We start from the raw sequence: 53907 nt of genomic DNA on the forward strand, positions 1-53907 counted from the left end.
GCAGCCCCGTGCGGCCTAACGCTAACGCTGTCACCTATTCCCTGTCTCACAACAGGGGTGCAGTCCAGGAGTAGGGCAGTAGGGCAGTAGGGCAGTAGGGAAGAGAGCACCTACTGCCCTACTGCCCTGAATTCTATTCGCCAAGCGCCAGTGCGTCCGTGATCTCGAAACGCTCGGAAACGCCTACGCGGATCATGTTGAGCGTGCCTTCGCGGGTGAAGCGGAACTTGTCGGGGGAGTCCGAGCCGACCGGCACGCCGCCATGGAAGTTGATGACGCGCGTGCCGTCGTCCGGCCAGGTCACAGTAACGACGCTGTCGCCGCCCTCACGCGCGACGCTGATCTCGCAACGGGTCATCGGCTGGCCGATGTGGCGCGCGCAGGGTATGCCGCCGACGGCATCGGGGGCAGGGGTGTCGGATTCTGTGGTTGCCGCCGAGGCCGCGAAGGCGAGGGCGTATGCGTCCTGCATGGCGGTCACGCTGATATCGGCCGCGGATGGCGGGTCGGCCGGCTCGCTGCCACCCAGGCGCGCGGCGATGTCGGGCGACGGCGCTTCGGGTGCCTGCGGCGCGTTGCCATCCTGAGGTGCTGCGGCCTCGGCCGCCGGCACGGCGGCATCTTCGGGCGCGGGCGCCGGGTTGTTGGGGCTGAGATAGCGGGCGGGCGCCCATCCGACGATATGCGCGTCCTGCGTGTCCTCGACCTTGCACCAGGGATAGCCGTTGACGGGGTTGCAGCCGAAATTCTTCACGGCCGCGCCGTTGGGCAGGCGCGCCGCGATCTTTCCATCCGGTGAAGCGGTGGCGCGGATGTTGAGGAGATCGTCCGGCGCGAGGCCGCCGATGATCGAAATGATCGGTCCCGGCGCGTCCTCGGCCAAGGCCGGCAGGGCGGCCAGCAGCAAAGGAGCGGCGATCAGCAATGTCGATCGGAGCGTGACTTTGCGCTTCATGTGGTCTCCAAAATGGACGCTTCGGCTTTCCATTCAGCCCGAGATATCGCTCAATCGGATATAAGCTTCGCTTAATCGGATATAAGCTTCGCTTAATCCTTCATGAATCCGGTCCGCAGGGCGTGCGCCCATTCCGGCCGTGCGGCCTGTTCGGCCTGCTTTGCGGCGGCTTCATGGTCGTAGTCCACGGCGATCGCCTCGAAGCGGTCGGGGCGACCGGGCGCACCCAGTTCGACGATGCCGTAGCGCGCATGTGGGGCACCTTGTTCGGAGACATGCGCCGGCGGCGTATCGTCGGCATAGGCGGGGCAGCCGACGCTGCCGGGGTTGAAGACGACCGGGCCGCCCGGAATGCGGATGAGTTCGTTGCGATGGCTGTGGCCGCAGAGCGCGATCCGGCAGGCGGGGTCGAGCGACTTCAGCCGGCGCTTGATCATGCTGAGCGGTGCGCGCACCAGCTGGCCGTCTACGATTGCGTCGGCGAGGTATTTTTCGTCGTGGTCGGGCCGGGCATGGAAGGCGACGATACCGGGCGCGATCTCGAGCGTGAGCGGCAAGGCAAACAGCGCTCCGCGCTGCGCGGGCGTCAGCCGCTCCTGCGCATAGCGGTCGGATGGCCACATCTTCTCGTCGGCCGGGTCCTCGGCGACACGGCGGTCATGGTTGCCGCGCACCGTCGGCAGATTGAGCGCTTCCAGCCGCTGCACGGTTTCGCGTGGCCAGAGCGGGCCGGAGACGCAATCGCCGAGATTGACGATAAGGTCGGCGCCGCGCCGCGCGAGATCGTCGAGCACGGCGTCCAAGGCCAGCACGTTGCCGTGGATGTCGGCGAGGACTGCGATGCGCATCAGGCGTCGATTTCCGTGTCGGCGGTGCCGACCATGGGTAGCGCCTTGTCCTCGCCGGCGGCCGCAATAACGCTGTCGAGCAGGCCGGGGAAGCGCCTGTCGAGGTCGTCGCGGCGCAGCGTGATCAGCCGGCTGGTGCCGACTGCTTCGGTGCGCGTCACGCCGGCCTCACGCAGCTTGGCGAGGTGGTAGGAGAGGTTGGTCTTGGAGGCGAGGTCGAGGAACTTGCTGCAGTTCAACGGCACGCCTTCCTTGCTGGCGAGATAGCGCACGATGGCGAGCCTGGTCGGATCGCCGAGCACGGCAAGCACGATCGGCAGGCTGATCTGGTCGTCGGTCGGATGGGGCAGGGTCATGGCCGAGAATTAAGCGCAAACGCAACCAACTTCAACGCGTCTCCTCGTCCCGCCGGTTTACACAGCTTCTTCGTTTGGCTCCTGTTTTTACCCCGTCCTGACACAGGGCTGTCAGCAGGGTTCAGCTATTTTTCCCAGGCTCCGTTGACATCATGCCCTGTTGTGTCCAATTGTTCAATAACTTTTGAACTAAGGACATCCCCATGGACAAGCGGATCTTTTGGCTTGCGCTCGGATCGTTTGCGATCTCAACCGAAGGCTTCGTCATCTCAAGCCTTCTGCCCGATATCGCCACGGATGCGGGCATCTCCGTTCCGCTTGCCGGATCGCTGATCACCGCCTTTGCGCTCGCCTATGCGATCGGCGCGCCGATCCTGGCGACGCTGACCGGCGAGTGGGACCGGCGGCGCGTCATCCTGTGGACGATTGCGTTCTTCGTGATCGGCAATCTGGTGGCGGCGCTGAGCTCGTCCTTCGAGCTGCTGCTCATTGCCCGCATCGTCATGGCGCTGTCGTCCGGCCTGTTCGCGGCGACCGCTCAAGGGACGGCGGTAGCGCTGGTCGATGACCATTACCGGGCCCGTGCCATCGCCGTCGTCGTCGGCGGCACGACGGTGGCGGTGGCGGTCGGCGCGCCGCTCGGTGCGCTGGTGGCGACAATTGCCGGCTGGCGCGGCACCTTCTTTGCCATTGCCGGCCTTGGCGCGCTTGCCGGAGCGATTCTGTGGTGGCGCTTGCCGCGCGGCATTGTCGGCACCAGGCTGCCGCTTCGGGCTCGGCTGGCGGCTGCCGTCCGTCCCGGCGTGTTGCCGATCCTTTTGACGACGGTGCTGGCGCTGGTCGGCGCCTTCACCGTCTTTGCCTTCATCGCGCCTTTGGCCATCGAGGGCGGCGGTCTCAGTCCGCTTGCGTTGCCCGGGATGCTGCTTGCCTTCGGCGTCGGCGCCGTCATCGGCAACATCGCCGGCGGCCAGGCCGCCGACCGTTTCGGCGCGGCGCGCACCGTCTGCTGGTCGCTGGCGCTCTCCGCGGCCATGCTCGTCACCTTCTCGCTGATCCCGACCTTCCTGCCGCATTCGATCGCCGGGCCGGCGCTGATGGGCATGATGGTGCCGTGGGGCATCGTCGGCTGGGCCTTCCCGCCGGCGCAGGCGAGCCGCATCATCAAGATCGCGCCTGATGCAGCGCCCATCGTACTGTCGCTCAACGCTTCGGCGCTTTATTTCGGCGTCGCGCTCGGCGCGGTCGTCGGCGGCGCGGTGCTGCGCTTCGGCGCGCCGGCCGATCTCGGGGTGATCGCTGCGATGTTCCCGATCGTGGGGCTGGGTGTCGTGCTGGCGGGCCGCGTATTTGCTCGCCCGGTCGCGATGCCTGCGGAATAAGGCGCGCCGATATTCAGGTGATGCCGGCCTGCAAATGTAGATTTCCTGCGCTTCCGGTGCTCACGTACTTTAAGTACGCTCCGCTCCGGTTCTCGGAACCCGCCATTTTCGGCGCGGCCTGACCTGAATCTCAGCACGCCTTGACAGCGGAATGGATCGACGGCCGCTTCTTCAGCTCGAAGGAGCGGCCGTCGCCATTTCCAGATCCAGGTCAGCCACGGCGTCCAGCGCTGCACGAAGCTTCGCGGCCTGCTCAGCGCCGACCTTGTCTTCGAATTGCCGCTGGGCAGCGCTCCACAGCTTGATCGCCTCGTCGAGCTTGGCCTGGCCCTGCGGGGTCAGCCGCACGCGCTTGATGCGGCGGTCGTCCTTGTCGGCGAAAGTCTCGACATAACCGTCGCGGATCAGCGGCTTCAACGTGTGGCCAAGCGCCGACAGATCCATGATCAGCGCCTCGGCGATAGCGCCCATCGCCGGCTCGCTGCCGACATGGATTTGAAAGATCAGGCCAAACTGCGTTCCCTTCAGGCCCGAAGGCGCCAGCGCGTCGTCGTAGAAGCGGCCGAGCCTGCGCGCGGCGCGCCGCAAGGTGGCGTTGTTGCAACGGCTGAATCCGGGCTGTTGAGCTTCGGTCATATCCACTCCTTGCCGGCGCGAAGGTGTGCCAGCCTGCCGCAGAAATAGTTTTCCCAACCGCCGTTGACAAGATAGTGGCATATACCTACTTGGAGAAAGTGGCATATGCAACTAATTGGAAATTGGACATAGGCTGGGCGGCTGACGCGTCCGTCTACGCCGAGCGAACAGGACAAAAAGGAACAGGACAATGAGCAAGACAGACAACAAGGGCACGGCCGTGATCACCGGCGCTTCCTCGGGCATCGGCGCGGTCTATGCGGACCGGCTGGCAGGACAGGGCTACGATCTGGTGCTGGTGGCGCGGCGCGCCGACCGGCTGCAGGAAGTGGCGGACAAACTCGCTTACGCCTATGGCCGCAAGGTCAAGACGATTGTCGCCGATCTTGCCGACGACAATGATGTACGCCGCGTCGAGCAGGCAATCGCCGCCGACGACAGCGTGACCCTGCTGGTCAACAATGCCGGCCTCGGCGGCCAGCAGGTGGTGGCAACGGCCGACGCCGACGCCGCCGAACGCATGATCAAGGTCAATGTCATCGCCTTGACCCGCCTGACACGCGCTGCGCTGCCGGGTCTCTTGGCGCGCAACCGCGGCGCCATTGTCAACATCGCATCGGTGCTCGCTTACGAGACGTCGTTCGGCGGCATCTATAGCGGCACCAAGGCCTACGTCGTCAACTTCACCGAGGCCCTGCACCGCGAGGTCGCGGGCACCAATGTGACGGTGCAGGTGGTGCTGCCGGGCGCGACCCGAACCGACTTCTGGGAGCTCGCCGGCAGCGACATCGACCAACTGCCGAAGGAGATCATCATGACCCCCGACGATCTGGTCGATGCGGCGCTTGTCGGCCTGGCCAGGGGCGAAGCCGTCACCGCGCCGGCGCTTGCTGATGAGACCAAGGTGGCAACATTCCTCGGCGCCCGGCAAGCCTTCTATGGCAGCTTGCATGCCGACAAGCCGGCGGCCCGCTACGCGGCCTGAAGTGTGCCATTTCTTGAGGCGTAGAAGAGTACGCTCCCTACCTCCCCCTTGTGGGGAGGTCGGACCGAAGGTCCGGGTGGGGTACTGGCGCTGATTTAGCGGGATTTGGGGACTCTAAGCTGGCCGCCACATCTGCAGGATCGAGGCGGCCAGCAGCAGCCCAAGCACGATGTTGAGGGCGCGCCATTGGCGCTCGGTCCGGAGCAGCCGCGCCAGCAGCGTGCCGGCCACGCACCAGAGCGACAGCGATAAGGCGGCGGCGAGGCCGAACACAGCGCCGAGCAACAGCGCGAGCTGCAAAGGGCTATCCGCAAGTGCTGCGAAGGATGCGGCGGCGCCCAGCCCCATCGCCCAACCTTTCGGGTTCATCCACTGGATGCCGGCGCCGCCGAAGAAGCTGTTCGGCTTGGCCATGCTGACATCGAGATTGGGCGGCCCGCTGCGGCCGATCTTGATCGCCAGCCAGATCAGATAGAGCGAGCCCGCGATCTTCATGGCGAGTTGGAGCGATGGGACGGCGGCAAGCAGCCCGGCGAGGCCAGCCGCGCCTGCTGCTGCTACCGAAGCCAATCCGGCGGCGCTGCCGGCCATCAGCGGCACCGAGCGGCGAAAGCCGAACTGCGCGCCGGAAGCCGTCGACAGCGTCGTGGCGATGCCCGGCGTCGAGGTCGAGATCAGCGCGAACAGGGCAAGAGGGATGATCGTTTCGGACATGCGGCTTTCCCGGTCGAAGGAAGCCGGCATGCTAGGCGCTTTGCTGCATCAGTAAATGCAATGTTTGATATGGTTTGCATTAGCATTTATAATGGAAAAATGATCCGCGATCTCGACACCACGCTTGTCCGCACCTTCGTCACCACGGCCGACAAGGCGAGCATGACAGCGGCAGCCAATGCGCTTCACCTGACGCAAGGGGCGGTCAGCCAGCAGATCAAGCGGCTGGAGGAAGTTCTTGGCCAGACACTGTTCGAGCGCGACCGGCGTGGCTTGAGGCTGACGCGTTTCGGCGAACGGCTGCTCGACAAGGCTAGGCGCCTGCTGCAGCTCAACGACGAGATCATCGCCGAGATGGTTGGCAAGGCGGTCGCGGGCCAGGTGCGGATCGGCGTGCCCTACGACCTTGTCGGCACATTGCTCCAACCCGTGCTCAAGACCTATGCCGAAGCCTACCCGCAGGTGGAGATTTCGCTGGTCTGTGCCTCCTCGCCCGAGCTCGCGGCGGCGCTGGCGGCAGGGACGATCGATCTCGCCGTCATCGAGGAGCGGGCCGGCCCGACGGCAGGCGAATGCCTGCTGGTCGATCGGCTGGTCTGGGTTGGCGCCAGAGGCGGCTCGGCGCGCCTCAAACGACCGCTGCCTGTCTCGATGGTTGCGGACACCTGCGCCTTCCGTCCCGCGGTGCTGGCAGCGCTCGGCGAGCATGGGCTCGACTGGCGCACCGTGTTCGAGAACGGCAACATCGATGCAACGACCGCAACTGTGCGCTCGGACCTTGCGGTGACCACCTGGCTTGCCTCGACGGTTCCGGCCGATCTCGACATCCTATCCGATGCCGACCTGCCGGCCCTGCCGAATTTTTCGGTCAACCTGCACCTGCCGAAGCATGCCGTCGCGCCGGCGGCAAAGGCATTCGCGGCTCATATCCGCGAGGGTCTGGCGCGCTACCGCCGGGCGGCTTGAGCAACACTTTCTTTCCTCGCCCCCACGAATGTGGGGGAGAGGTGGCTCGGCGAAGCCGAGACGGAGAGGGGGCTGGGCGCGGCGGTGCCAAGTTTCAAAGGCATCAGCCTACGAAGCCCCCGCTCCGGCCGCTTCGCGGCCACCTCTCCCCCGCTTTGGCGGGGGCGAGGAAACTAGCCTTGGCGCTACTTCCAGTTCTTGCGCCGTTCGAGTTCGGCCTCGGAAGGCTCCTGTTGAGCAAACGACCCCGTGCGAATCTCGCCTCCACGTTCATAGGTCGCCATGATGACGCCGGTGCTGGAGGTCTGCGACTTGATAAGCTTGAAGGCGGCCGGTATCGCGCTGTCACCGAACAGCCGCTTGCCCTTACCGAGCAACAGCGGGAAGATCATCAGCCGGATCTCGTCGATCAGCCCGTTGGCGAGCAGGGTCTGGATCAGATTGCCCGATCCCTGGATGAGCAGGTCAGGTCCGTCCTCCTGTTTGAGCTGCCTGAGCCTTGCGACGATATCGGGCCCAAGCGATTGCGTGTTCTGCCAGGTGAGCGAATCCGGCCGATGCGTCGCCACATACTTGGTCGCAGGGTTGAAGGCATCTGCGATCTGATCTTTCTGATACGGCCAGTACGCGGCGAAGATGTCGTAGGTTCTGCGGCCGAGCAGCAGAGCGAAGGGTTTGGAGAACAGTTCATCTATTGCCGCGCCCGCTACCTCGTCAAAGTAATGGAACGTCCAGCCGCCGAACTTGAAGCCGCCGACGGGATCCTCTTCCGGTCCGCCGGGCGCCTGCATGACGCCGTCGAGACTGACGAATGTGGCGGCGATGATTTTGCGCATCTGTCTTCTCCTTTTCGCGATCCGCGCCGTCACGGCCGGATTTCAGTCTAAGGACGAAGGGCGAGCCCGTGTTCCGACACAGGCCCATAATTTCTATCGCTTGCGTTCGCCGCGAATGGCGCGTGACGAGAACCAGACTTCGCCGAAGACGGCGGTGGCGGTGCGGTCGGGCGCCTTGTCTTCGCTCAGCCAGATCGAGCGCGTGCGCAGCGCGCGTTCGCGGGTTGGCACTTTTGCCTCCGGGCCGGCGAGCGAGGCGCCGACGCAAGGGATGAACCAGGAACCCATAAAGGGCTGACAGACGAAACCCGCTTGCATGCGGGTGACCAGCACCGCGAGACCGATGCGCTCCGCCGGCCGCCAGGGAAAGATCAGGCGACCACCGGGTTTGAGCGCCCGCAGCCACGTCGCTGGAGGGGCAATGACGCCGGCATTGACATAGATGATGTCTGAGGGCGGCAATGGGCCAGCGACGGCGTCGCCGGGGATAACCTCGACATTGCCATAGGCCGCGAGGTTCACCTTGGCTTGCGCCGCAAGGTCCGCTTCGATCTCGAAGGCGGTGACGCTGCCGCCCGGTTCGACCAGCCTGGCCAGCAGCGCGGTGTAATAGCCGGTGCCGGCGCCGATATGGGTGACGGTTTCGCCGGGCTTCGGCTCGACCTTGCCGATCCACATGGCGTGCAGGACCGGCTCGCCGTTGTTGATGCCCTTGTCGGCATCGAGCACCACAAGCACGTTCTGGTAGATGTAGCTTGGATCGGCAGTCGGAGTTTTGAACCCGCCATCGCCGGCAAAAACGGTCCAGGGGCCGGGCCCGAGAAAGGCCTCGCGCGGCACCGAGGCGAATACCTCCTCGATGCGGGGATCGGCGGACCGCGCATGGGCGGCCATCAGTTTGGCGTAGAATTTTCGCGCATCGTCCGATCCGGTCATGCTTCCAGAAGATAGCATGGCCGGCCGGAATGTCGCTGCTCGATCTCAGCCGGCGAAGGTGTCGAAGAGCAGCTTGAAATTGAGCACCAGGATGATGGCCGCGACCACCCAGGCGAGCGCGGCGACACCGCGCGGGATGGCGAAATTGCCCATCTTCTTCTTGTCCGACACGAATTGCACCAGAGGCACCACGGCGAAGGGCAACTGCATCGACAGGATGACCTGGCTGAAGACCAGGAGTTGGGCCGTGCCCTTTTCGCCATAGAGCGCGGTGACGATCACAACCGGGACAATGGCGATGCCGCGCGTCAGGAGGCGGCGCGCCCATTGCGGAATGCGCAGGCGCAGGAAGCCTTCCATCACGATCTGGCCGGCGAGCGTCGCGGTGACCGTCGAGTTGAGGCCGGAGGCGAGCAGCGCAATCGCGAACAGGATCGAGGCGATGCTCAAGCCCAAGAGCGGCGACAGCAATGCAAAAGCCTGGCCGATCTCGGCGACATCCTGGTGCCCGGTGCCGTGGAAGGCTACGGCCGCGACGATCAGTATGGAGGCGTTGACGAACAGCGCCAGGATCAGCGCGATGGTCGAATCCGTCGTCGCCCACCTGATGGCGTCGCGCTTGCCCTTATCGGTGCGCTCGTAGGCACGGGTCTGCACGATCGAGGAGTGCAGGTAGAGATTGTGCGGCATCACGGTGGCGCCGATGATGCCGATGGCGATGTAGAGCATCGTCGGGTTGGTGACGATCTCGGCAGACGGCACGAACATCGAATGCAGAATCGTGCCGGCCGGCGGCGCGGCAACGAAGATCTGGACGGCAAAGCAGCCGAAGATGATGATCAAGAGCGCGATGACGAAGGCCTCGAGATAGCGGAAGCCCCTGTTCATCAGCAGCAGCACGAGGAAGGCGTCGAGCGCGGTGAGAATAGCGCCGCCGATCAGCGGGATTCCGAACAGAAGCTGCAGCGCGATCGCCGTGCCGATCACCTCGGCAAGGTCGCAGGCGATGATCGCGAGCTCGCAGGCGACCCAGAGCAGGAAATTGACCGGACGCGGATAATAGGCGCGGCAGGCCTGTGCGAGGTCGCGGCCGGTGGCGATGCCGAGGCGGGCGGCCAGCGCCTGCAAAAGGATCGCCATCAGGTTCGACAGCATGATGATGAAAAGCAGCGTGTAACCGAACTGGGCGCCGCCCGCGAGGTCAGTCGCCCAGTTGCCGGGGTCCATATAGCCGACCGACACCATGTAGCCCGGCCCCATGAAGGCGAACAGGCGGCGGAACCAGACGCCGGTCCGCGGCACTGCGATCGTGCCATTGACTTCGCGCAGGCTGGGCTGCTCGCCCTCATCGGCGCGGGCAAATTGCCACGGGGAACGGGACACGGCTTCTGCGTCGGACATTACGGACTTCCGCTGGAATCTATCGATGATGCTGCCTATCTATGCCATGGCTCAACATTATGCAATAGGCTATATTTTATTGTTTGTGCTTTTTATCCGATGGTGCAGAGGGCCGGTTGCACATGAGCGGGAATGCAAATAAACGGCCGGACCACCAAGGGTTCGTGTTATGAATGCGATCCCGATTCAGCCTTCGGGCAGGCCAGGAAGGAACGCGTATTGGCGCTGAGGAACAGACCGGTTCGACGCGAAAAGCCGCTTCCCGATGCCGAAATCCATTCGGAAGGGTTCCGGCAGACGCGCGAAGCGCGCCGCAGCGCGCTCGTCGAGGATTATGTCGAGCTGATCGCCGATCTGATCGAGGACGGCAACGAGGCGCGTCAGGTCGACATCGCGGCCAGGCTTGGCGTCGCGCAGCCCACCGTGGCGAAAATGCTGACCAGGCTGTGCTCCGACGGGCTGGTCTCCAGGAAGCCTTATCGCGGGGTGTTCCTGACCGAAGCCGGCCGGAAGGTCGCCGAAGAGAGCCGCATCCGTCACCAGACGGTCGAGGCCTTCCTGCGGTCGCTAGGCGTCAGCGCCGAGACGGCGCGCATCGATGCCGAGGGCATCGAGCACCATGTCAGCGCCGAGACGCTGGACGCTTTTCGCAGGGCAATGACCACCGCCCGTTGAGTCCTTCCGAGGTGGACCGGGATCAGATCACCGAACCGGTAAGCATCCGGATCAACACCCGAAAAATGCTGTGACTTGGCACAACCGTTGCGGTAACTATTTGCGGGGGCGGTCGGCGGGCCGATCCTTCCAGGACATTCGCATTGCGAGGAGTTGCCATGCTTTGGAGAGGCCGTCGTCAGAGCGACAACATCGAGGACGAGCGTAGCGATAGCGGCGGCGGGCTCGGCGGCGGCAGCCCCGGTCAGTTCCGCATTCCGATCGGTGGTCGCGCCGGCGGCGGCTCGAGCATCATCCTGGTCATCCTCGTCGTCCTTGCCGGATGGTATTTCGGCTTCGATCCATCGCAGATTCTGGGCGACGGCGGTGGTGGCCAGATCACCGAAGAAGGCAGTTCGCCGGATGGCGGCGCCCCTGCTTCCGACGAGATGAAGCAGTTCGTGGCGACGGTGCTCGCCGAAACCGAGGAAACATGGACCGGCATCTTCAAATCCGAAGGCCTAACCTATGAGGACCCCAAGCTGGTGCTGTTCAGCAGCCAGATCCGCTCGGCTTGCGGATTTGCTTCCTCGGCGGCCGGGCCGTTCTATTGCCCGGGCGACCACAAGGTCTATCTCGACATGACCTTCTTCCAGCAGCTCGACCAGCAGTTCGGCGCATCGGGCGAATTCGCGCGGGCCTATGTGATCGCGCATGAGGTCGGTCACCACGTGCAGAACCTCACCGGCATCATGCAGAAGTTCAACCAGATGCGGCAGAGCATGGGCGAGGCGGAGGCCAACCAGATGTCGGTGCGGGTCGAGCTCCAGGCCGACTGCTTCGCCGGCGTCTGGGCGCACTACACAGCGCAGAAGGGCATATTGGAGCAGGGCGACATCGAAAGCGCGCTGAATGCGGCCAAGCAGATCGGGGATGACACGCTGCAGAAGAAGATGCAGGGCTATGTCGTTCCGGAAAGCTTCAACCACGGCACATCAGCGCAGCGGCAGACCTGGCTGGCGCGTGGCTACAAGAGCGGCAAGCTTTCGGACTGCGATACTTTCAACAATCCGGTCTGAGGTGATGCGCCGGGTTCCAGTCTTCTGACAGCGGCTGCCGGCGCCTGATGTCAGGATGAGGCAGTTGCCGTCGTTCGCTTATTGTTCCGGGCGGCAAGCTCGCCTATAAGTTGCCTCCCGCCCAGGCGGCCGAGGAGCTTATCACCATGATCGACCCAAAAACCGCAAGACGGGGCCTTGCGCTCGTTTTCACGACGCTGCTGCTCGACGTCATCGGCTTTGGCATCATCATGCCGGTGCTGCCGGCCTATCTGCAGGAACTGACCGGGGTCGGCGTCAGCGAGGCGGCGATCGAGGGCGGCTGGCTGTTCTTCGTCTATGCGGCCATGCAATTCTTCTTCGCGCCGGTCATCGGCGGCTTGAGCGACCGCTTCGGCCGGCGGCCGATCCTGTTTGCCTCGGTGCTCACCTTTTCCATCGACAATCTGATCTGCGCCATCGCGTGGTCCTATCCGATGCTATTCATCGGGCGCGTGCTTGCCGGCATTTCCGGCGCCAGCTATTCGACGACGTCCGCCTTCATCGCTGACATCTCGAACGACGAGAACCGGGCCAAGAATTTCGGCCTGCTCGGGATCGCCTTCGGCGTCGGCTTCGTCATCGGCCCGGTGCTCGGCGGCCTGCTCGGCACGTTCGGGCCGCGCGTGCCGTTCTACTTCGCGGCGGGGCTTGCCTTGGTGAATTTCCTGATCGCGATGTTCTTCCTGCCGGAGACGCTGGACGAAAAGCACCGTCGCCGCTTCGAGTGGAAACGGGCCAATCCGGTCGGCACGCTCATCCAGATGCGCAACTATCCGGGCATTGGCTGGATCGGACTCGTCTTCTTCCTGATGACGCTCGGCCACATGATGTATCCGGCGGTCTGGTCCTTCGTTTCCAGCTATCGCTATGGCTGGAACGAGCAGCAGATCGGCTTCTCGCTCGGCGCTTTCGGCCTGTGCGGCGCGATCATCATGGCGACGGTGCTGCCGCGGGCCATCCCCACGCTCGGCGAGTGGAAGACGGCGGCGATCGGCCTGACCTTCACCGCACTCAGCGCCTTCGGCTACGCGTTTGCGACGCAAGGCTGGATGATCTACGCGGTGATCGTCGCCGGCTGCCTGGAGGCGCTTGCCGACCCGCCGCTGAGAAGCCTTGCGGCCGCCAAGGTGCCGCCGTCGGCGCAGGGCGAGCTGCAGGGCGCGATGACATCGATCTTCTCGATCACCTCGATCATCACGCCGCTGCTTTATACGGCGATCTTTTCCTGGTTCACCGGGCCGAGCGCGCCGGTTGAGTTCGGCGGGGCGCCTTATGTGCTCGGCGCCATTTTTCTCACGCTGGCGGTGGTCGTCTTCGTGACGAAAGTGGCCAAGCCGACGCCAAAGGAGGTCGAGCGCATGCATGCGCAGGAAGCTGTGACCGACCCGGCTTGAGGGCTTGTCTCGATAGGCGCTAAGCGCGCTCGGCCATCGCTTCTTCGCCGCGCCGCTCGCGGATGAGGTTGGCGAAGCGGCGGAAGAGATAGTGCGAATCCTGCGGGCCGGGCGAGGCCTCGGGATGGTGCTGGACCGAGAACACTGGCCGGCCGGTCAGCGCGATGCCGCAATTCGAGCCGTCGAAGAGCGAGACATGCGTCTCCTCGACGCCTTCGGGCAGCGAATCGGCATCGACCGCGAAGCCATGGTTCATCGAGACGATCTCGACCTTGCCGGTCGTGTGGTCCTTGACCGGATGGTTGGCGCCGTGGTGCCCCTGATGCATCTTCTCGGTCCTGCCGCCGAGCGCCAGCGCCAGCATCTGGTGGCCGAGGCAGATGCCGAACAGCGGGATGTCGGTCTTCAAGAGATCCTGGATGACGGGCACGGCATATTCGCCGGTCGCTTCCGGATCGCCCGGGCCGTTCGACAGGAAGATGCCATCCGGCTGCATGGCCAAGATCTCTTCCGCGCCGGTCTGGGCCGGCACGACGGTGACTTTGGCACCGAGGCCGGCGAGCAGGCGCAGGATGTTGCGCTTGACGCCATAGTCGATCGCCACGACATGCACCGACGGCTCGTCCTGCTCGCCGAAGCCTTTGTTCCAGACCCACGGCGTCTCGCGCCAGACCGAGGACTGGCCCGAGGTGACCTCCTTGGCGAGGTCCAGCCCGATCAGGCCCGACCAGCCGGCGGCGCGCCGCCTCAGGTCGTCGAGGTCGAAGACGCCGTCGGGCGCGTGGGCGATGACGGCATTGGGCATGCCCTTTTCCCGGATCAGCACGGTGAGCGCGCGGGTGTCGATGCCCGAAAGCGCGACGATGCCGCGCTTCTTCAGCCACTGGTCGAGATGCCCTGCCGCCCGGTAGTTGGACGGGTCGGTGACGTTGGCCTTGAAGATGGCGCCGACGGCGCCCGCGCGGGCAGCTGGATGCAAATCCTCGATATCCTCGGCGTTGGTGCCGACATTGCCGATATGCGGGAAGGTGAAGGTGACGATCTGGCCGGCATAGGAGGGATCGGTGAGGATCTCCTCATAACCGGTGAGCGCGGTGTTGAAGCACACTTCGGCGACGGCCGATCCGGTGGCGCCCAGGCCGCGGCCCTCGATCACCGTGCCGTCGGCAAGCACCAGAAGGGCGGTCGGCTTCTCGGTGGCCCAGGGGGCGGTCATCGCTGCCATGGCGGCACTCCTAAGGCTGTTTGCGGATCGTCCCGTTGCGGGACGATTTGCGCAGCAAACGGCGCGCGGCAGCGATTTCTCGAGCCCTCAGCGCGCCTACTGATTGTCACATGCAGGGCCGAGTACATAGGGGAAGGCGCCAAAACGGTCAATGATGCGGCCGCAAACCGGCATCGATTTATTTCGTCCAACAATATCAGTGATTTGCAGCGCAGTACGAAATTTGCCTTGCGCAATCGGCAGCGTTATGGTCCGCCGCGGTCGAAGGAGAAAGCACCATGCGCGCAAAAATCGCCGAATCCATGAAGAGTGCGATGAAGGCGCAGGACAAGCATCGCCTGCCGACGCTCAGGCTGATCCAGGCCGCCATCCATGACCGCGACATCGCCAATCGCGGCGCCGGCAAGCCGGCGGCGAGCGAGGAAGAGATCCTGCAGATTCTCTCCAAGATGGTGAAGCAGCGCGAGGAATCGGCCAAGGCGTTCGAGGACGGCAAGCGGCCGGAGCTGGCCGCTCAGGAACGCGGCGAGATGGAGATCATCCGCGAGTTCCTGCCGACGCAGCTCGACGACGCGGCGATCAAGGCGGCGGCGCGCGAGGCGGTCGCTGCCACCGGCGCGGCCAGCCAGAAGGACATGGGCAAGGTGATCGGCGCGCTCAAACAGAAATATGCCGGCCAGATGGACTTCGCCAAGGCCAGCGCCATCGTCAAGAGTTTGCTTCAGTAGGCGTTCTTGCCGCCTCCGGAGCGAGGCCCATGTAAGGCTGGGCACGTAGGTCCGCTTCAAGCCGTGCCGGCGCCATCCCTAAACGGTGCGGTATTTCCTGCCATGAAGGAGGACACGATGATGAATCTCGCCCGCTATCCTCGTGTTGCGCTCGGCCATCTGCCCACTCCTCTCGAACGGCTCGAGAACCTGACCAGGGAATTGAACGGTCCGGAGATCTGGATCAAGCGCGACGACTGCACCGGCCTGTCGACCGGCGGCAACAAGACGCGCAAGCTTGAATTCCTGATGGCGGAAGCGCTGGCCGAAAGCGCCGACACCGTCATGACGCAGGGCGCCACCCAGTCCAATCATGCGCGGCAGACGGCAGCTGCCGCCGCCAAGCTCGGCATGGCCTGCCATCTGCTTTTGGAGGACCGCACCGGCAAGACCGATTTCGACTACAAGGAAAACGGCAATGTGCTGCTCGACCGTCTGCATGGCGCGACGATCGAGCGGTGCCCGGCCAGTCCCGACATGAACGGCGAGATGGAAAAGACCGCCGAACGGCTGCGCGCCGAGGGCCGCAAAGTCTACACGATACCGGGCGGCGGATCGAACCCGACCGGCGCGCTTGGCTATGTCAATGCCGCCATCGAACTGGTCTACCAGGCGAACGCCATCGGCCTCAGGATCGATCATGTCGTGCATGCGACCGGCAGTGCCGGAACCCAGGCTGGCCTTGTCACCGGACTTGTCGGCATCAACAGCGGCGTGCCGGTGCTCGGCATTGGCGTGCGCGCGCCGAAGGAAAAGCAGGAGGAAAACGTCTTTTCACTCGCATGCCGGACGACCGAGAAGCTTGGCATTGCCGGTGCCGTGAGCCGCGAGGATGTCGTCGCCAATTGCGATTACGTCGGCGAGGGCTACGGCTTGCCGGCTGCCGATACCATCGAGGCGATCCGCATGCTGGCGCGCACCGATGCCATCCTGCTCGACCCGGTCTATTCCGGAAAGGGCATGGCCGGGCTGATCGATCTGGCGAAGAAGGGTTTCTTCAAGAAAGGCGAGACCGTCGTCTTTCTCCACACCGGCGGCTCGGCCGGGTTGTTCGGTTACCCTACCGATCTCCAGAGCAATTTCTGACCGGCATCCCGCCCACTCCGAAGGGTATTCAGAAGGTCCTATCAAGATGAGCCGCTACTATCCGCCCGCTCACCCCGTCGTCGGCGTGCTCGGCGGCATGGGGCCGGCGGCCACGATCGATCTGATGCGCCGGGTCATGGAGGCAACGCCCGCCGCGGACGACGCCGACCACATCCACCTTCTGGTCGACCAGAACCCGAAAGTCCCATCCCGCATCGATGCGCTCATCAACGGCACCGGGCCGAGCCCGCTCGACGAACTGGTGCGTATGGCGAAGGGGCTGGAGAGCGCCGGCGCCACGATGCTCGCCATCGCCTGCAACACCGCCCATGTCTACGCCGGCGATATCGCGGCGGCCGTGCGCATACCGCTTCTCGACATGGTCACGCTGACCGCCGAGGCGATCGCGCGTCGGCCGCTGCGCCATCGACGCATCGGCATGCTCGCCTCCAGCGCGGTGCTGCAACTGGGACTCTACGAAAGAGCGTTCGAAGCATTCGGAATCGAAACCCGATATCCCGACGATCAGACGGAAATCATGGCCATCATCAGGGCGGTCAAGAAAGAAGGTGCGACCGCTGATTTGCGCAGCCGATTCAATGTCGTAGCGCGCCAGTTGCTTGCCGGCGATGTCGATTTTCTGGCGATCGCTTGCACCGAACTTTCGCTCCTTGTCGACGGTCTCGATGCCGACGCGGAGAAAATCGACGCCCTCGATGTGTTGGCCTCGACGATCGTCCAGCGTGCACGGCCTGCTGGCCAACCGGGGAGGGCCTAAAGACGTTGCGGGTCCATTCGTTTCATTGACCTTCCGTAAGCGCGCTCTAGCTTCGACGCTACCAGCTTGTTGTCATTCCGACTGGTCTGCTTCCGCTATGACCACTGTTGAGACGGGCACGACGCGCATTATCCGGGAGGAGTGGAGCGAATGAAGAGACTTTCCTTTATCGTTGCGGGTATCACGCTTGCCATGCTGACGGCGCAGGCGTCGGCGGGCAAGCTAGACGACATCAAGGCCCGCGGCACGCTGATCGTCGGAACCAAGGCCGACTACAAGCCATTCGGATTCCGCGATCCGTCCGGGGCGATCGTCGGCATCGAGCCGGATCTCGCGGCCGATCTCGCCAAGCAACTCGGCGTCAAGCTGGAATTCGTGCCTGTCGTCGCCGCCAACCGGATGGAGTTCCTCAAGCAGGGAAAGATCGACCTTCTCATCGCCACCATGTCCGACAAGCCGGAGCGCCGGAAGGTTGTGGAAGCAGTCGATCCGCCTTATTATTCGGATTCCGTCAATGTGCTGGCATCGAACCGCGCGAAGATCACGTCTTGGGAGGACCTGAAAGACAAGCCGGTCTGCGCGACGATCGGGTCGTTTTACAACAAGTCGGTCGCCGAAAAATACGGCGCCAAGATCGTCGGGCTCGATGGCTCCGACAAGCCGCTGGTCGCGCTGAAGCAGGGCAATTGCGTCGGCTATCTTTACGACCAGACATTCATCCAGGGCAAACTCCTCGATAAGCAATGGTCCGCCGACTATTCCATGCCGCTGAAGGGCATCATGGAGACGCCGTGGATCATGGCCGTAGCGCCGGGCAATGACGACCTGAGGGATTTCGTTTCCAAGGCCACGACCGAGTGGATGAAGAAGGGCACGATCGTCGACCTCGAACAGAAGTGGGGCATCAAGCCTACGGATTATTCAAAGCGCATGCACGACAAGTACAAGAACCAGAGCTGACATGTCTCAAGCGACCGGCGCGGTCGCCCAAAGACCGCGCGCCTTGGTTGCGTCTGCCAGTGGGTGATATGCATGCAGGAAATCGCCGCTTGGTTTCGTAGCCTCTACGAAACTACAGGGCTGAATTTTACGATCTTCTACGATCCCTACGATGCGACCCAGTTCGCCAGGGGCGTTGGCATGACGATCTACCTGAGCGTCGTGTCGATCCTCATCAGCCTCGTCGTGGGCGTGATCGGCGCCTGGCTGCAAAGCTCGCGGATCAGGCTGGTGCGGGGCTTCATCGAGATCTTCGTCGTCATTTTCCGCAACACGCCCCCGCTGGTTCAGATCTTCTTCTTTTATTTCGGCATGGGCGAGTTGCTGCCTGCCAGCTACAATGACATCGGTCTGCGCGAACCGCTGCTCAACAATGTGCAGTGGGCGATCATTTCCCTTTCCCTGTTTGCCGGCGCCTTCAACATCGAAATCTTCCGATCCGGGATCGAAGCAGTGCCGCAAACCACGGTGGAGGCGGCCGAGGCTCTCGGCTATACGCGCCTCGGCGCCTACCGCTATGTTGTCCTGCCGCTGGCATTGCGTGTCTGCCTGCCGGCGTTGAACAACAACCTGGTCAATTTGCTGAAGACCACGACGCTTGCCTACGCCATTGCGGTTCCCGAGGCGCTTTATGCCGTCACGCAAATCTGGGCGGAATCGCAGAACGTGACGGAAATGATGTGCGTGCTCTTGGCCACATTCGTTCTGCTGGTCGGCGTGCTCGTATGGGTCATGCACCGCTGGGAGCGGTCGCTGCGCATTCCAGGATTCGGGCAATGACGGAAGGGCGCACCACGCCAACGACCGACCTGCCCGTGCTGCTGCCGGTTCGGCCGCCTTCCGTGCGGGTTTTGCGGTTTCGCGCCTGGCACGGCCTGGCTTTGGCCGCGGCAGTCCTTTTGTTCGCGCCCGCCGCGGGCGCCCAGACAGGTTCGGAAGAGCTGTCGATAATCGGCGTCATCATCAAATGGATGCCGCTGCTTTTGACCGGCTTCGGCTTCAATCTTCTTATTTCCATATTGTCGATGGCGCTGGGCACGATCGTGGGCCTCGGCCTTGGCCTGCTGCAATTGAGCGAGTTCCGCTGGCTCAGCCGGTGCGCGTGGGTCCTGACCCAGTTCTTCCGCAACGCGCCGTGGCTGGTGCTGCTGTTCTTCGCCATGTACCTGATCCCCTACGAGTTCCGCATCGGCGACGTCACCATTCCGTTTCCGGACTGGGTCAAGGCCGTCATCGGCTTTGCGCTGCCGGTCATGGCCAATGTCGCCGAGATCGTGCGCGGGGCGGTGCAATCCATTCCCGGCGGCCAATGGGAAGCAGCCGACTCGCTGGCTTTCAGCCGCCGCCAGACGATGTGGATGATTATTCTGCCCCAGTGCGTGAAGCGGATGCTGCCGCCCTGGATGAACCTCTATTCGCTGGTCACGATGGCGACGGTGCTGGCCTCGGTCGTGGGCATCAACGAGATGCTGACCCTGACCGCGCAAGTTCACAATGCCGAAGGCGGTCGAACGGACCTTCTGGCGCCACTCTACGCTTTCGCCCTGCTGTGCTTCTTCATCTACTGTTATCCGATCAACCTTTGGACTGTCCGCCTCGAGCGGCGCTTCAACGTCAAGGGCTGAGTCATGGCAACCTGGACCCCCGATGAACCGATGGTGCGTCTCCATGACGTGCACAAGTCGTTCGGCCAGATCGAAGTGCTCAAGGGCATCAGCTTCCAGGTGATGAAGGGCGAGGTCATCTGCATCATAGGACCGTCGGGTTCCGGCAAATCGACATTGATCCGCTGCATCAACGCGCTGGTGCCGATCAATTCCGGCTCGATCACTGTCGAGGGACAGGAGGTCAACGATCCGGCAGTGGACAAGCTGGCGCTGCGCCGCAAGGTGGGCATGGTCTTCCAGCAGTACAATCTGTTCCCGCACAAGTCCGCGCTTCAGAACATCATGATGGCGCCGATCCATGTCCTCAAGCAGGATCGAAGCGAGGTCGAGGGACGCGCGCGAGCGCTTATCAGGAAGGTGCGCCTCGAAGGGAAGGAAGACGCCTATCCTGGAGAATTGTCGGGCGGCCAGCAGCAGCGTGTCGCTATTGCCCGCTCGCTCGCGATGCGCCCGGATTTGATGTTGTTCGACGAGGTGACGGCCGCGCTCGACCCCGAAACCGTCAAGGAAGTGCTCGTCACCATACGCGAACTGGCAGGGGAAGGGATGACGTGCATTCTGGTCACCCATGAGATGGGTTTCGCCCGCGAGATCGCCAACCGCATCTATTTCACCGATCGAGGCGTCATCGTGGAGCACGGCTCGCCGCAGGAAATATTGGATCACCCGCGAGAGGCGCGTACGAAGGCATTTCTCGAACAAGTGCTGTAGATCGTCTTGCGGTTGTCCGCTCTTTCGATAGCGACGACCGGCGAGGCCACCCGATCCGGTCAGGGTGGCAGGCGGTCAGGCGAGTGCTTAGGTGAAGAGGCGACAATCAGCCTTTATCAAAGCGCGGAGGCGCGTATGCGGATCAAGGTCGAAACCCGGCAAGACGGCGACATTGAAGTGCCTAGGAGATTCCACCTCAACGGCGACCCGGTGGATGTTGTCGAGATGGTCGACCAATGGTTTGGTGTCGGTTACCGTTACTGCAAGGTGAAGGGCAGCGATGGCGCGCTCTACATACTGCGGTACGACGAACTCCGATCGGAATGGTGCCTCGCAATGTTTGCAAGCGAACGGTCGCAGGCAGTGACGGGCGAATGGACTTCACCAAGGCAACGCGTCAAGGGGTTGCTTCAGTAGGATCGCCCCTGGTTGGCGGCCTCACGGCGGCGCCGTCAGAAAACCTCACGGCTCCTTGCAGATCGGCACCGGTTGCGCAGGCGGCAACGGGTGATCCTTCTTGTATTGCGCGATGACCGGCTCGAGCATCTTCTTCGGCCAGAATTTTGGGGAGCCGATCTCTTTCAGGCAGGATGCATTCCAGTACAGTCCGGCACCTGACAACGACTGTCTGGCAGCCACGGTACGCGCTATGGCGGCAATGTCTCGTGACTCCGGATAGATGTAGAGCGTCGTCGGATTGTTCTTCACCATCGGGATGATCTGCTCGGCATCCGCAGGCGACCAGCTGGTGCAGCCATTGCTGCGGCCGCCGGCGTAATTCACCAGCTTGCCAAAGGGCACATAGCCATCGTGGTCGGCGTATGAGCTGTTCGGGCTTTTCCGAAGGCACATTCCCCGCAGCAACGCGGCCGGGTGGCCGCCGATCACCCGCTGCCTGGCATTCGCGGTTTCGCCTTCGCCGTCGAATTGAATGAAGGTGCGCATGAACACCGCATCCTGCTTTGCGCCGACGCGATAGTAGCCCTTGAACGAGGTTTTGGCCTCGGCGGTCATGTAGGCGCCGCCGGCCGTGAGTTCCGAATCCATCGCGTTGCCGAAGTTTTTCGCGCAACGCCTGCCGTTGGAAAAATCCGCGACACCCTTCAGGTTGCGGCCTCCGCCGTGGCCCGCCGAAACCGCGCGAAAGCTCTGTTCGGCTTCGCAAATGATGTAATAACGGCGCCCCAAAACGCCATTGCCCAAATCGCCGGGACGCGTCGCGTCCATGGCGAAGTAGCAGGGATTTCTCACCGAACCTTCGCTCACCTTTTTCAGGTAAAGCGCGCGCGCCCTCTCCAGGACCAATTGCGTGATCTGACCGTCGCCCTCGCCGACATGGGCCTGCAGCCAGGCTGGAATATTCGAGGGCCGCAACGCTGCGAAAGACTGGGGCGAGATCGTCAGGGCGATTGCAACGGCGATGAGGCCGAGGAAGGCGATACCCAACGGAACAGATTTCGACCGCACCGGACTAACTCCCCTCTCGAACCGCTATCTCTTGCGGTGAATCACCTGCGCCAATCATAAAAGGCGTCGTGCCAATCGGCGAAACACTTCTAGTTTAGCGTGTCCTGAACATCCGTGATTTCCGGCGCGTTTGTATCGGGGTATCATTTGATTCGGCGCGCCCACGCCTCCTCCCTCCAATCGGGAAGCATTGTTCATGCGGGGCATTCGATCGCTGAACCGACTGTTCGAGCACCAGGCATAAGGAAGGGTTGCCAAGACTGCTCGCACCAGGAGGTTTTCGATGCGCCTTTCCGTGCCCGTCTATCATCTGAAGCGTCAGGCCAAGCTCTTGTCCCGCAGGGACAGAGTGCCGCTTCACCAGGCCCTCGATCGTGTCGCTGCCGGGGAGGGCTTTGCCAGCTGGAGCCTGCTCGCGGCCAAAGCTGGCGAGGCCACACCCGCCGGCAGCCTGCTTGCGCAACTGGCGCCTGGCGACCTCGTGCTGGTCGGCGCCAGGCCTGGCCAAGGCAAGACCTTGATGAGCCTCGAGCTTGCGGTCGAGGCGATGAAGTCCGGCCGACACAGCGTGTTCTTCACGCTGGAGTATACGCACACGGACATTCTGCGCCGGTTTCGCGTCATCGGGGTCGAGCCGGCGCTTTCGACGGCCTGTTCGAATTCGACAATTCGGACACCATCTGTGCCGACTACATCATCGGCAAGCTCCGGACAGCGCCTCGCGGGACGCTGGCAGTTATAGACTACCTGCAACTGCTCGATCAGAGACGCGAGAATCCGGAGTTGATGGTTCAGATTCCGATGCTGAGGTCTTTCGCGCGCGACAGGGGACTGATCCTGGTCTTTATCTCGCAGATCGACCGGTCATACGATCCGTCGAAGAAGCCATTTCCCGAACTAGGCGATATCCGGCTCCCGAATCCGCTGGATTTGTCGCTCTTCGACAAGACATGTTTCCTGAACAAGGGCGAGATCCAATTCCAGGCAGCTTGAGGGCAATCCTGGCTGCGGCTATGCCTGCCCAGCTCGCAAAGGACACAGGACCATGATCGAGATCGTCAAGCCCGCGCTCGAACACCTGCCGTCCTACAAGGAGGCGCTGGAGCGCGGCTGGTCGCCGGACAATGTCCGGCTCCTGGAGACGACGCGTGAGCAGCTCGTAGCCATCGAGGAAGATCCGGTGGCATTTCTCGCCGGTCTTGACGATCCCGAGGCCAAGGGGCCGCCCGTCGCATTGCCCGACGGGACAAAAGTGCCACGGCTGCCCGGCTTCCGGCGCTGGATCTGGGACGGCGAGGCTGCCGGCTCGATCGGGCTTCGCTGGCAGAGGGGCACGTCGGCGCTGCTACCTCACGTGCTCGGCCATATCGGTTATGCCGTGGTACCGTGGAAGCGGGGCCGCGGCTATGCCACCGAGGCGCTGCGGCTGATGCTGGAAGAGGCGAGGGCGGTTGGGCTCGACTATGTCGAGATCACCACGGATTTCGACAATCCCGCCTCGCAGCAGGTGATCCTGGCCAATGGCGGCATTCTCGTCGGGCGGTTCGCCAAGCTTGCCGCCTATGGCGGCGCGGAGAGCCTCAAGTACCGGATCGATCTTTAAAGCGCGTCGCGATCTTTCAGATTCGCTCCATGCGCTTTAGTTTTTGATTTTACGCATGTCTTTGTCCCGAAAACCGGTTCCCACTTTCGGGAGACATGCTTTAGATCCCCTCACGGGCAAGAGCGGCGTTCTATTCGGCCGCCGCGGGCAGCGGCGGGGTCGCGCGGCTTCGCCATTCCCAGGCCTGCGAGGCGACCGCCACCGCGACCGCCACCAGCATGGCGAGCGCGCCGGCGACGGGCAGGCTGCGATAGCCGAAGCCGGCATTGAGCATCGCGGCGCCGAGCGAGGCTGCGAGCGCTATCCCGACATTGAAGCCCGACGGGATCAGCGAGGAGGCAAGGTTCGAAGCATCCGCCGTCCACGCCAGGATGCGGGTCTGGATCGGCGCCCCGATGGCGAAGTTGAGACCGCCCCAGATGACGATCGCAACGATCATCGGCACCGGATAGGGGCTTACGGCATAGATCACGACCAACATGACCGCTTGCAGGAAGAGGATGGCGATCAGCGACGGCATCAGCTTCCAGTCGGCAAGCTTGCCGCCCAGAAGAACGCCGATCGTGGCGCCGACGCCGTTGAGCAGCAGGACAATGGGGATCAGGCTCTCGTCAAGGCCGGTGACTTCGATCAGCGTCGGCGTGATGTAGGTGAACAGTCCGAACTGGCCGATCATCAGCATCAGCATCAGGATGAGCGAGGTCCAGACCTGCTGGCGGCCGAGCACGCGCACTTCGCGCGCCAAGCCGGCGGGCCGGTTGGCGGCGCCTGCCGTGCGCGGCAGCAGCGCAAGCATGGCGGCGATCGCTACGACGCCCAGCGCGCACATCACCCAGAAGGTCGCCCGCCAGCCCCAGAGACCGCCGATCGCGGTGCCGGCCGGCACGCCGATGACGTTGGAGACCGTCAGCCCCGAGAGGATGACCGCTACCGCCCGACCGCGCTGATCCTCGCGCACCAGGCTGACCGCGACCACCATGGCGACGCCGAAATAGCAGCCATGCGCCACGGCGGTTGCGATGCGCATGAGAAGCATCGAAGTGAAATCGGGCGCCAGCGCGCAAGCCGCCTGGCCAAGGGTGAAGGCGATCGTCAGTACGATGAGCAGCGCCTTTCGCGAGACCCTTCCGGTCGCAAGCGCCAGAAGCGGGCCGCCGATGGCGATGCCGCAGGCATAGCCGGAAACAAGATAGCCGGCGGTGGGCACGGAGACGCCAAGACCTTCCGCCACCTCCGGCAGCACGCCGGCGATGACGAATTCAGTCGTGCCGAAAGCGAAGGCGGCAATGAACAGGGCGATAAGGGGCAGCATGGCGCGGAAAGCGATCCTGAATGAGTTGGCCTCAAACCATGGATGGACGCACCGGGCAATGCAGAAATTGTCGACGCCGCTTTAGCTTTTCTTGACCGGATTTAGCTCTGCCTCGGTCGCCGACGACGAGGCCGGCTTCTTGTGCATGCCGTAAGGAATTTTCAGCCATGCTCGCTCATGAAGGTAAAACAGCAGCGACTTTGCGACAACTTCAGTCCCACCGATGGCTGCAGCGAGCTTCACGCTTCCGGTTATGACCAGCGAGATGATCATCGTATCGACCGTGCCGGTGGCGCGCCAGGAAAGCGCCTTGATGAAGCTGCGCGAATGGGTGTCCATCGACTAAATCGTCCTCCGGTGGGCCTCGGATGTTTCCTTAGCCGACGGAGGAGAGGATGAGCAAAGACTAATTTTCCGCTTCGGCGCCGACGGCGGAATCTTGTTCCCAAGTTGATGTCACGACAGCAATTTTGCGGCTTGCTATCCGGCCTTCAGCCGCGAGCCGCCGAGCAGGCCGCGCTCCTCCAGCACCGGGTAGGCCATGGAAGCAAGCAGCGAGTTGATCTGCTTGAGGTCGCGGATGGTGTCGAGGTGGATCGAACTGGTCTCGACGCTTTTGGCCGTGCCGTCGCGCAGGCGCACGAAGTGGCTCGCGCTGGTCTCTTTCTCGCGTTCGCGCAGCAGGTCCTTCTCCAGCACCAGCTGGCGGGCGGTTTCCGGGTCGCGCGAGACAAGCACGTTGAAGGCAAGCCGGGCGTTGGCCAGCACCGAGGCATGAAAGGCGCAAAGCTCGCGCCAGCCCTCGGGCGTGAACTCCAGTCCGCGCTCCAGCTTCTTCCTGACATGTACCAGCATGTTGCGCACGATGATGTCGCCGACCTGCTCCAGCTTGACGCAGGCGCCGATCAGTTCCTGGCAGCGCAGCGCCTCGTCTTCGTTCAAGGGGTTCTTGGTGACCTTGGCGAGATAGAGCTTTATCGCGGCATGCTTCTTGTCGACACGGTCGTCTAGCGCCGCAAGCGCCTTGATCTTGTCGCTGTCGGCGCTCTCATAGAGTTCGATGATGCGCTTCAGCATGATCTCGACGGTCTCGCAGACCCGCACCACCTCGCGCGTGGCGTTCGCCAGCGCCTGGCTCGGCGTGTCGAGCGCGCTTTCGTTCAGCGCCGACAATTCGACGACATCGAGCGCTGCCGCCGGCTCCAGTCCGGCGCCGAGCGCCACGATGCTTTCGGACGCGCGATAGACGAGGCCGGCGAGCGGCAGGCCGGCCAGCAGGATGATCACGTTGAACAGGATATGGGCGTTGACGATCTGGTCCGGCCCGGTCGCGCCGAGAAAGCCGACCGGCGGCTTCAGCGTCATGAACAGGATCAGCATGACCAGCGAGCCCATGCCGCGCATCAGAAGATTGCCGACCGGCACCACGCGCACGCCCGGATCGGCATTGCGGGTAAGCAGTGGCGCGATGATCGAGGAGCCGAGATTGACGCCGAGCACCAGCACGATGCCGAGTTCCGGAGGGATGAAACCGCGGCCGGCCAGCGTCACCAGCAACAGCACGGCGGCGATGGAGGAATGAAACAGCCACGTGATCAGCGCGGCCAGCAGATACGCAGTGACGAAATCGCCCGAGAAATAGTTGACGATCATCGGCATCAGCGTGCTCTGGCGCAGCGGCTCCGATGCCTGGCCTATCATCTCCAGCGACAAAAGAAGCAGGCCGATACCGACCAGGATGCGGCCGAACTGGCGCCAGTCGCGCCGTTCGGTGGCCATGAACATGAAAGTGCCAGCGACGAGGCAGACCGGCACCAGGAGCGACAGGTCGAAAGTCAGCAGCTTGACGACCAGCGCGGAGCCGATCTCGGCGCCGCGCACGGCAAGCTGCCCGGCGGCGCCCGACACGATACCGGCGCCGGCGAAGGAACCGACCAGCAGCGTCACGGCGGTGGAGCTTTGCAAGGCGATCGCGAGGCCGCAACCGGCCAGAACCGCCGTCAGCGGATTGCGCATGGTGGCGCGCAGCCTGTGGCGCAGCACATCGCCATAGGCGCGTTCGACGCCGGTCTTGACCAGGCGGGTGGCAAACAGCATCAGCGCCACCGCGCCGGCAAGGTGCAGAAGGACGACGGAACCGCTCATGCCCGGCCTCGCAATGAGGTGGCCAGGAAGGGGGAAAGGGCACGAATCACAAGCATTTCGAGGGTCGAGATTACTCCAAACAATTTTAGCCGGATAATAAATTTTGCTCCGCTTGACCAGCGGCCGGCACGCGACGGCGCGTGTCGGAAATGGATGGAAGACATATTGGTTGCATCCGCCCGCGGCGCCAGGCGGCCCGACGCGACGCGATTGCCGGCCAAGGGTCAGCTCGGGTTTTTCTCTTTGTTGAAATGACCTTCGCAAACGTAGGAAATCATTACAGAATTGTAATCCAAGCGTTCAGTTTCGGTTCATACGGCCGCGGCTATCTCCTTGCCTATCGATAACCAAGGAGTACCGACCATGAAACGTCTCATACTTTCCGTCGTCACCGGCTCGATGCTGGCCGTCACGGCCTTTTCGGGTCAGGCCGCCCCGCTCGTTCAGCCGAGCGCGCCGCAGTCCAACTACACCCAGGTCGACTGGCAGAAGCCGGGCGTGACGAAGAAGAAAGTGGTGGTGAAGAAAAAGGTCGTGGTAAGGCGCAGCCACTGGCGCAACGGCCAGAAATACTCCAGCTGGAAGCGCCATCAGGCGGTGCGCGACTGGAACCGCTATGGCCTGCGCCGCCCCGGCCCCGGCCAGGAGTGGATCCGCGTCGGCAACGATTACCTGCTGGTCAGCATCGTCTCCGGCATCATCTTCGGCGCGATCGCCGCGCACTGATCCGGCAACGGCCCGAAACACCAGAAGGCGGCCGCCCGGCCGCCTTCTTTTTGTCTGTGAAAAGCGGGTACGATGGATTTAACGAGTCGTCGCGCCCGGGCGGCTTGATTATATGGAGGGCAAACGAGCCTTTCCCGATGCGCTTTCCGCCCGCCTTCCTCGACGAGATACGCGACCGCGTGCCGATTTCCTCGGTGATCGGCCAGCGCGTCTCCTGGGACAGGAAGAAGACCAACGCCTCGCGCGGCGATTTTTGGGCGTGCTGCCCGTTCCATGGCGAGAAGAGCCCTTCCTTCCACTGCGAGGACAAGAAGGGCCGCTACCACTGTTTCGGCTGCTCGGTCTCGGGCGACCACTTCAAGTTCCTGACCGAGCTCGACGGCATGAGCTTCCCCGAAGCGGTCGAAAAGATCGCTGAGATGGCGGGGGTGCCGATGCCGGTGCGCGACGCCGCGGAGGAACGGCGCGAGAAGGAACGCGCCAGCCTGACCGACGTCATGGAAATGGCGACCGTCTTCTTCCAGGAGCGGCTGCAGGGACCGGAAGGGGCAAAAGCCCGCGCCTATCTGCGTGATCGCGGCCTGACGCCGGCGACGCAGCAGTCTTTCCGGCTCGGCTATGCGCCGGACAGCCGCAATGCGCTCAAGGAATATCTCGCCGCCAAGGGCGTGCCGAAGGCCGACATCGAGGCCTGCGGGCTGGTGCGGCACGGCGACGACGTTCCTGTCTCCTATGACTGGTTCCGCGACCGCATCATGTTTCCGATCCCGGATTCGCGCGGCAAGGTCATCGCCTTCGGCGGTCGGGCATTGGCGCCGGACGCTTTGGCCAAATACATGAACTCGCCGGACACCGAGCTCTTCCACAAGGGCAACGTGCTCTACAATTTCGCCCGCGCCCGCAAGACGGTGGCCAAAGGCGGCACGGTGATTGCCGTCGAAGGCTATATGGACGTGATCGCGCTGGCGCAGGCCGGCTTCGAGAATGCGGTGGCGCCGCTCGGCACCGCGCTTACCGAAAACCAGCTCGAGCTTCTGTGGCGCATGACCGGCGAGCCGGTGCTGTGCTTCGACGGCGACCAGGCCGGGCTGAAGGCGGCATGGCGCGCCGCCGATCTGGCCCTGCCGACGATCCAGCCCGGCCGCTCGGCTCGCTTTGCGCTGCTGCCCGAAGGCAAGGATCCGGATGACCTGGTCAAGGCGGATGGGCCGGACGCCTTCCGCGCGGTGCTGGCGGAAGCCAGGCCGCTTGCCGACCTTTTGTGGATGCGCGAGACAGCCGGCGGCGTGTTCGACACGCCGGAGCGGCGCGCCGAACTCGAAAAGAGGCTGCGTGAGATCACCAGCCGCATCCGCGACGAAAGCCTGCGTTACCACTACCAACAGGAGATGCGTGAACGCGTCTTAAGCTTCTTCGGCTCGCAGCGCGGCACGCGGCAAGGCCATCAACGCCAGGACGGTCGGCCGGGCGAGCGCGGCAGAGGTTCGGCGCCAGGCGGGGCGTTTGGCCGGGGCGCTGCCGGCGCACGCACAGCCATCACCGAAAGCCTCGGCCGCTCGGCGCTGGTCAAGCGGACGGGTGAAGCCATGTCGATGCGCGAGGCGACGATCATTGTGGCGCTCATCAATCATCCGGCACTGATCGACGAGAATTTCGCGCATGTCGAGTTCCTCGACCTCGCCAATTCGGACCTGCGGCGACTGCACGCCGCTATCCTCGACGCGATGGCGCATGATGCGGCCGACGACCGCGACGCGGTGATCGCCACGATCGTGGGCGCCGGGTGCGGCGACATCTGGGAGCGTGCGGTCGCGCTGATCAAGCGCGCGAGGCAGTGGCCGGCGCTCGAAACCGCGGGACTTGACGATGCCCGCGACGCCTTCAACCAGGCGCTACACTTGCAGCGCAGCGCGCGCACCTTACATAGAGAGCTGAAACAGGCGCAGGCGGCGCTCGATGCAGACCCTTCGGATGAAAACTTCCGGCATCTCGTCGAGATTCAAGCGCAATTCAACGATATGCAGGCAACGGAAGCGCTGATCGAAGGGTTCGGCGTTTCATCGGGCAGGGTTGGACGCGTTTAGGTCCGAATCTGCCCCGAAAATGAAGTGGAAATATGCAGGCGCGTCGAATCGACGCCTCTAAGTCGGGTAATTGATTCGCTTTTTTCATGCGAATCATGCCAGAGGCGCTTGACCTTCTGGCAGATTGGCGGAATCAGGACGATTCGAAACGTTAACCGTGCCCCGGCTGCGGCGGGAAATTTTGAGCGATGCGAAGTGATGGTCACTGGACAGGCAAAAGGCCTGCCACAGATACCAGGGTTAATCTGGACTTAATGCATGTCGCCCAAAAAGTGGAGACCGTTTTGGGGCAACGACACGCACCAAACAAAGAGATGATGCGGTTGCTGGCCCGGTAAGAAGCGTTCTGGTGCGAGCGCAACCGGTTGTGACCGGTCCGGCAGGCTACGCGGCTTCGATGTTGGGCCGCTTGGAGACGACAAAGAATGGCGACAAAGGAAAAGGAAGAGGTCGAGACCGAACGTGAAGGCGCCACCGATGGCCCTCTGCTCGACCTTTCCGATGATGCTGTCAAGAAGATGATCAAGGCCGCCAAGAAACGCGGCTATGTGACCATGGACGAGCTGAACTCGGTGCTGCCTTCGGAGGAAGTGACGTCCGAGCAGATCGAGGACACGATGGCGATGCTCTCCGACATGGGCATCAATGTCGTCGAGGACGACGAGCAGGGCGAGGAGGCGGAGGCGGCCGATTCGGGCGGCGATTCGGAAGAAGACGCCAACGAGCTTGCCGAGCAGACTGGCACGGCCGTCGCCACCACGACCACCAAGAAAGAGCCGACCGACCGCACCGACGACCCGGTGCGCATGTATCTGCGCGAGATGGGCTCGGTCGAGCTTCTGTCGCGCGAGGGCGAAATCGCGATCGCCAAGCGCATCGAGGCCGGCCGCGAGACGATGATCGCGGGCCTATGCGAAAGCCCGCTGACCTTCCAGGCCATTATCATCTGGCGCGACGAGCTCAACGAATCGAAGATCCTGCTGCGCGAGATCATCGATCTCGAAGCGACCTATGCCGGTCCCGAGGCCAAGCAGGCGCCGGTCGTCGAACGCGTCGAGGAAGCGCCCAAGCCCGAGGAAAAGCCGCGCGGCCGCGCCGCCCAGCGCGAGGAAGAAGACGACATCACCAATGTCGGCGGCGGCGACACCCGCGGGCTGGAAGAAGAGGAAGACGACGAGGACGAGGCAAGCCTGTCGCTCGCCGCGATGGAAGCGGAACTGCGCCCGCAGGTAATGGAGACGCTCGACGTTATCGCCGACACCTACAAGAAGCTGCGCAAGCTGCAGGACCAGCAGGTCGAGAACCGTCTCGCCGCCGCCGGCACGCTTTCGCCCAGCCAGGATCGCCGGCTGAAGGAGCTGAAGGACCAGCTGATCAAGGCGGTGAAGTCGCTGTCGCTCAACACCGCGCGCATCGAGGCGCTGGTCGAGCAGCTCTACGACATCAACAAGCGCCTGGTGCAGAACGAAGGCAAGCTGCTTCGGCTTGCCGAAAGCTATGGCGTTCGCCGCGAGGAATTCCTCAGGGAATATCAGGGCTCGGAGCTCGATCCGAATTGGACGCGCTCGATCGCCAATCTGACGTCGCGCGGCTGGAAGGAGTTCACCAAGAACGAGAAGGACGCGATCAAGGAGCTGCGCGCCGAGATCCAGAGCCTCGCCACCGAGACGGCGATCTCGATCCTGGAATTCCGCAAGATCGTCAACCAGGTGCAGAAGGGCGAGCGCGAGGCCGCGATCGCCAAGAAGGAAATGGTGGAGGCGAACCTTCGCCTCGTCATCTCGATCGCCAAGAAATACACCAACCGCGGCCTGCAGTTCCTCGACCTGATCCAGGAAGGCAATATCGGCCTGATGAAGGCGGTCGACAAATTCGAATACCGCCGCGGCTACAAGTTCTCGACCTACGCGACGTGGTGGATCCGGCAGGCGATCACCCGCTCGATCGCCGACCAGGCGCGCACCATCCGCATTCCGGTGCATATGATCGAGACGATCAACAAGATCGTGCGCACCTCACGCCAGATGCTGCACGAGATCGGCCGCGAGCCGACGCCGGAGGAACTGGCCGAGAAGCTCGCAATGCCGCTCGAAAAAGTGCGCAAGGTGCTGAAGATCGCCAAGGAGCCGATCTCACTCGAAACGCCGGTGGGCGACGAGGAGGATTCGCATCTCGGCGACTTCATTGAGGACAAGATGGCGATCCTGCCGATCGATGCGGCGATCCAGGCCAATCTGCGCGAGACGACGACCCGCGTGCTCGCCTCGCTGACGCCGCGCGAGGAACGCGTGCTCAGAATGCGCTTCGGCATCGGCATGAACACCGACCACACGCTGGAAGAGGTCGGCCAGCAATTCTCGGTCACCCGTGAGCGCATCCGCCAGATCGAGGCCAAGGCTCTGCGCAAGCTCAAGCATCCGAGCCGCTCGCGCAAGCTGAGAAGCTTCCTCGATAGCTGATACGAAAATCACAGACAGGCAAAATCGAAAGGGCGTCTTGGGCGCCCTTTTTTGCGTCTCCAGCCGCTGCATCGCCTTGCCGGGGCTGCCCGACAGGAGTTTAATTTCGGGGTCGGATGCATTTCTGGGCGACAAGCCGGATGCCCGCCCCGGCGCCGGCCGTAACGGCCAGGCGTCGCGCTCCGCGGCACCGGAGGGAGGTGTGCCATGACGACCTACATCATGCTGATCAACTGGACGGAGCAGGGCGCCAAGAACGTGCGTGAGTCGCCGAAGCGGCTCGACGCCGCCAAGAAGCAGCTGAGCGAGATGGGCGGTTCGTTCAAGGCGTTTTATCTGACCATGGGCGAGTGCGACATGGTGGCCGTGGTCGAGGCGCCGGACGATGCGGTGCTCGCCCGTTTCGCGCTGATGCTGTCGTCGGGCGGCAGTGTGCGGACGCGCACGCTCAAGGCCTTCCCGGAATTCGCCTATCGCGAGATCATCACCTCGCTCGGGTGAAGCGGCGACAGAGACAAGGCTCCATTGGAGCTGCGCGTCACATTGCGATGCCACGCCGCGTCGCCGATAGTCGCGCGATGTCCAAGCCTCGGCTCACCGTCTGGTACAATACGCGATGTCCGGTCTGCGATGCCGGCATCAGGCGTCAAAGGCGGCGGCTGATTGAGGCGGTCAAGGCGGGGCGCGTCGAGTTCCGCGACATCAATTTCGAACCGGCGGCGCTGGCCGAATACGGCGCTTCGCTGGAGGACATCCGCCGCCGGCTGCATGCGACCGATGCCGAGGGCCGACTGCTGGTCGGCGCCGACGTGCCGGTCGCGGTCTGGCGGATAACGCCGGGCGAAAGCTGGCTGGCGACATTGTTCGGCAACCCGGTTGCGCTGCCGCTGACACGCTTTGTCTATGACCGTTTCGCCGATCTTCTCTACGCCTGGAATCGCCGCAAAGGCCGCTGGTAGCTCGCTTGATCCGCATTCCGGTCGCGTGGGCGCAGTCACTTGGCTACAGTCACGATACATCGTAAGATATATCTTGACTCTGTGAGCGCTGAGGCCTAATTAAGATATATCGTAAGATAGAACTCAAGGAGCATCCATGCACAAGCATTTCGGACACAACCATTTCGGCGAGCGCATGTTCATGCACATGGCCGGCCGTTTCGGCGGCCGCGGCGGTGGCTTCGGACCGTTCGGGCACGGCCGCGGCGGCGGCCGAGGCGGCCCGGGCGACATGTTCCGCGCCGGCCGCATCTTGGCCGACGGCGATCTCAAGCTGATCACGCTGTCGCTTCTGGCCGAGGCGCCGCGCCACGGCTATGACATCATCAAGGCGCTGGAGGAGCGCACCAGCGGCATCTACAGCCCGAGCCCGGGCGTGGTCTATCCGACGCTGACTTTCCTCGAAGAGGCGGGCTATGCCGTCTCGTCCAGCGAAGGCAACAAGAAGGTGTTTTCGATCACAGAGGCTGGCCGGGCGCATCTCGAGGAAAACCGCGAGATGATCGATCATGTGCTCGACCATCTCGAGCGTTTCGGCCGCAAGATGGCCAAGGCGCGCGACTGGTTCGGCTGGAGCGACGACGGCGAGGACGGCAGCAGGCGCGGTCGCCATGAAAAGCGGGATGAAAAGCGCGACCGGTTCCGGGCGCTGCGTCACCGGCTGCGCGCCGCGCTCGGCGATATCGTCGATGCGCCGGAAGACAAGCAGGCCGAGGCGATCAGCATCCTGGAAGACGCCGCCGCGGCGCTCGAGGCGCTGTCGCGACGCTAAGGATGACGGCTGGCCCCGAAGGGAGTTATTGCCCGCCAAGCCAATTTTTCGGGACCATGCCGTAGTGAAAATCGTCCTGCAACACGCTATGTGATGCAGGACGATTGCCGTTGGAGGATATTGAAATGTCATTTCTGAAACGTCTTTTCGGCGGCGGTGGCGGCGAGGCAACAGAGGCAGGGACCGCAAAGCCGGCAAAGCAGGTCGAGCACAAGGGATTCCTGATCAGCGCCACGCCCTACAAGGCAGACGGCCAGTACCAGACCTGCGGCGTCGTCTCCAAGGAAGTGGACGGCGTGATGAAGGAGCATCGCTTCATCCGCGCCGACCGTTTCGCCGGGCTGGACGACGCCGTCGACATCTCGATCAAGAAAGGCATCCAGCTCGTCGACGAACAGGGCGAGAGGATGTTTGGCTAAGCGCGCCGCGCTGAAGCGGATTCAGGCGACGCGCTTTAAGCCTTGGTTTCGATGCATGTCGTTATCCCAGAACCGCTGCACACTTCTGGGCGACATGCATTAGCCGCCGCGGCGGCTCTTTGCTCTCTACCGATCAGAATGAGACCTTGTCGCCACCCTTGAGCTGCAGGATTTGCCGCGCCTCGTCGGGCGTGGCGATCGAGGCGCCGAGGCCTTCGATGATCTGGCGGACCTTGGTCACCTGTTCGGCGCTCGAGCGGGCGAGCTTGCCCTTGCCGATCCACAGCGAATCCTCCAGGCCGACCCGCACATTGCCGCCCAGCGCGATCGCTTGCGTGGCGATAGGCAACTGGTGGCGCCCGGCGCCCAGCACCGACCAGTGGTAGTCATTACCGAACAGGCGGTCGGCGGTGCGCTTCATGTGGGCGACGTCTTCCGGGTGCGTGCCGATGCCGCCGAGGATACCGAACACGCTCTGGACGAAGAATGGCGCCTTCACCAGGCCACGCTCGACGAAATGCGCGAGCGTATAGAGATGGCCGATGTCGTAGCACTCGATCTCGAAGCGCGTGCCATTGTCGGCGCAGGTGCGTAGTATATGCTCGATGTCGCCGAAAGTGTTGCGGAAGATGCGGTCGCGCGACGATTCGAGATAGGGCCGCTCCCAGTCGTGCTCGAAGGTCTTGAACCGCTCCAGCATCGGAAACAGGGCGAAATTCATCGATCCCATATTGAGCGACGCGACCTCGGGCGCAAAAACCTTCGCCGGCTTGACCCGTTCTTCCACGCTCATCGTCGCGGCGCCGCCGGTGGTGATGTTGACGACGCAGTTGGAGCGCTGCTTGATGACCTGCAGGAAAGGCGCGAACGCTTCCGTCGACTGGTCGGGACGTCCGTCGGCCGGATTGCGGGCATGAAGGTGGACGATCGCAGCACCTGCCTCGGCCGCCTCGATGGCTGCGGTCGCGATCTGCTCGGCCGTTACCGGCAGGTGCGGCGACATTGACGGGGTATGGATCGATCCTGTGACCGCGCAGGTGATGATGATCTTGTTCTGGTTCGCCACTTTGTGATGTCCTGATCTCTTTGCTATTGACCGCGTCCTATTTTGACCGCCCCTTGGGTGATGTCGGAAATGAACTGCTTCGACAGCACGATATAGAGCAACGGAATCGGCAGCGCCGCCAGTGTCAGCCGGTGAACAGCACCCCCCAGTCGGTGGTGAATTCATCGACATACACGGTCAGCCCCTGGGCAGTGTCTTCAAATTCTCGGAGGTGATCAGCACCAGCGGGAAGAAAAAGTCGTTCCAGACAGGCAGCGCTCGATGATCGTGCAAAAAAGGCAGGCACCGACCGGCGCCTGCCTTTCTCTTTCTTAGGGCGATGATTACGCGGCCGCGGCGATCTGGTCCGCATTGGCGGCCGCGGCAGCGATTGCGTCGACCTTGGCGGTCGCCTTGGCGAGGGCGGCGGTGACAGCGTCGCCACCCATGCCGACGCCTTCAACGCGGATGACTTCGACATCGGTCATGCCCAGGAAGGCAAGCACGCCGCGCAGATAGGGGATGGCGTGGTCCATCTGCACCGCGGCACCCTCGGAATAGATGCCGCCGGAAGCAAGCACGATATAGACCTTCTTGCCGGTGACGAGACCCTTCGGGCCATTCTCGCCATAAGCAAACGTCTTGCCGGAGCGGGCGACGTGGTCGATCCACGACTTCAGGGTCGAGGAGATGTTGAAGTTGATAAAGCCGGTGGCGAGGATGATCGTATCGGCCCCGAACAGTTCGTCGAGCACCGCATCAGACACGCCGACCACCTCGGCCTGGCGCTGGCTGCGGGCCTCGGCGGGCGTGTAGATGCCGGTCGCATAATCAGGATCGATATGCGGCAGCGGGTTGGCGACGAGATCGTGCACGACAAGCTTGGCCGACGGATCCGTGGCAAGCAGTTTCTGGGCGAGATCGGTGGCGACGCGGGTCGAATGCGAAGCAGCGCCGCGCGGGCTGGACGTAACAAGCAGAATAGACATGGCGGTGTCCCCTTGGGGTTGGATTGAACTTTCCCCGCCAATGTGGGATTGCCGCCATATCTGGAAAACTGGTATAATTTGCATGGTATCCATCTAGAATATGGATTAGTCATGCAACCCAACCCGACACTGGACCAGCTTCAGATCCTGGTGGCGGTAGCCGATACCGGCAGCTTCTCGGCCGCGGGGCGCAAGCTCAACCGGGCGCAGTCCGTGGTGAGCTACGGCATTGCCAATCTCGAAGCGCAGCTCGGCCTGAAACTGTTCGAGCGCGAAGGCGTGCGCGAGCCGCAACTGACCGATGTCGGCAAGGCCATGCTGGAGGACGCACGGCGCATGATCGGCGTCCTGCAGCGCATCCGATCGCGCGCCGACGGCTACCGGCAAGGACTGGAGGCGGAAGTGACCATGTCGGTCGACGTGGCGCTGCCGTCGCCCGCGCTTGTGCGGGTGCTCAAGGCCTTCGAGGCCCAGTTCCCGGCGGTGATGCTGAGGCTTTATATCGGTTCGCTCGGCCTGATCGTCGATCAGGTCGTCAACGGCCAGTCGGATCTTGGCTTCGGCGGTTTGCAGGGCGATGCCGATGTCAATCTGGTGCGCATCGGCTTCACCTCGATGGTGCCGGCGGCGGCGCCCGACCACCCGCTGGCGAAACTGCCGAAACCCGTGGCCGTCGAGGACCTGCGCGAGCATATCCAACTCGTCGTCTCCGACCAGTCGGAGCGGACGCGTGGCCGAGACTATGGGGTCTTCGCCTATCGCACCTGGCGATTGACGGATGTGCGCACCAAGCATGCCTTGATGCGCGAGGGTCTCGGTTGGGGCGGCCTGCCGCGCTGGCTGATTGCCGACGATCTCGCCAGCGGCAGGCTGGTCGAGCTCGATCTCGAGCCTTATCGCGAAGTGCGCTCGCCGCTCTATGCCATGCACCGCACCGACCGCAGCCCCAAGCCAGCGGCATCCTGGCTGATCGACGAGTTCAAGCGACAACTCGGCTGCTTCAACGAGATGGAGCCGGGCGTGTGGACGGAGGAGGGGCCGGAGACAAGCCGTCCATGAGTGCCAGCAGGACGGCGCGATAATCCTTGTCCGAAGCGCCGGCCTCGATGGCTAAAGCCGCCCGGTCGAAAGCGGCGGCCAGCAAGGCGGTCAACGCTTCGACCGGCAGCTTCGTCATCGATCGCGCGCGCATTGCCGCGACCAAGCCTTCGCGCAGCGAGCGGTTGCCGTGGCGGTTGTCGATCTCGTCCATCGCCGCGCGACCGAGCACGGCCGGTCCGTCGAGCAGCAAAAGCCGCGTGCGGCCGGGGGTGCGCATCGCCGCGAGATAGGCATCCGAGCCGGCGATCAGGGCATTCCGGGCGGAAAGAGAGGACGGTGAGGCGCGTTCGATCTCGGCCGCGACCGCCGCTGCTTCCTGCTCGACCACGGCAGCAAATAGCGCCTGCTTGTCGGCAAAGTGATGGTAGAGCGCGCCGCGCGTCACTCCGGCTGCGGCGACAATCTCCGGCGTGCCGGTGTCGGCATAGGATTTCTCCGTAAACAGTTTTCGCGCCGCGCGGATCAGATCGGCCCGCGTCGCCTCGGTGCGGTCCCGGTTGGAGCGGCGTCCTAGCTCCTGTTGCATGCATGCTGCCTGTATGTTATTTCATTTACATACAGACTGTATGTTATGAAGCAGGAGAAGGAAAGATGAAGACGACGAGCTATTATCCGGTGCTGATGACCGGCGACGTCGCCGGCACGGCGGACTTCTACGTCGAGCATTTCCGCTTCGAGCCGCTGTTTAAGAGCGACTGGTATGTGCATCTGCGCTCCAGCGAGGACAGGCGGGTCAATCTCGGCATCGTCCAGGGCGACCACGAGACGATTCCGGAGGAGGGACGTGGACGGACCTCCGGCCTGCTGATCAATTTCGAGGTGCGAGACCCCGATGCGGTCTATGAGCGTATCGTCGCCGCCGGCTTGCCGATCCTGCATACATTGCGCGACGAGCCCTTCGGCCAGCGTCATTTCATCACCAGGGACCCCAACGGCGTGCTGATCGACGTGATCAAGGCGATCCCGCCAAGCGAAGAGTTCCTGGCGCAATATGCCGAAGGTGCGGCTGGAGGCTGAGCTTAGCGCTGGCAGCAGATGTCGGCATTTGGCTCCGGCCATATCGCCGGAGCCCTTCGCGGCGATCTATGATGGAGCGTGTTGAACCGGATTCTGCCGCATGCGTGACATCTGCCTTTTTCGTGCGCCTTCCAATCTCGGTCTGCGGCCCTTGCGGCCGGGCCATGTGCCCGGCACCTGGCGCGGGCCCGAGGCTCTGACCAAGGCCGGCCTGGTCGAGGCCTTGACACCAGTCGCCGCGGTCGATCTCGAGCGGCCGGCCTACAGCGCCGAACCGGAGCCCGGCACGCGGCTGCGCAACGGCCGTGCGATCCGCCGTTTCAATCTCGACCTTGCGGACGCCGTCGCCAAGGCGCTCGGTCGAGGCGAATGGCCGCTGGTCATCGGCGGCGATTGCTCGGTGCTGCTCGGCGCGCTGGCGGCAGCACGCCAATCGGGTCCCGTCGCGCTGGTGCATGTCGACGGCCACAGCGACTTCCGCCATCCCGGCAATTACGATGCCAACACTACGCTCGGCTCCGCCGCCGGCATGGATCTGGCTTTGGCCACCGGACGAGGCGAGCCGCTGCTCACCGAATGGCCGGGCATTGCCGGTCCGCTCGTCGCGGACGAGGCGGTGATGCAGATCGGCGAGCGCGAAAGCCGCGATCCCGACTTCGCCTGGCCCGATATCAACGCGACCGCGATCACGCGCATCGATGTCTTCGCGGCCCGGGAACTAGGCGCGGTAGGAGTGCTGGAGAAGACGAGGGCGGCGCTGGCGCGCGCCGATTGTCCTTACTGGCTGCATCTGGATGTCGACGTGCTCGACCAGAGGGTGATGCCGGCCGTGGATTCGCCCGGCAGTCCCGGCATCGATCCCGACGATCTCGTCGCCGTCCTGTCGCCATTGGCAAAGGATCAGCGCTGCATCGGCATGGACATGACGATCTACGATCCTGACCTCGACCCGAGCGGGGAGCTGGCAAGGATGCTGGTATCGCTGCTCGGGCGGATAGTCAGGCCCGGGTAGAGATCAGCTCCGCGCCACAGGCGTCACCACCACTTGGCTCACCCCGCTGCGGCGCACGACGGTGCAGAGCGTCTCGCGGCCGATGCGCTCGGCATCCAGCAATCGTACGAGATCGTCGACGCCGGTGACCGGCCGGCCGTCGATGGCGGCGATGATGTCGCCTTCCTTCAGGCCGGCCTTTGCCGCCGGGCCGTGCTTTTCGACGCTGCGCAGACGCACGGCCGTGTTCGTGGTCACCTGCGACAGAAGGGCTGCGCGGCGCGGCAGGTTGGTCGTATCGGCGGAGACGCCGATGAATGCGCGGCGCACGCGGCCGAAGCGGATGATCTCGGAGATGACGAAATTGGCGGTGTTTGAGGCGACCGCGAAGGCGATGCCTTGCGCGCCGTGGATCATGGCGGTGTTGACGCCGATCACCTCGCCCGCCGACGACACCAGCGGCCCGCCGGAATTGCCGGGATTGAGCGCGGCATCGGTCTGGATGACGTCGTCGATCAGCCGGCCGGTCGAGGCGCGCATCGAACGGCCGAGCGCCGAGACGACGCCAGCGGTGACGGTCCATTCGAAGCCGAGCGGATTGCCGATCGCAATCGCGATCTGGCCGCGCCTGAGACGCTTGGAATCGCCGAGCGGCGCGACATCGGCGAAGCTGCCGTCGGCGCGCACCAGCGCGATGTCGGTGTCGGGATCGCGGCCAAGCACACGGCCCTCGCGTGCGCCGCCGTCCGGCATGGTCACGCGCACGGCGCGCGCGTCGCCGACGACATGGAAGTTGGTGACGACCAGCCCGTCCTGAGCGATGACGAAGCCCGAGCCATGGCCGCCGGCGCCGCCGATGCGCTCGATGCGGCAGACGGCCGGGCCGATGCGGTCTACGGCGTCGGCGACGGTCGCCGAATAGGCATCGAGCAAGGCGTCATCCGATTGGAGTTTTTCGGCGGCGAAGGCCATGGGTAGGGCTCCGTGTTATTCAGTAAAGCGATGTTTTTCTTTTGTGTGTGTCGTTATCCCAAAACCGCGCGGCACTTTTGGGCGACACGCACTATATGTGCGGAGCGGCCGCAATCGCCGCGACCTGACCACATGGCCAGTCGGGCCGCCGACTAGCCGTCAGGCGAGTATCCGCGGCGGCGCCATGGAGCGATATCTGGGTCACAGAACCCAGGAGATCATCGATATGAGCAACTTCAACCTCAGTGCCTTTTCCGACGCCATTGCCGATGTCGCGGCGGCCGCCGCGCCGGCGCTGGCAAGCTTCACCACGCATCACCACCGCACCGCGAGCGCCTTCCACTGGCGCGACGGCTTCTTCGTCACCGCCGAGGAGGCGGTAGAGGCTGGCGAGGAGATCGAACTGACGCTGGCCTCGGGCGAAACCGTGAAGGCCGAGCTTGTCGGCCGCGATCCTTCGACGGGCGTTGCCCTGTTGAAACCAGCCTCCGCCGCTGCCGGTCTGCCGCAACTACCTCAGGCCGCCCCCGTGCGCCCCGGCCATGTGGCGATCGCCGCCGGCAATAGCGAAGGGGCCGCGCTTGCCGTGTTCGGCACGGTCGGCGAGGTCGGGCCCGCCTGGCGCTCGATGCGCGGCGGCACGATCGACTGGCGCATCAACCTCGCCATCAACACCGGCGGCCGCTTCGAAGGCGGTCCGGTGCTTGATGCCAAGGGCGGCCTGATCGGCATGCTGCTGTTCGGGCCGCGCCGGCGGGCGCTGGTCATGCCTTACGAGACGATCGAGCGGGCGGTGGCGACACTGCGCGAAAAGGGCCATGTCGCGCGCGGCTATCTCGGCGCCGGGCTGCACCCGATCCGCAGTGGCGACACGCACGGCGCCATGGTGATGAGCCTCGACGACAGCGGCCCGGCCAAGGCCGCCGGGCTGCATGTCGGCGACATCATCGTCGCCTGGAACGGCGAGGCCGTGCACGGCCCACGCGAGCTGATCCGCAAGCTGGGGCCGGACAGCGCCGGCGCGGCCGTGACGCTCGGGATATTGAGCGGCGGCGCGCAGCGCGACGTTTCGATCACCATCGGCGAGAAGCCGTTGAGCTGAGACGGTCGATGGCGGAGAGCGCGGCACCAACGATTGCGAGACCGGAGCCAGTAGCCCACCGGCTGATGGTGTTGATCGCGCTCGGCGACGTTGCGCGCGCCGAGCAGCTGGCCGACGCGCTTGCGGCGAGCGACGATCTGCTGCCGACGCTCGCCGGCAGCGGCATGGGTCAAACGGCGGATGTCGCCGTGGTCGACGAGGCGGCTTTGGAAAGCCGGGCCGTGAGCCCGGCAACGCCCTGCGTGCTGCTTTCCCGGCGCGCCGGCCACGAACGATCGACCGGCAATGTATTTGCGACGCTGCCTTCCTCTGCCGGCGGGCTGCTGATTGCCGCCGCCTTGCGGTTGGCCGCGTCCGGCTATCGCATCAGCAGGGCACCACCGTCAGAGGCTCATGGCGATTTCCACGCAGAGCTGTCCGAGGACGAGACGCCCGACGACAACCAGGTCCGCGCGGCGCTGTCGCCGCGCGAGGCGGAAGTGCTGGCGCTGCTGGCCGAAGGCGCGCCCAACAAGGTGATCGCCAGGCGGCTCAATATTTCGGTGCACACGGCGAAATTCCATGTCGCCGCGATCCTGATCAAGCTCGGCGCCGCGAACCGCACCGATGCGATCGCGATTGCAATGCGGCAGGGGCTGGTGCTGGTGTGACGCGTCCCCTCAGACTGCCGGTTCAATGTCGGTCAGCCGGAAATCATCACCCTTGAACAGCAGCGGCATCGCTTCGAGCCGCGCCGTGGCATAGGCGATGCAATCGCCGAAGTTCAACGCCGCCGGATGCCGGCCCTTGCCATAGCGCAGCAAGGCCTGGCGCGCGACGGCGGCGTAGTCGGCGGTGAAGGCGATGGTCTCGATCGAAGCCGTGCGCAGGAAGGCGTCGAGCCGGTCCAGGATTTCGTCCTGCCACCCACCGGCGAGCACCATGCTAGTTTCGAGGAGGGTTGGCGCAGCGATCAACCGTCTTCCGGCATCGGCGATCACCCGCACAAAACGATCATGGCCCGGCTCGGCGCGGAGGACCGCGACGAGGGCCGACGAGTCGATGATCATCGCGTGGGGATTCCAAGTTCATCGTAACCCAGGATCTCATCCTCGGTCATCGCATTTTCCCGTTTCGGAATCTGCGCGGCCCTGTCCGAAATCGCCATCAGGCGCTGGAAAAGATCGCTGCTTTCGCCGCGAGGCACCAGCCGCTCGCGCGCGACTTCGCGCTCGAGGGATTGGCGGATCGCTTCCGTCACGGACACGCGACGGCGGCGGGCAAGCTCCCGCGCCAACTGCTCGACTTCTAGATTTTTGATCGACAGCGCCATTCTATATTATACCACTTTGTAGAGAATATATACTTCTGCGCTGGATACGCAAGATGGCGAGGCTCCGCTGCGTCATCACGGGCTGGATGAACGGACTCTTGTGTCCAGGGGTCGGTACAGGCAAGGATCGCGCCGGCAAAGACAGGGAGGCGAACGATGTCGCTCAAGGGAAAGACGCTGTTCATCTCGGGCGGATCGCGCGGCATCGGGCTCGCGATCGCGCTGCGCGCGGCGCGCGACGGCGCCAATGTGACGATCGCGGCCAAGACAGCCGAGCCGCACCCGAAGCTGCCCGGCACAATCTATACCGCGGCCGAGGAGATCGAGCAGGCCGGCGGCAAGGCGATGCCTGTGCTCTGCGACATCCGCGACGAGGCTCAGGTCGCCGATGCGGTGGCCAAGACCGTGGAACGGTTCGGCAGCATCGACATCTGCGTCAACAATGCCAGCGCCATCCAACTCACCGGCACGCTGGAAACCGACATGAAGCGATACGACCTGATGCACCAGATCAACACGCGCGGCACGTTCCTGGTCTCCAAAATGTGCGTTCCGCACCTGAAGTTGGCCAAAAATCCTCACATCCTGAATCTGGCGCCGCCGCTCGACATGAAGGCCAAGTGGTTCAAGAACCATGTCGCCTACACCATGGCCAAGTTCGGCATGTCGATGTGCACGCTTGGCATGAGCGCCGAGTTTGCTGGAGCCGGCATCGCCGTCAATTCGCTGTGGCCGATCTCGACCATCGACACGGCGGCGGTGCGCAATCTCCTGGGCGGCGAGACGGTGGCGGCGATGAGCCGCTCCCCCGACATCATGGCCGACGCCGCGCACGCGATCTTCATGCGGCCATCGCGCGAGGCGACCGGCAATTTCTACATCGACGAGGAGGTGCTGCGCGCTGAAGGCGTCACGGATTTTTCGGTCTATGCGCCGGGCGCCAAGGGGCCGCTTGCCGGCGACTTCTTCGTGCCGGACGAGGTGTTTGACCGTACAGAGACCGAGATAAGGAATATCTACTGACGGAAATCGCGCGGACGTCGCTTCATCTCGATAAAGCGCTCAAGGTCAAACGGCTCCGGATTTCCGGATTGGTCACCCTCGTCGATCGCTTTACGAAGCCGTTCGAGCGTTGAATGATCTTCGGTTTCTTCCATAACGTCACTCCGCGACCTTCTTGCCTTTCGCCAGCGCCATCACCCGGTCGATATAGGCAAGCATCAACGCCGAAAACACGAAGGCCAGATGCATGACGGTCAGCCACATGAGCTGATCTGTCGTGTAGGAGGCGTGGTTGAGGAACACTTGCAGCAGGTGGATCGACGAGATCGCGACGATGGTCGAGGCGACCTTGACCTTCAGCGAGCCGACGTCGATCGTGCCAAGCCAATGGACCTCGCCGTCCTGCTCGTCGAAGCGGCTGACGAAATTCTCGTAGCCCGAGATGATCACCATCACCACCAGCGAGGCGACAAGGGCCGCGTCGATCAGGCCGAGCATCTTCAGGATCGTGTCGGTGTCGCCGAGCGTGAAAACGCTCATCACGAACTCGTAGAGCTTCTTGCCGAAGGACAGCGCGTAGGTCGCGAGCGCAAGGCCGAGCCCCAGATAGAAGGCGACCAATAGCCAGCGCGAGGCAAGGATAACGGATTCGATGGCGAGTTCGAGACGCTTCATGAGGTGTTCCGGGCTGATTTCGCTTTTTGGATATCGGCGTATTTCGGGCAGATGAACTCTCTTTTCAAGATAAAAAGCCCCGCCGGAGAGGGGCGCCGGCGGGGCTCATGTGTCCCGCTGGAGTCGGGACAGGGCAGGGAACGCCCTGACTGGAATCTGGGTGCCGCAATGCGGCGATTCAATGAGCATGGCGGGACAACCGGGACAATTCTTCTTGCATCTTGAAAGAAAGGGTCCGTCCGGATCCGGACGGACCTCGTCTTCTCGCGCAGATTCCAAAAACCGGGTCAGGATTTTGAAATCAAACGCTAAAGCGCGTCGCGATGAAACGGATTCAGGCGACGCGCTTCAGGTCTGTTTTATGCATGTCGCCCAAAACCGCTGGGCACTTTTGGGCGACATGCAATAATCACTGCTCGTTGTTGCTCGCCACCGGCGCCACCAGCGAGGTGATGCGGCGGATGGCGACACGACGGTTCTCGCGGTTCGGGCCAGACGTATTCACCTTGAGATACTCCTCGCCATAGCCCTGGGTCGTGAGGTTCTCGGCGGGAATGCCGAAGGCGTTGGTCAACGCCTCGGCGACCGCCTCGGCACGCCGGTCCGACAGCGCGAGGTTCGCGTCAGGCGTGCCGACCGCGTCGGTATGGCCCTCGATCAGGAAGGTTTCCGCCGGGTTCTTCTTCAGGAGTTTTTCCATGGCGGTGGCCACGCCTTCGAGCTTCTGCACTTCGGTATCGGAGATCGTCGCCGAGCCGAAATCGAAGTTCAGCGTGTCGAGATCGATGCGACGGGCGATGTCGCGCACCCGGGCCGAGCGCTTGACCTCGTCGATCGAGTAGAGGCGCTGCACCCTCTCCACCGGCGGCTGTTCGAGGAAGGTGTAATACTCGTCCGGATCCTCGACTTCCTCCGAATCCAGGATGTAATCCCGGCGCGGGATGTCGAGCCGCATCGGCGGCAGGTCGTCGCCCGGATCGCGCCAATCGTCGACATCCTGGTAGTACCGCTCGTCGACATAGCTCAGCACATATTCGCGGCCATCCGGCATGATGCGCGAACGCTGGACGACATCGCCATTGCGGTTGCGGATCGTGACGATTTTGACGCCGTTGTCGCGCTCCACGATTTCGCGGGTTCGACTACGCGGCAGATCCTCGTAATAGACATCCCTGGCGCCGCGGGTGATGCGAGGCGCCTCATTGCTTTCCACGATCGTCTGGTTGTTGAACTGGACGATCACGCGGTCGCCGAACTGTTTCACCACATCCGCGCCCTGCGGCCGGCGGCGCTCGCGGACAACTTGCTCGGGCGTAAGCTCGATCCGCTTGCCCTTTTCCTCGGTGACCGGAACGAGCTTTTCAGGCTTGATCTCCTGCTGGGCCGCCTTGTCGTCAGTGGGCGGCGGGCCCTGATCGACCGGCGCAGGCCTCTGCGCCTGCTGGCCTCCCTGCTGCTCGGCCTGGTTGCCGCCTTGCTGTCCAGCCTGGTTTCCGCCTTGCTCGACGCCGGCCTGGCCATTCTCGTTCTGGCCGGCCGGCTGGCGGCCCTTGCGCTTGCGCACGACATCCTTCTGGCTGTCGAAGAGCGGGGCCTCGTTCGCGTTGGCAGGCGCTTCGCCCTGCGCGGCAGTGCCGGCATTCGCGCCGCCCTGGGCCGGCTGCTCGCCGGTCGCGGGCTGGCCGCCGGTGGTCGCCTGGCCTTCGGTGGAGGGCTGCTTGGTCGAAGGTTGCTCCCCCGTCACCGCTTGACCGGCGCCGGGCTGCTGACCAAGGGCTTTCCTGCGCTTCTTTGTCTTGTCCAGAGGCTGTTCGCCCTCTGCCGGCGCAGCTTGCTGATTGTTCTGCTGCGGCTCGGCCTGCTGCGCCGGCTCGCCGGCAGGGGCTTCGGCCTTCGGCGCCTGCTCGGTTGGGGCGGTTTCAGTCTGTTGCTGCTGATCCCGCTTCTTCCTGCGCAGCTTGTCCTGCGGCGTGTTATCGTTGGCGGGCGCCGCCTGTTCAGCGGGCTGCTCGGCCGGCGCGGTCTCCGTTTGCTGCTGCTGACGCTTCTTCTTGCGCGGCTGCTGCTCATCGTTCGCCGGCGCGGCCTGTTCAGCGGGCTGCTCGGCCGGCGCGGTTTCGGTTTGCTGCTGCTGGCGCTTCTTCTTGCGCGGTTGCTGTTCGTCGTTCGCCGGCGCGGCCTGTCCGGCGGGCTGCTCGGCCGGCGCGGTTTCGGTTTGCTGCTGCTGGCGCTTCTTCCTACGCGGTTGCTGTTCGTCGGTCACAGGCTGGCCGCCCTGATCGGCCGGTGCTGCCTCGATCTGCTGCTGTTGATCGCGTTTCTTGCGCGGTTTGAGCTGCTGCTCGGCCGGCGCTGCTTGCTCCGCCTGGCCGGAGTCCATCTGCTGCTGGTCCTGTCGTTTCCGGCGCGGCTTCTGCTCGGGCTCGGCGGACTGTTCGGCGGGGGCCGATTCTGTCTGCTGCTGCTGCTCGCGCTTCTTCTTCCTCGGTTGCTCCCCCTGCTGGCCGCCTTGCGCACACTCCTCTGCTGACTGGCCTTCGGCGCAGTTCGTCTGCGCCAGAATCAGTGGCGCTCCTTGCGAGGTGCCGAAATCGGCCTGCAGCGGATACGCGCCCAACGGCGCGGATGCCATAAGCAGGCCGATTGCCGTACCCGCCAGAATCCGTGGTTGGCGTTTCATATCAATTTTCTCCTAGTGGGGTCCCATCCCTGCCCAAACTTTCGTCATCCGCAATTGGTTCCGTTAGGCATTGGCAGCAGCCAAGGATGCCTGGCCGGCCTTTTGAAGGCAATTTCGTGTTTTTCTAATGTTGATACTGGGTCACCGCGACAGCGACGCTTGACCGGAAGGCCACGGAGGGCCAAATCCAGCCGCATGAGCGCACCGTTCTGGAAAACCAAGACGCTTGAGGCGATGACCCCGGCCGAGTGGGAATCACTCTGCGACGGCTGCGGCAAATGCTGTCTTTCGAAGCTCGAGGACGAGGATACCGGCGAGATCTATTGGACGAGCGTCGGCTGCCGGCTGTTCGATGCCGAAAAATGCCTTTGCTCGGACTACGCCAACCGGCTGTCGCGCGTGCCCGATTGCGTCGGGCTGACACCTCAGAACGTGCGCACCATCACCTGGCTGCCCAAGACCTGCGCCTACCGGCTCATCGCCGAGGGCCACGACCTCTATTGGTGGCACAGGCTGGTCTCGGGAAGCGCGGAGACCGTGCACGAGGCCGGGATATCGATCCGCGGCCGGGTGAAGGCCAAGGAAACGGATCTCGCCGAGCCCGACGACTATTTTGACTATATACTGGATGACGAACCCTGACGGGTTGGCATTTTGATGACGAACCCTGACAGGTTCGCGTTTTGATGACGAACCCTGACGGGTTCGCATTTGGACGATGAGCCTTGAAGGGAACCGGGTGCGCCATGGCGCGTTTCCGGCTCCAGATTTTGAAGCGGACGGGGGCGATGGATGCGCGGGGATGTTGCCTTCCTTCGACATGAACCGGACATGAACGGCCGGTTCGCAAAAAGTTCAGACACGAAAAGGCATTTTGCAATCATTGGTTCGCCAATCATCAATTCAAGGGGCCAGAGGCCCGCAACAAGGAGAGAGACGATGTTCAATCAGATCAAGACGGCAGCCCTTTCGGCCCTTGTCGGGCTTGGCACGCTCGTCGCCATCCCGGCGGCGCATGCGGACAGCCTCTATCTCGGCTTCGGCAATAACCACGATCCGCGTTTCGGCGTCTACACCGGCGACGATGACGATGGCTACCGTCGCGATCGCGACTGGCGCCGCCGCGGCTGCTCGCCGGACCGCGCGCTCGACAAGGCCGAGCGCATGGGCCTGCACCGCGTCCGCATCGTCGACATCAGCCGGCGCACGGTGAAGGTGGCCGGCCGCCAGTATGGCGACCGCGTTGTGGTGGTGTTCGCCAACGAGCGCGGCTGCCCGATCATCTATCGCTGACGGTTTGCCCAGCGGGATCGGCAGGAAGGACGATCCTCTGCGAGGATCGGCTATGGACATGACGTTTGCGAAGGTCCAGTTCGGAAGGACGATCCTCTGCGAGGATCGCCCATAAGTAGTGGGCCCCTTCAGCCAGACTGAAGCGCGCGGCTCGAAAAACCCCGGAGGATCGGTTCTCCGGGGTTTTTGTTTGCGGTCCCGACGACGCGGCCTAGGACGCAAAGGACGCTGTAGCCCTTTGATTTTGCGCATGATCCTATCCGAAAATCAATTCCGATTCTCGAGGTCATGCGCCGGGCGGACGTCACTTCAGCTCGAACGTGACGGTGACCTGGACAGAGTAGGAATTCTCGCCGGCCTGCACCGGCACGGCGGCCCGGGCGGCATCGAAAGCCTTGGCGTTCATCGGCATCGGCACCGGCGCGACGTTCTGGTCGGTGATCTCGATCACCCGGCCGAGGCTGACGTCGGCGGCCTCGGCGAGCGTCTTGGCCTTGGCGATCGCGTCCGCAACTGCCTTCTTGCGCGCCTCGACGATAGTGGCTTTCGGATCGTCATTGGTGAAGGCGATGCCGCCGCCCTGGTTGACGCCGAGGGACACCGCCTTGTCGAGGATGTCGCCGGTCTTGTCGACGTCGCGCACGCGCACCGACAGCGTGTTCGTCACCTGGTAGGCGACGAGCTCGGCTTCCTGGCTGCCGTCTGCCTTGTTGGTGTAATTGTAGCGCGGGTTGATCTGGATGCCTGCCGTCTGCAGGTCGCGATCGGCGATGCCGGCCGATTTCATCGCCGCGATCACGGCCGCCATGGCGTCGTTGTTGGCATCGAGCGCGGCGCGCGCGGTCTTTGCCTCGCGCATGACGCTGAGCGTCAGCATCGCGATATCCGGCGCAACGGTCGCTTCGCCCTCGCCCGAGACGACAATGCGCGGAGGCGGCTGGGTGTCGGCAGCGCTTGCCAGCGCCGGAAACGCGATCGCTGCTGCGAGCGCGGCAGGTAAAAGATATCTGGTCATGAAAACTCCTCGAGATCTGCGATCCGATATCCCTGCCACTTTCTGCCCCGACTCAGAAATAGCGTCGATTGCCGGCAGTGCGGTGCAGGCCCGGACCTGTTCACGCGCCTTATGGGCGCGCACGCCGCTGTACGGAGCGAATATGGGCTGATTTTGGCGTTTGCCGCCAGTGCTGTCGAAAGCCTTGTGCCGCGGAGCGAAAAACACTAAGCCAGCCCGCGTGGGGCCTGTAGCTCAATGGTTAGAGCCGGCGGCTCATAACCGCTTGGTTGGGGGTTCGAGTCCCTCCGGGCCCACCATGACCATTGATTTCATTGATGAAAAGTGGCCTCGGCCCAAAACGTTTTGGGCCCATTATGGGCCCAGCTGTGCGGCGTCGGCCATGGTTTGTTCCGGCTCGATCTGATCACTTGACGACTCGCAGGACAGTTCGCTGCTTCATGGCATCGCGTTTGGCCTCGCGCTGATTGATAGCGCGAGCGATATCCACCGCCATCCGCTTCTTGTTTGCCTCACGCACATAGTCGTCGGTTACGGTCATGGAGGAATGCCCCATCGCCTCCATAATGGCCCTCGCCTGAATGTTACATTCAGCAAGGTAGGTGCCGAAGGTGCGGCGCAAGCCATGAAGCGTGTAGCCGTCCGGAATTCCCGCCTGGCGGTTCCAATGCTGCATCATGCCGGTCAGGCTCTTTTCTGAGAACGCCCGTTTGTAGGCACTCTTCAAAACGGTGCCGCCCTGCGAGCGGTCGAGCGGCTCCAAGGCCGCTGCCAGCTTGTCGACGATTGGAACGAACATCTCCCTTCCGCCGTGGCGATTGCGGTTCTTCTTCTGGCGGAAAGCAAACGCTTCGATCAACTCAAGCGAGCCGTCGAACAGTTCAATCTCCTCGGTGACGAGGTCTTCCCACTCCAGAGCGGCGATATCGCCGCGCCGGTTCCCGAGCCAAAAGCCCAAGGCGTAACAAGTGCGTGCTGGCGTGCCAATCGGATGCCGAGCCTCGAATTTCTCGCGGATTGCAACCGGCCAAGCGGGATTGCCGGTGGACTTGGGCACACGCACGCGAATGGATAGTGCCGGATCGTCTTGCGGCTTGATCCATTTCTCAACCTCGGTCGCGACCCATAGCAGTTTCTTGATGGCGACCAGCATGTGCTTGGCGACTGTACGGTTTGTCGCAAAAATGCCTTCGATAATGGCGCGAAGCCGATCCGCGTCCATGTGTTCCACTGGCGTATTGCGCCAGGTCAGCGGGTACTTTGGATCAACCTTGAGATTAAGAAAACGCTCTATCAGGCGCACATTTTTCCGCTGCGTCGCCTCGTCAAAATCCAGCCACTCCATAGTCGTCTCAAGCCGGCGCGCCGCATGGCCGAAGGTCCTTGGCAGCGCTCGGCCAGGCAGGTCGATGATCGCAGCATTCTTGCCTAGACCCTGCGTCGCCCTTTGATATTCGGCTTCGAATTCCGGATCACCCGGCTTACCGGGAAGCCGGATTTCCGGCATGCCTTTTGCCCGATAGCGATAAACGATCTTGCCGTTCTTGATCCGCGAAGAGACGCCGGGGTAGCGGTCGTCCTTGAAGGGTCTGGCCATTAAAGTCTCCCGCCGGCAATTCCGCTGAAGTTAGTCGTTAAGGGACGATTTCTCCTGCATTGCCTTGAGTGAAAGAGCATTGCTTTTCATCGCAACGCGCAGGAGGAGGGGATAGGGGAAGCCTCTGCCTTGCTCGATGCCCTCAAACGTGCGCTTCGGTATTCCAAACGCCTTGGCCGCAGCTTCGGCAGTGAGCCCTTCCTTGGCCCGCCAGGCTTTCACTTCTTGGGCAAGCTTCTCGTTCTCGCTCACGTGACGCCTTCTCGATACCTTTACTACGTCTTCAGCGTATACGCAATCAGCGTATTTCTTATCTTTTTTGCTCGTCTCGCCTGCTTCGCTCCAACAACTCTTGGAGACCGTTGTCTTTGTCGGGCAACGACGTGAAGGCGATGTCGAGAGCTACACGATCCCAGACGGCACGGCTGTTGATGCGCTTAGGTTTCGGCATACGTCCATCAGCGACCATCTCGTCAAAAAGAGTGAATCCAACACCAACATACCGGGCCGACTCTTCACGAGAAAGGCCTCGTGGCGGATACGAAATTCCATCATTTTTCATGGACGCCGCCCCTGTGGCTGGTGCCTGCGGCGACGTGAGCATTCCAAAGGTTGGAAGGCTTGTTATGTCGAGGAGTCCTTATACCCCGGGCGTGTTGGTGTCGAAGCACAAAGTCTATCCCTGTACGATTTCCGCAGCGACGAGATCGTCCTCATTTAGAGAAGAGAAGTCACGTAAGGCGGAAGCCCTTGGCCAAGCCGATTCGGTGCAAACTGGTAGCGAGGTGGGAAACGGATGGATCGCAGCCCGGACTTTGAGCGCGCTATCTTGAGGGCTGTTATCGAGGGGCGGGCGCAGGTTCTATGCGCTGAAGTCGATATCTCCGGTTTATCGTGATTGGCGCATAAGTATCAAATATGCGCCAAACCCGATATCGATCTTGGGCCATTTGCCGCTCTACCGCGGCCGGTCGCCGCTTTCAGCAAGCCCCTTCGCAGCACTCGCGAGGCAATATCGAGATCGTGTCTCAGGAAGTGGTGTAGCTGACGGCATTGGTCGCCGTGCTCTCCGGCAAGGGCCGGAATGATCAGCGCGCCACTGCCGGCAGGCTGATGAGCGGATCATCGCTCATCTGGCTGATGGTCTCAAGTGTCATGTAGCGCGCCCGCTGCACGGCCCATTCGTCATTTTGTTCAAGCAGCAACGCGCCAACGAGACGGACGATGGCATCGTCATTGGGGAAGATGCCGACGACCTCGGTCCTGCGCTTGATCTCGCCGTTGAGACGCTCGATCGGGTTGATGCTGTGAAGCTTGACGCGGTGTTCTTTCGGGAAAGTCATGTAGGCGAGCACGTCGTGCTCGGCCTCATCCATGACGGTGGCGAGCTTCGGCACCTTGGGCCGGATCTGGTCGGCCACGGCGCGCCATTGCACGCTTGCGGCCTCGGCCGTCTCCTGGGCGAAGGCGGTGGCGATGAAGGCCGAGACGACGCGGCGGCCGCTCTTGCCGGCATGCGCCAGCACGTTCCTCATGAAATGAACCCGGCAGCGCTGCCAGGTGGCTGAGAGCACCTTCGAGACCGCCGCCTTGATGCCCTCATGGGCGTCGGAGACGACAAGCTTGACGCCGCGCAGGCCGCGCCGGGTGAGCTTGCGCAGGAACTCCGTCCAGATCGGCTCGGCCTCCGAGGTGCCGATCTCCATGCCCAGAACCTCGCGCCGACCGTCACTGTTGACGCCCACGGCGATAATGACGGCGACCGAGACGATGCGGCCGCCGCGGCGCACCTTGAGATAAGTCGCATCGATCCAAACATACGGCCAGTCACCTTCGATCGGCCGTTCGAGGAAAGCCTTCACCTTGCCGTCGATCTCTTCGCACAGCCGCGACACCTGGCTCTTGGAGATGCCGCTCATGCCCATCGCCTTGACCAGATCATCGACCGAGCGGGTTGAGATGCCCTGGATGTAGGCTTCCTGGATCACCGCGGTGAGCGCCTTCTCGGCCATGCGGCGCGGCTCCAGGAACGAGGGGAAGTAAGAGCCCTTCCTCAGCTTGGGGATGCGCAGCTCGACCGTGCCGGCCCGCGTCTCCCAGTCGCGCTCGCGATAGCCGTTGCGCTGGGCCTGCCGCAGCGGGTTCTTCTCGCCATAGCCGGCGCCCGTCGCCGTGCCCACCTCCAGCTCCATCAGCCGCTCGGCGGCAAAGCCGATCATCTCGCGCAGGATATCGGCGTCGGGGGTCTTCTCCACGAGCGCGCGCAGGTTCATCATGTCGTCGGTCATCGGTGGTTCCTTCGAATCAGGTTGGTCTCAGCAACCCGACCCTACCGGGGAACATCGATGACCGCTGCTATCGCCGCTCGCTCGCTTCAGCGCTGTTGAGGGGCGCGCTCGCGAGCGGCTTCGTCACCGCCGAGCTACACCACTCAGCGGGAGTACGTCATGCCAAGCTGATGATTGCTTGTGGGTGCAAGTCCCATCCGGCCAAAGCCGTAGCGGGCAAGCCGGGACCGAGTCTTGCGGGCGTCGCGGCAACGCGAGGTCTGAAGTGTAGACAGGAGCCATGCGGGGTGCGGGAATGAGCCTCGAAAGGTGGATGTTCGCGGAGGCCGAGTGTGTTCCCGTTTCACGAAGGCAGCATGAGCATCGTCGTTATGCGAGACGATGCCACTCCGTCGGGGTCGATGGCCGTATCACGCATGGAAGGTAATCATCGGAACATGAGAGGCC

At 63.3% G+C, this 53907-nt stretch carries 58 protein-coding genes, 1 tRNA gene and 1 pseudogene; 32 read left to right on the plus strand and 28 right to left on the minus strand.

Translation table 11 applies throughout. From position 1 onward, the window contains the following. Positions 1-133 precede the first annotated feature (133 nt). The 3 genes from RFM40_RS26830 to RFM40_RS26840 all read right to left on the minus strand — a co-directional run bounded on the left by RFM40_RS26830 (position 134) and on the right by RFM40_RS26840 (position 2159). Positions 134-955: an SH3 domain-containing protein gene (locus tag RFM40_RS26830; protein ID WP_320229371.1), complete on the minus strand. Its 822-nt coding sequence runs from the start codon at positions 953-955 to the stop codon at positions 134-136. 92 nt (positions 956-1047) lie between these two features. Beyond that, entirely contained in the window at positions 1048-1803 is a 756-nt protein-coding gene (locus RFM40_RS26835) for a metallophosphoesterase family protein (protein WP_320229370.1), read from the minus strand. Next, positions 1803-2159: an ArsR/SmtB family transcription factor gene (locus RFM40_RS26840; protein ID WP_320229369.1), complete on the minus strand. Its 357-nt coding sequence runs from the start codon at positions 2157-2159 to the stop codon at positions 1803-1805. The genes RFM40_RS26835 and RFM40_RS26840 overlap by 1 nt, the downstream gene beginning before the upstream one ends. Positions 2160-2362: 203 nt before the next feature. Between RFM40_RS26840 and RFM40_RS26845 the strand changes: the two genes are divergently transcribed. After that, positions 2363-3541: an MFS transporter gene (locus RFM40_RS26845; protein ID WP_320229368.1), complete on the plus strand. Its 1179-nt coding sequence runs from the start codon at positions 2363-2365 to the stop codon at positions 3539-3541. A 171-nt stretch (positions 3542-3712) separates the two neighbouring features. Here RFM40_RS26845 and RFM40_RS26850 read toward each other — a convergent pair whose 3' ends face one another. Continuing rightward, complete coding sequence (locus RFM40_RS26850; RefSeq protein ID WP_320229367.1) at positions 3713-4177, minus strand: MarR family winged helix-turn-helix transcriptional regulator; 465 nt, start codon at positions 4175-4177, stop codon at positions 3713-3715. Between the two features lie 190 nt (positions 4178-4367). Between RFM40_RS26850 and RFM40_RS26855 the strand changes: the two genes are divergently transcribed. Continuing rightward, a complete protein-coding gene (locus tag RFM40_RS26855; protein ID WP_320229366.1) occupies positions 4368-5162 on the plus strand; it encodes an SDR family NAD(P)-dependent oxidoreductase in 795 nt (264 codons plus the stop codon). 114 nt (positions 5163-5276) lie between these two features. Here the strand turns inward: RFM40_RS26855 and RFM40_RS26860 are convergent, their stop codons facing one another. Next, complete coding sequence (locus RFM40_RS26860; RefSeq protein WP_320229365.1) at positions 5277-5876, minus strand: LysE family translocator; 600 nt, start codon at positions 5874-5876, stop codon at positions 5277-5279. Positions 5877-5975: 99 nt separating this feature from the next. On the opposite strand from RFM40_RS26860, the gene RFM40_RS26865 reads away from it, so the two are divergent. Beyond that, the gene (locus tag RFM40_RS26865; RefSeq protein ID WP_320278594.1) at positions 5976-6842 is read left to right on the plus strand and encodes a LysR family transcriptional regulator; all 867 of its coding nucleotides are present in this window, start codon (positions 5976-5978) and stop codon (positions 6840-6842) included. Between the two features lie 185 nt (positions 6843-7027). Here RFM40_RS26865 and RFM40_RS26870 read toward each other — a convergent pair whose 3' ends face one another. The 3 genes from RFM40_RS26870 to RFM40_RS26880 all read right to left on the minus strand — a co-directional run bounded on the left by RFM40_RS26870 (position 7028) and on the right by RFM40_RS26880 (position 10015). Continuing rightward, positions 7028-7678 (minus strand): dihydrofolate reductase family protein, encoded by a 651-nt coding sequence (locus RFM40_RS26870; RefSeq protein WP_320229363.1) that lies wholly within the window; start codon positions 7676-7678, stop codon positions 7028-7030. 93 nt (positions 7679-7771) lie between these two features. Further along, positions 7772-8614, minus strand: a complete 843-nt coding sequence (locus RFM40_RS26875) for a protein-L-isoaspartate O-methyltransferase family protein (RefSeq protein ID WP_320229362.1) — start codon at positions 8612-8614, stop codon at positions 7772-7774. Positions 8615-8659: 45 nt separating this feature from the next. Then, positions 8660-10015, minus strand: coding sequence for an Nramp family divalent metal transporter (locus RFM40_RS26880; protein WP_320222041.1), 1356 nt, complete (start codon positions 10013-10015; stop codon positions 8660-8662). 219 nt (positions 10016-10234) lie between these two features. Here RFM40_RS26880 and mntR point away from each other — a divergent pair, with 219 nt between their 5' ends. The 3 genes from mntR to RFM40_RS26895 all read left to right on the plus strand — a co-directional run bounded on the left by mntR (position 10235) and on the right by RFM40_RS26895 (position 13163). After that, positions 10235-10690 (plus strand): manganese-binding transcriptional regulator MntR, encoded by a 456-nt coding sequence (gene mntR / locus RFM40_RS26885; RefSeq protein WP_320229361.1) that lies wholly within the window; start codon positions 10235-10237, stop codon positions 10688-10690. Between the two features lie 158 nt (positions 10691-10848). Then, positions 10849-11748 carry a KPN_02809 family neutral zinc metallopeptidase gene (gene ypfJ, locus RFM40_RS26890; protein WP_320229360.1) on the plus strand — a complete coding sequence of 300 codons (900 nt, stop codon included), beginning with the start codon at positions 10849-10851 and terminating at the stop codon, positions 11746-11748. 146 nt (positions 11749-11894) lie between these two features. Continuing rightward, entirely contained in the window at positions 11895-13163 is a 1269-nt protein-coding gene (locus tag RFM40_RS26895) for a TCR/Tet family MFS transporter (protein WP_320229359.1), read from the plus strand. 19 nt (positions 13164-13182) lie between these two features. Here RFM40_RS26895 and carA read toward each other — a convergent pair whose 3' ends face one another. Continuing rightward, positions 13183-14388 (minus strand): glutamine-hydrolyzing carbamoyl-phosphate synthase small subunit, encoded by a 1206-nt coding sequence (carA, locus tag RFM40_RS26900; protein WP_320229358.1) that lies wholly within the window; start codon positions 14386-14388, stop codon positions 13183-13185. A gap of 278 nt (positions 14389-14666) precedes the next feature. On the opposite strand from carA, the gene RFM40_RS26905 reads away from it, so the two are divergent. The 8 genes from RFM40_RS26905 (at position 14667) to RFM40_RS26940 (ending at position 20813) form a co-directional block, all read left to right on the plus strand. Next, on the plus strand, positions 14667-15116 hold the full coding sequence (locus RFM40_RS26905; protein WP_126098871.1) for a GatB/YqeY domain-containing protein: 450 nt from the start codon (positions 14667-14669) through the stop codon (positions 15114-15116). A gap of 120 nt (positions 15117-15236) precedes the next feature. After that, positions 15237-16241 (plus strand): D-cysteate sulfo-lyase, encoded by a 1005-nt coding sequence (cuyA, locus tag RFM40_RS26910; protein WP_320229372.1) that lies wholly within the window; start codon positions 15237-15239, stop codon positions 16239-16241. An 85-nt stretch (positions 16242-16326) separates the two neighbouring features. Continuing rightward, a complete protein-coding gene (gene cuyB, locus RFM40_RS26915) occupies positions 16327-17019 on the plus strand; it encodes a cysteate racemase (RefSeq protein WP_320229357.1) in 693 nt (230 codons plus the stop codon). A gap of 150 nt (positions 17020-17169) precedes the next feature. After that, positions 17170-17979: a transporter substrate-binding domain-containing protein gene (locus RFM40_RS26920; protein WP_320229356.1), complete on the plus strand. Its 810-nt coding sequence runs from the start codon at positions 17170-17172 to the stop codon at positions 17977-17979. Positions 17980-18051: 72 nt separating this feature from the next. Then, entirely contained in the window at positions 18052-18798 is a 747-nt protein-coding gene (locus RFM40_RS26925; RefSeq protein WP_320229355.1) for an amino acid ABC transporter permease, read from the plus strand. Continuing rightward, on the plus strand, positions 18795-19643 hold the full coding sequence (locus tag RFM40_RS26930) for an amino acid ABC transporter permease (protein WP_320229354.1): 849 nt from the start codon (positions 18795-18797) through the stop codon (positions 19641-19643). The genes RFM40_RS26925 and RFM40_RS26930 overlap by 4 nt, the downstream gene beginning before the upstream one ends. A gap of 3 nt (positions 19644-19646) precedes the next feature. Then, the gene (locus RFM40_RS26935) at positions 19647-20396 is read left to right on the plus strand and encodes an amino acid ABC transporter ATP-binding protein (RefSeq protein WP_320229353.1); all 750 of its coding nucleotides are present in this window, start codon (positions 19647-19649) and stop codon (positions 20394-20396) included. Between the two features lie 135 nt (positions 20397-20531). Next, a complete protein-coding gene (locus RFM40_RS26940; RefSeq protein ID WP_320229352.1) occupies positions 20532-20813 on the plus strand; it encodes a hypothetical protein in 282 nt (93 codons plus the stop codon). 45 nt (positions 20814-20858) lie between these two features. Here RFM40_RS26940 and RFM40_RS26945 read toward each other — a convergent pair whose 3' ends face one another. Beyond that, the gene (locus tag RFM40_RS26945) at positions 20859-21863 is read right to left on the minus strand and encodes a hypothetical protein (RefSeq protein WP_320229351.1); all 1005 of its coding nucleotides are present in this window, start codon (positions 21861-21863) and stop codon (positions 20859-20861) included. Between the two features lie 283 nt (positions 21864-22146). On the opposite strand from RFM40_RS26945, the pseudogene RFM40_RS26950 reads away from it, so the two are divergent. Continuing rightward, positions 22147-22856 (plus strand): annotated as a pseudogene (locus RFM40_RS26950) (DNA helicase). A 52-nt stretch (positions 22857-22908) separates the two neighbouring features. Beyond that, entirely contained in the window at positions 22909-23466 is a 558-nt protein-coding gene (locus tag RFM40_RS26955) for a GNAT family N-acetyltransferase (protein ID WP_320229350.1), read from the plus strand. A gap of 130 nt (positions 23467-23596) precedes the next feature. Here the strand turns inward: RFM40_RS26955 and RFM40_RS26960 are convergent, their stop codons facing one another. The 3 genes from RFM40_RS26960 to RFM40_RS26970 form a co-directional block, all read right to left on the minus strand. After that, positions 23597-24778, minus strand: coding sequence for an MFS transporter (locus RFM40_RS26960; protein ID WP_320229349.1), 1182 nt, complete (start codon positions 24776-24778; stop codon positions 23597-23599). An 81-nt stretch (positions 24779-24859) separates the two neighbouring features. Next, positions 24860-25117, minus strand: a complete 258-nt coding sequence (locus RFM40_RS26965; protein ID WP_320229348.1) for a DUF2061 domain-containing protein — start codon at positions 25115-25117, stop codon at positions 24860-24862. Positions 25118-25258: 141 nt separating this feature from the next. Beyond that, the gene (locus RFM40_RS26970) at positions 25259-26923 is read right to left on the minus strand and encodes a Na/Pi cotransporter family protein (protein WP_320229347.1); all 1665 of its coding nucleotides are present in this window, start codon (positions 26921-26923) and stop codon (positions 25259-25261) included. 363 nt (positions 26924-27286) lie between these two features. Here RFM40_RS26970 and RFM40_RS26975 point away from each other — a divergent pair, with 363 nt between their 5' ends. The 7 genes from RFM40_RS26975 (at position 27287) to RFM40_RS27005 (ending at position 34381) form a co-directional block, all read left to right on the plus strand. After that, on the plus strand, positions 27287-27649 hold the full coding sequence (locus RFM40_RS26975; RefSeq protein ID WP_320222059.1) for an RcnB family protein: 363 nt from the start codon (positions 27287-27289) through the stop codon (positions 27647-27649). A gap of 137 nt (positions 27650-27786) precedes the next feature. Continuing rightward, the gene (gene dnaG / locus RFM40_RS26980) at positions 27787-29733 is read left to right on the plus strand and encodes a DNA primase (protein ID WP_320229346.1); all 1947 of its coding nucleotides are present in this window, start codon (positions 27787-27789) and stop codon (positions 29731-29733) included. Positions 29734-30158: 425 nt separating this feature from the next. After that, entirely contained in the window at positions 30159-32192 is a 2034-nt protein-coding gene (gene rpoD / locus RFM40_RS26985; protein ID WP_320229345.1) for an RNA polymerase sigma factor RpoD, read from the plus strand. A gap of 207 nt (positions 32193-32399) precedes the next feature. Then, entirely contained in the window at positions 32400-32693 is a 294-nt protein-coding gene (locus tag RFM40_RS26990; RefSeq protein WP_126098889.1) for a GYD domain-containing protein, read from the plus strand. A 77-nt stretch (positions 32694-32770) separates the two neighbouring features. Beyond that, entirely contained in the window at positions 32771-33151 is a 381-nt protein-coding gene (locus RFM40_RS26995) for a thiol-disulfide oxidoreductase DCC family protein (protein ID WP_320229344.1), read from the plus strand. A gap of 136 nt (positions 33152-33287) precedes the next feature. After that, the gene (locus RFM40_RS27000; RefSeq protein WP_320229343.1) at positions 33288-33962 is read left to right on the plus strand and encodes a PadR family transcriptional regulator; all 675 of its coding nucleotides are present in this window, start codon (positions 33288-33290) and stop codon (positions 33960-33962) included. Positions 33963-34087: 125 nt separating this feature from the next. Next, positions 34088-34381 (plus strand): HlyU family transcriptional regulator, encoded by a 294-nt coding sequence (locus RFM40_RS27005; protein ID WP_320229342.1) that lies wholly within the window; start codon positions 34088-34090, stop codon positions 34379-34381. 133 nt (positions 34382-34514) lie between these two features. Here the strand turns inward: RFM40_RS27005 and kce are convergent, their stop codons facing one another. From kce to RFM40_RS27020, 3 genes are all read right to left on the minus strand, one after another. After that, positions 34515-35447, minus strand: a complete 933-nt coding sequence (kce, locus tag RFM40_RS27010) for a 3,5-dioxohexanoate:acetyl-CoA acetone transferase (RefSeq protein WP_320229341.1) — start codon at positions 35445-35447, stop codon at positions 34515-34517. Positions 35448-35571: 124 nt separating this feature from the next. Further along, entirely contained in the window at positions 35572-35733 is a 162-nt protein-coding gene (locus tag RFM40_RS27015) for a hypothetical protein (RefSeq protein ID WP_320229340.1), read from the minus strand. Positions 35734-35770: 37 nt separating this feature from the next. After that, positions 35771-36415 (minus strand): FMN-dependent NADH-azoreductase, encoded by a 645-nt coding sequence (locus RFM40_RS27020; protein WP_320229339.1) that lies wholly within the window; start codon positions 36413-36415, stop codon positions 35771-35773. A gap of 111 nt (positions 36416-36526) precedes the next feature. Between RFM40_RS27020 and RFM40_RS27025 the strand changes: the two genes are divergently transcribed. Further along, a complete protein-coding gene (locus RFM40_RS27025; protein WP_320229338.1) occupies positions 36527-37474 on the plus strand; it encodes a LysR family transcriptional regulator in 948 nt (315 codons plus the stop codon). On the opposite strand, the gene RFM40_RS27030 is transcribed toward RFM40_RS27025, so the two are convergent. Then, positions 37416-38042 (minus strand): TetR/AcrR family transcriptional regulator, encoded by a 627-nt coding sequence (locus tag RFM40_RS27030; RefSeq protein WP_320229337.1) that lies wholly within the window; start codon positions 38040-38042, stop codon positions 37416-37418. The genes RFM40_RS27025 and RFM40_RS27030 overlap by 59 nt on opposite strands. 65 nt (positions 38043-38107) lie before the next feature. Between RFM40_RS27030 and RFM40_RS27035 the strand changes: the two genes are divergently transcribed. Continuing rightward, the gene (locus RFM40_RS27035; RefSeq protein WP_320229336.1) at positions 38108-38533 is read left to right on the plus strand and encodes a VOC family protein; all 426 of its coding nucleotides are present in this window, start codon (positions 38108-38110) and stop codon (positions 38531-38533) included. Positions 38534-38633: 100 nt separating this feature from the next. Next, positions 38634-39545: an arginase family protein gene (locus RFM40_RS27040; RefSeq protein WP_320229335.1), complete on the plus strand. Its 912-nt coding sequence runs from the start codon at positions 38634-38636 to the stop codon at positions 39543-39545. Between the two features lie 3 nt (positions 39546-39548). Here RFM40_RS27040 and RFM40_RS27045 read toward each other — a convergent pair whose 3' ends face one another. Continuing rightward, positions 39549-40496, minus strand: a complete 948-nt coding sequence (locus tag RFM40_RS27045; RefSeq protein WP_320229334.1) for a S1C family serine protease — start codon at positions 40494-40496, stop codon at positions 39549-39551. 226 nt (positions 40497-40722) lie between these two features. Between RFM40_RS27045 and RFM40_RS27050 the strand changes: the two genes are divergently transcribed. After that, complete coding sequence (locus RFM40_RS27050) at positions 40723-41598, plus strand: S1C family serine protease (RefSeq protein ID WP_320229333.1); 876 nt, start codon at positions 40723-40725, stop codon at positions 41596-41598. 8 nt (positions 41599-41606) lie between these two features. Further along, positions 41607-42248 carry a helix-turn-helix transcriptional regulator gene (locus RFM40_RS27055; protein ID WP_320229332.1) on the plus strand — a complete coding sequence of 214 codons (642 nt, stop codon included), beginning with the start codon at positions 41607-41609 and terminating at the stop codon, positions 42246-42248. Between the two features lie 9 nt (positions 42249-42257). On the opposite strand, the gene RFM40_RS27060 is transcribed toward RFM40_RS27055, so the two are convergent. After that, positions 42258-42647: a type II toxin-antitoxin system VapC family toxin gene (locus RFM40_RS27060; RefSeq protein WP_320229331.1), complete on the minus strand. Its 390-nt coding sequence runs from the start codon at positions 42645-42647 to the stop codon at positions 42258-42260. Continuing rightward, on the minus strand, positions 42644-42910 hold the full coding sequence (locus tag RFM40_RS27065; protein WP_320229330.1) for a type II toxin-antitoxin system VapB family antitoxin: 267 nt from the start codon (positions 42908-42910) through the stop codon (positions 42644-42646). Before RFM40_RS27065 ends, RFM40_RS27060 begins: the two co-directional genes overlap by 4 nt. 156 nt (positions 42911-43066) lie before the next feature. On the opposite strand from RFM40_RS27065, the gene RFM40_RS27070 reads away from it, so the two are divergent. Next, positions 43067-43933: an SDR family oxidoreductase gene (locus RFM40_RS27070; RefSeq protein WP_320229329.1), complete on the plus strand. Its 867-nt coding sequence runs from the start codon at positions 43067-43069 to the stop codon at positions 43931-43933. Here the strand turns inward: RFM40_RS27070 and RFM40_RS27075 are convergent. From RFM40_RS27075 to RFM40_RS27085, 3 genes are all read right to left on the minus strand, one after another. Beyond that, positions 43927-44067: a type II toxin-antitoxin system ParD family antitoxin gene (locus RFM40_RS27075; protein ID WP_320222078.1), complete on the minus strand. Its 141-nt coding sequence runs from the start codon at positions 44065-44067 to the stop codon at positions 43927-43929. The genes RFM40_RS27070 and RFM40_RS27075 overlap by 7 nt on opposite strands. A gap of 4 nt (positions 44068-44071) precedes the next feature. Next, complete coding sequence (locus RFM40_RS27080; protein WP_320274200.1) at positions 44072-44587, minus strand: TIGR00645 family protein; 516 nt, start codon at positions 44585-44587, stop codon at positions 44072-44074. Between the two features lie 409 nt (positions 44588-44996). After that, entirely contained in the window at positions 44997-47219 is a 2223-nt protein-coding gene (locus RFM40_RS27085; protein WP_320229327.1) for an OmpA family protein, read from the minus strand. Between the two features lie 243 nt (positions 47220-47462). Here RFM40_RS27085 and RFM40_RS27090 point away from each other — a divergent pair, with 243 nt between their 5' ends. Then, the gene (locus RFM40_RS27090; protein ID WP_320229326.1) at positions 47463-47909 is read left to right on the plus strand and encodes a YcgN family cysteine cluster protein; all 447 of its coding nucleotides are present in this window, start codon (positions 47463-47465) and stop codon (positions 47907-47909) included. A gap of 297 nt (positions 47910-48206) precedes the next feature. Beyond that, on the plus strand, positions 48207-48560 hold the full coding sequence (locus tag RFM40_RS27095) for a hypothetical protein (protein ID WP_320229325.1): 354 nt from the start codon (positions 48207-48209) through the stop codon (positions 48558-48560). Positions 48561-48864: 304 nt separating this feature from the next. Here the strand turns inward: RFM40_RS27095 and RFM40_RS27100 are convergent, their stop codons facing one another. Then, complete coding sequence (locus tag RFM40_RS27100; protein WP_320229324.1) at positions 48865-49575, minus strand: SIMPL domain-containing protein; 711 nt, start codon at positions 49573-49575, stop codon at positions 48865-48867. Between the two features lie 223 nt (positions 49576-49798). On the opposite strand from RFM40_RS27100, the gene RFM40_RS27105 reads away from it, so the two are divergent. Next, positions 49799-49874 (plus strand) — tRNA-Ile (locus RFM40_RS27105). A 107-nt stretch (positions 49875-49981) separates the two neighbouring features. Here the strand turns inward: RFM40_RS27105 and RFM40_RS27110 are convergent. The 4 genes from RFM40_RS27110 to RFM40_RS27125 form a co-directional block, all read right to left on the minus strand. Further along, entirely contained in the window at positions 49982-51172 is a 1191-nt protein-coding gene (locus tag RFM40_RS27110; RefSeq protein ID WP_320253477.1) for a tyrosine-type recombinase/integrase, read from the minus strand. 30 nt (positions 51173-51202) lie between these two features. Next, a complete protein-coding gene (locus RFM40_RS27115; RefSeq protein ID WP_320234609.1) occupies positions 51203-51424 on the minus strand; it encodes a helix-turn-helix domain-containing protein in 222 nt (73 codons plus the stop codon). Between the two features lie 58 nt (positions 51425-51482). Further along, complete coding sequence (locus tag RFM40_RS27120; protein WP_320215626.1) at positions 51483-51734, minus strand: hypothetical protein; 252 nt, start codon at positions 51732-51734, stop codon at positions 51483-51485. A 526-nt stretch (positions 51735-52260) separates the two neighbouring features. Next, on the minus strand, positions 52261-53460 hold the full coding sequence (locus RFM40_RS27125) for an IS256 family transposase (RefSeq protein ID WP_320278595.1): 1200 nt from the start codon (positions 53458-53460) through the stop codon (positions 52261-52263). Positions 53461-53907: the final 447 nt, after the last annotated feature.

Origin of the sequence: Mesorhizobium captivum, from assembly GCF_033977165.1 — a bacterium.
Classification (GTDB): Bacteria; Pseudomonadota; Alphaproteobacteria; order Rhizobiales; family Rhizobiaceae; genus Mesorhizobium; species Mesorhizobium captivum.

Bases quoted from the DNA above. Each gene is read 5' to 3' on its own strand.
- RFM40_RS27035 (WP_320229336.1), top strand. From the start codon at position 38,108: ATGAAGACGACGAGCTATTATCCGGTGCTGATGACCGGCGACGTCGCC.
- RFM40_RS27075 (WP_320222078.1), bottom strand. From the start codon at position 44,067: ATGGAAGAAACCGAAGATCATTCAACGCTCGAACGGCTTCGTAAAGCG.
- RFM40_RS27100 (WP_320229324.1), bottom strand. From the start codon at position 49,575: ATGACCAGATATCTTTTACCTGCCGCGCTCGCAGCAGCGATCGCGTTT.
- RFM40_RS27040 (WP_320229335.1), top strand. From the start codon at position 38,634: ATGCGTGACATCTGCCTTTTTCGTGCGCCTTCCAATCTCGGTCTGCGG.
- RFM40_RS26965 (WP_320229348.1), bottom strand. From the start codon at position 25,117: ATGGACACCCATTCGCGCAGCTTCATCAAGGCGCTTTCCTGGCGCGCC.
- RFM40_RS27080 (WP_320274200.1), bottom strand. From the start codon at position 44,587: ATGAAGCGTCTCGAACTCGCCATCGAATCCGTTATCCTTGCCTCGCGC.
- RFM40_RS27055 (WP_320229332.1), top strand. From the start codon at position 41,607: ATGGCGGAGAGCGCGGCACCAACGATTGCGAGACCGGAGCCAGTAGCC.
- RFM40_RS26990 (WP_126098889.1), top strand. From the start codon at position 32,400: ATGACGACCTACATCATGCTGATCAACTGGACGGAGCAGGGCGCCAAG.
- RFM40_RS26930 (WP_320229354.1), top strand. From the start codon at position 18,795: ATGACGGAAGGGCGCACCACGCCAACGACCGACCTGCCCGTGCTGCTG.
- RFM40_RS26880 (WP_320222041.1), bottom strand. From the start codon at position 10,015: ATGTCCGACGCAGAAGCCGTGTCCCGTTCCCCGTGGCAATTTGCCCGC.
- ypfJ (WP_320229360.1), top strand. From the start codon at position 10,849: ATGCTTTGGAGAGGCCGTCGTCAGAGCGACAACATCGAGGACGAGCGT.
- RFM40_RS27005 (WP_320229342.1), top strand. From the start codon at position 34,088: ATGTCATTTCTGAAACGTCTTTTCGGCGGCGGTGGCGGCGAGGCAACA.
- carA (WP_320229358.1), bottom strand. From the start codon at position 14,388: ATGGCAGCGATGACCGCCCCCTGGGCCACCGAGAAGCCGACCGCCCTT.
- RFM40_RS26850 (WP_320229367.1), bottom strand. From the start codon at position 4,177: ATGACCGAAGCTCAACAGCCCGGATTCAGCCGTTGCAACAACGCCACC.
- RFM40_RS27030 (WP_320229337.1), bottom strand. From the start codon at position 38,042: ATGCAACAGGAGCTAGGACGCCGCTCCAACCGGGACCGCACCGAGGCG.
- RFM40_RS26895 (WP_320229359.1), top strand. From the start codon at position 11,895: ATGATCGACCCAAAAACCGCAAGACGGGGCCTTGCGCTCGTTTTCACG.
- dnaG (WP_320229346.1), top strand. From the start codon at position 27,787: ATGCGCTTTCCGCCCGCCTTCCTCGACGAGATACGCGACCGCGTGCCG.
- RFM40_RS26865 (WP_320278594.1), top strand. From the start codon at position 5,976: ATGATCCGCGATCTCGACACCACGCTTGTCCGCACCTTCGTCACCACG.
- RFM40_RS27095 (WP_320229325.1), top strand. From the start codon at position 48,207: ATGTTCAATCAGATCAAGACGGCAGCCCTTTCGGCCCTTGTCGGGCTT.
- RFM40_RS27065 (WP_320229330.1), bottom strand. From the start codon at position 42,910: ATGGCGCTGTCGATCAAAAATCTAGAAGTCGAGCAGTTGGCGCGGGAG.
- rpoD (WP_320229345.1), top strand. From the start codon at position 30,159: ATGGCGACAAAGGAAAAGGAAGAGGTCGAGACCGAACGTGAAGGCGCC.
- RFM40_RS27085 (WP_320229327.1), bottom strand. From the start codon at position 47,219: ATGGCATCCGCGCCGTTGGGCGCGTATCCGCTGCAGGCCGATTTCGGC.
- RFM40_RS26940 (WP_320229352.1), top strand. From the start codon at position 20,532: ATGCGGATCAAGGTCGAAACCCGGCAAGACGGCGACATTGAAGTGCCT.
- RFM40_RS26955 (WP_320229350.1), top strand. From the start codon at position 22,909: ATGATCGAGATCGTCAAGCCCGCGCTCGAACACCTGCCGTCCTACAAG.
- RFM40_RS26830 (WP_320229371.1), bottom strand. From the start codon at position 955: ATGAAGCGCAAAGTCACGCTCCGATCGACATTGCTGATCGCCGCTCCT.
- RFM40_RS27045 (WP_320229334.1), bottom strand. From the start codon at position 40,496: ATGGCCTTCGCCGCCGAAAAACTCCAATCGGATGACGCCTTGCTCGAT.
- RFM40_RS26970 (WP_320229347.1), bottom strand. From the start codon at position 26,923: ATGAGCGGTTCCGTCGTCCTTCTGCACCTTGCCGGCGCGGTGGCGCTG.
- RFM40_RS27060 (WP_320229331.1), bottom strand. From the start codon at position 42,647: ATGATCATCGACTCGTCGGCCCTCGTCGCGGTCCTCCGCGCCGAGCCG.
- RFM40_RS26845 (WP_320229368.1), top strand. From the start codon at position 2,363: ATGGACAAGCGGATCTTTTGGCTTGCGCTCGGATCGTTTGCGATCTCA.
- RFM40_RS26875 (WP_320229362.1), bottom strand. From the start codon at position 8,614: ATGACCGGATCGGACGATGCGCGAAAATTCTACGCCAAACTGATGGCC.
- RFM40_RS27070 (WP_320229329.1), top strand. From the start codon at position 43,067: ATGTCGCTCAAGGGAAAGACGCTGTTCATCTCGGGCGGATCGCGCGGC.
- RFM40_RS27090 (WP_320229326.1), top strand. From the start codon at position 47,463: ATGAGCGCACCGTTCTGGAAAACCAAGACGCTTGAGGCGATGACCCCG.
- RFM40_RS26925 (WP_320229355.1), top strand. From the start codon at position 18,052: ATGCAGGAAATCGCCGCTTGGTTTCGTAGCCTCTACGAAACTACAGGG.
- RFM40_RS26905 (WP_126098871.1), top strand. From the start codon at position 14,667: ATGCGCGCAAAAATCGCCGAATCCATGAAGAGTGCGATGAAGGCGCAG.
- RFM40_RS26935 (WP_320229353.1), top strand. From the start codon at position 19,647: ATGGCAACCTGGACCCCCGATGAACCGATGGTGCGTCTCCATGACGTG.
- RFM40_RS27125 (WP_320278595.1), bottom strand. From the start codon at position 53,460: ATGACCGACGACATGATGAACCTGCGCGCGCTCGTGGAGAAGACCCCC.
- RFM40_RS26960 (WP_320229349.1), bottom strand. From the start codon at position 24,778: ATGCTGCCCCTTATCGCCCTGTTCATTGCCGCCTTCGCTTTCGGCACG.
- RFM40_RS27025 (WP_320229338.1), top strand. From the start codon at position 36,527: ATGCAACCCAACCCGACACTGGACCAGCTTCAGATCCTGGTGGCGGTA.
- RFM40_RS27110 (WP_320253477.1), bottom strand. From the start codon at position 51,172: ATGGCCAGACCCTTCAAGGACGACCGCTACCCCGGCGTCTCTTCGCGG.
- cuyA (WP_320229372.1), top strand. From the start codon at position 15,237: ATGAATCTCGCCCGCTATCCTCGTGTTGCGCTCGGCCATCTGCCCACT.
- RFM40_RS27050 (WP_320229333.1), top strand. From the start codon at position 40,723: ATGAGCAACTTCAACCTCAGTGCCTTTTCCGACGCCATTGCCGATGTC.
- RFM40_RS26835 (WP_320229370.1), bottom strand. From the start codon at position 1,803: ATGCGCATCGCAGTCCTCGCCGACATCCACGGCAACGTGCTGGCCTTG.
- RFM40_RS26855 (WP_320229366.1), top strand. From the start codon at position 4,368: ATGAGCAAGACAGACAACAAGGGCACGGCCGTGATCACCGGCGCTTCC.
- RFM40_RS27120 (WP_320215626.1), bottom strand. From the start codon at position 51,734: ATGAAAAATGATGGAATTTCGTATCCGCCACGAGGCCTTTCTCGTGAA.
- RFM40_RS26870 (WP_320229363.1), bottom strand. From the start codon at position 7,678: ATGCGCAAAATCATCGCCGCCACATTCGTCAGTCTCGACGGCGTCATG.
- RFM40_RS26995 (WP_320229344.1), top strand. From the start codon at position 32,771: ATGTCCAAGCCTCGGCTCACCGTCTGGTACAATACGCGATGTCCGGTC.
- RFM40_RS26840 (WP_320229369.1), bottom strand. From the start codon at position 2,159: ATGACCCTGCCCCATCCGACCGACGACCAGATCAGCCTGCCGATCGTG.
- RFM40_RS26920 (WP_320229356.1), top strand. From the start codon at position 17,170: ATGAAGAGACTTTCCTTTATCGTTGCGGGTATCACGCTTGCCATGCTG.
- RFM40_RS27020 (WP_320229339.1), bottom strand. From the start codon at position 36,415: ATGTCTATTCTGCTTGTTACGTCCAGCCCGCGCGGCGCTGCTTCGCAT.
- RFM40_RS26860 (WP_320229365.1), bottom strand. From the start codon at position 5,876: ATGTCCGAAACGATCATCCCTCTTGCCCTGTTCGCGCTGATCTCGACC.
- RFM40_RS27000 (WP_320229343.1), top strand. From the start codon at position 33,288: ATGCACAAGCATTTCGGACACAACCATTTCGGCGAGCGCATGTTCATG.
- RFM40_RS26975 (WP_320222059.1), top strand. From the start codon at position 27,287: ATGAAACGTCTCATACTTTCCGTCGTCACCGGCTCGATGCTGGCCGTC.